The organism is Anaerovorax sp. IOR16 (assembly GCF_017168145.1).
Taxonomy (GTDB): domain Bacteria; phylum Bacillota; class Clostridia; order Peptostreptococcales; family Anaerovoracaceae; genus IOR16.
Genome location: NZ_JADQTL010000008.1, coordinates 1 through 57,671 on the forward strand (window position 1 = coordinate 1; position 57,671 = coordinate 57,671).

The following is a 57,671-nucleotide window of genomic DNA, read 5'->3' on the forward strand; positions in this document are numbered from 1 at the left end:
CTTTCTTGTGTCATAGTTCCATCAGCAACTCTTTTTTCTAAAATATCTTTTTTCATTTGAAGCTGCTCTTGTTTAAACTCTTCCAATTTTCCAGCATCCTTTGCAATGCTTCCATAAGTAACATTGTTTGCTGTTTTTTCTGAAACAACACTCTCAACTGTTTTTCCTGTAAGAGCTGCTACTGCTTCTGCAGGAGTTTTATAGTTTGAAGCTGCAAATGCAGTCAATGAGGTTGCACCAAGTGCGAGTACCATCATACCAACCGTTAAAGCTATTTTCGTTCTTTTCATATAAAAGACCTCCTTTTTTATATCTTCTCTAACAATTTTTATGGTTTAATAGTACCGAACAAATATGGCAAAAGTATGACATAAATTTTTAATTTTTATGGTATTTTTCTGAACTTATTTTTTCGAAATATGATGTTCTTGAAAAGTAAATTAAAATTTTATAATTTTATTCTTTTTCTTTTAAAAACTGCAATGTCTCTTCCTCATTTAGTGGCTTAGCAAATAAAAATCCTTGTGCTTGATTGCAATGATTTTTAATTAAGAAGTCAACTTGCTCTTGTGTCTCCACACCCTCAGCAATAACAGATAAATTTAGATTCTCAGCCAGTTCAATAATAATTTTTGCAATAATTCCATTATCACTATTTGGAATGTCTTTAATAAAGGAACGATCTATTTTAATCTTATCTACAGCAAATTTTTTCAAATAAGATAGAGAAGAATACCCTGTTCCAAAATCATCAATTGCAATTTTAACACCCATACTTTTTAATTCATTTAAAATTCTCTCACATTCCTCCTGATTTTCCATTAAGATACCTTCCGTAATTTCCAGCTCTAATAGGTTAGCAGGTAGCCTCGTTTCTTTTAAAACTGAATGAATTAAACTTATAATGTAAGGTTCTTTAAATTGTATTCTTGATAAATTTACACCAATACTGATTTTATGACCTTGACTATAAAGTTTATGTCCGAAATAGCAAGCTTCTCGGAGAACCCATTCTCCAATCTGCAAAATCATTGCAGATTCTTCCGCTAGAGGAATAAATATATATGGCATAATGCTTTCTTCACTGTTTTGTGGTTTCCAACGAATCAACGCTTCCATTCCAATTATTTGTCCACTTTGCATATCAATTTGCGGCTGATACTTAAGCGAAAATTCATGCTGCAAAAGTGCGTTTCTCATTTTATTTTGTAATTCATATTTTTGCATTGATTGTTTATTGATATCTTTATTATAAAATTCAAAACGATTTGCTTTGCTCCTTTTTGCGCTGTTTAAAGCTGAAGTTGCAGTTTTCAATAAGACATCAAAGCTATCTGCGTCCTTTGGATAAATCCCGACACCGATTCCGGCAGCAATATATACCTCTTCCAAATCAATATAATATTTAGAATTTATCTCTTGATCCAGTCTTGTGACAAAAGTATAAAGATCATTAATTGATTTAATATTTGTTTTCAGAATCGCAAATTCATCATTCCCTAATCTTGCAAGGCAATCATTTTTCTCTTCAAATTTTTTTAATTTTTCAGAAAGAGCAACTAGTACTTTATTCCCAAATTCATATCCTTTCGCCTCATTAATCAGTCTAAAATCATTAATATTTATAATAATTAAAGCACACATTAAATTTTCTTGATGCATTAATTTTTTAAAAAATTCTTCAAAATACGTTTTGCTTCGTAGTTTTGTCAAAGAATCTAAATACTTCAATTCATAAACATCTTTTTCTCTTTGCTTATAGTTTGTTATATCTATCACACTTCCAATATAATAATCTTCTTTATTGTATTGAACGACATCAATCTTTAAAAATAAATAATAAGTTTGCCCCTGTGCATTCTGATACTCAATTTCTTCTTTTACCTGTTTGTTTTTATAAATATTATTTAATAACTCTTTATGTAAATGAATCATATCATCAATAATCTGATGATTCCTTAAATCATCTTGCGAATATCCGGATATCTTTTCAAATGCAGAATTACAATACAAACAAACATAATTTTGATCTACAATAAAAATTCCTTCATCTGTTTTGGATAGAAGCTTCAATATCATTTCCAGCCTCGTTTGAATTTTTATTTTTTTATTGATTTCTTCCGATAATTTTATATTTTTATGTTCAATTTCGATCATATATTGGGCCATTTTCTTCGTCATAAAAGAAAGGCCCTTTGTTAAAATACCAATTTCATCTTCTCTTTTAAAATAATCTTGCGGCAAACAAATCGTTCGATTGTTATTGCTATATCCTTCGATTTCTCTTGAAATAACAACAATTGGTTTTGATATACTAAATTGCAATAAACAAACTAATAATGCCGTGATAACAATGATAGCAATTAATGCTAAATAAAATATCTGCATTAAGCGATGCAATGGCGCAAAGACTTCTTTTATTGGAATTACAGTAACGACTGACCAATTTGCATTTTCTATAGGACTATAAGCTACAAAATACGCTTTATTATTAATTGTAACCTGCGTTACGCCTTTTTGATTTGAAATCAGCTTATCTAAAGTAATACCATATGCTTGATTAAAAGAAGGCTTTTCAGACATTTCTTCTTGATATTCAGGATGATAAAGAATATCTTCATTTTTATCCAGAATCATAGCATAACCATCTTGCCCTATATGATGAGTTTTCATCATTTTATAGAGGTCATCAATCATTAAATCCAAACCAAATGCACCTAAATTCTTTCCATTTTCAATAATAGGTACCGCAATGGTTATCACTTTCTTATTTGTTATAATATCGATATATGGATTGGTTACCGTAACTTTCCCTGCCTGAATCGTCTCAATATACCATGGTCTTTTACTTAAATCAAAATCCCATCTTATTTCATATCCATACTGGTTGGTAACAATATCACTCGCTTCATCCAAAGCAATATAAGATAAAGCGATGTTTTCATCCATCATAGCGATGTCATCCAATTGTTTTGTTACTCGTACATAAAGAGGGTGTTTCTGTTTATCTGATCTGTCTCTGACATCTTTCGTAATGTTTATAAAATCTGTATTTGTCATCATTTCGGATGTTATTATAATATATTTTTGCATAAACATCTCAATTTCTATAGCAATTCGGCCAGCCTCTTTTGACAGCTCCTCTTTTCGTACTGTTTCAAAATAATCACGTACTTGCGTATTTAAATAAAAACCAAATATACAAAAAATTAACAAGAGAAAGATACTATGTGCAAGTAAAATTTTTCTTATAATACTCTTTTTAAACCAATGCATCCTGTTACCCCTCTAAACTTTTTATAATTGATTACTAAAGCAAGAACCGGTTGATAAATACATAATTTGTTCCCCCATAGTTTCTTTCAGCTGATGGAAAGCGTCAACACCTGTACAATGACAGGTTAGATAAGTAGAGTTTGTTTCTTTTAGAAACTGTCCAATTTCTTTCACAATTTTCGGATTTTCCGTTTGATCACATGAGTGATTATACAAGTGAAATCCACCTATTACCAGTCTTGGAAAACAACCTTTTCTTTGATAAAAATTCTCTAATATATTTACAATGCCATTGTGTGCACATCCTGCGACAAGTATCATTCCTTTCTCTTCTTTGATGATTAAATTTTGTTCATGCATGAAATCATCAAGAACCAAGGAACCTTTCATTTCTTTCAATAACTCCTTATTGCCAGACGGTTTATATTTTTGACCTTTAACATTGGATAAAAGTTCCATATCATCATCAATAATAAAATTATCTTTTACAAATACAAATCGATCATTTGGAAGTAAACTTTGATCTAATCCGATATACTTTTTTTCACCATCTTTACGATTTGCAAAATATTTTCCAAATGCATTTTGATTTAATAAAATTTTTGCTTTATCATTTATTTTTAAGAATGTAGCTAGACCACCGCCATGATCATAATGCCCGTGAGAAAGTATTGCAATGTCAACTTCTCTTAAATCAACGCCCATTTTTTTTGCATTTTCCGAAAAAAGCGCACTTGCCCCCGTATCAAATAAAATTTTATGATTTTGTGTTTCAATATATAGGCTCAATCCATGTTCACAATAAATATCATCGAAAACGGAAGTGTTCTCTACCAGCATTTTTAAAATCATAAGATGTCCCCCTCCTCCTTTATCCTTTTTTTATCTGCATACATATTAGAATCTGCTTCTTTTTCTAACTCAAAGATAGATTTTTTATTGTCTTGTCGATAAGAATATCCAAAAGCTACTGAAGGTATTAATTTATCTTCTTCACTGATTACAATAGGATTTTCATTTAAATATTCTCTTATTTTAACAATTAGAGTTTCTGCAGATTGAGTATTTTCTTCAAATAGAATAATATAGAATTCATCTCCACCATACCGATAAAGATAAGCGCTCTTAGGCAATATTTGATGTAAACTTCTAGAAAACAACTTTAAGAGTTCATCGCCAAGTTGATGCCCATACTTATCATTTACAATCTTTAAATTATTCAAATCTGCAATGATGAGAGTTTGTGGATATACTTTCTCATCAATGGTATCCCGGACTTTTGTGAGGTAATGATTTCTATTTTTTAAATTTGTCAATGTATCAGTGTACAAAAGCTCTTCTCTGGCATTTAAAAGTTCTATTTTTTTCTTTTCCATAATTAAGTCTTTTTTAATTTTATAAGTTAGAATAGCCAATAAAATTAACAAAATCGCCATTCCTGATATTATAAAGACCAATCGTTCTTCTTTTATAATGTTTTGTCTATGAGGTATTTCTGCATATCCTGTCTTTGACAATTCTTCAATATCCAATAATGGGATAACTTTGTCAATAATCGAAGCCAAATAAACCTTATCTTTATTTACACCATAATACAAATAAGAATCTGAATTAGTAACTCCCTTTTCACATAGATTATATAATTCCAATTCACCAATATAATATCTCACTACGGTTGGATTTTCGATTAAATAATCCGCTTTGCCTATACTGACTAGGTTTAAAGATTCCATAATGTTATTTGTTTCAATAATATTAACATTAACTAGATTTTTTTCCAGAACTTCTTTATGCCAAAATCCATTGATAACAGCAACTTTTTTATCTTCCAATCCAAAAATATCTCTGACATCTAAGCTGTCTTTTCTTCCAACAATAATATCTCGTTCCTTACTGAATGCTCTAGGAAATATGATATGTTTTGAACGTTCTTCTGTCTTTGCAATATTTAAAATATCAATTTCACCTTGCTTTAATTTTTCATATAGTGTATCAAAATCATCATATACATAAGTAAACGTTATTCCAGTTTTGCTTCCGATTTCTTTAATAATTTCAGCACTGATTCCAAGATATTCTCCATCGCTATAATAATCAAAAGGGAGATAATCTTTTGTAATACCAAAAACAGCTTTTCCATCCTGCTTTAAATAATTTAACTCATCTTCATTTAGGTTCATGATTTTTCGATAATACTTTATTTCATTCTCCCTAATAAACTCCTTAAGCTTATTGTCCTCAATCGATTCAATTTCATCATTCAAGATTTCTGCTAGAATTGCATCTTCTTTTCTTGTTGAAAAAGTCAACTCTGAATTGATTTTATTAATTTTGAAAACATACTTTAAATCTGGATAGGTGTATGTATAATCATAAATAACAGCGCCTCCTGCAGTGATAAAAGCATCAATTAAACCTCTATGTACTGCTTCCACTCCATCATTTTTGTCATCAAATACAAATTTCTGATAGTTGATTTTATTGTATAATTTAGGCAACAATTCTATAATAATATCATCTTTGACAAACCCCACTTTTCTTTGATCGATATCACCAATTGTTTGAATGGTACTTCCATCTTTTGTAATAATCGCATATGGATTTTTATAAACCGGCTTTGTAAACGACATCCATTTTTTTCTTTCCTCTGATTCATTTGCTGCAAAGAGAATGTCAACATGTCCATTTAACAAATCTTGATAGATCTCAGACCAACTTCGAGTATCAATTTTAATTTTTATTCCTAAATCTTCACTGATATAATCCATCAGAGGAATAATATACCCCTCTTCTTTTCCGTTATAATCAAAATACTCCATGCCAGAATAGGGATCTACACCCAAAATAAAAGTACGTCCTTTATTTTCTTCTAGATATTTTTCTTTCTCTGCCATGGTAGTACTAAAACTCTTTTCCGACGATCCAAAAACTAGGACGAAAGTAAAAAGAAGCAAAATATATTTCCGGATATGTTTTTTCAAATGATTCACCCCATTATCCATTTACTTTTTTAAGGCCTTTATCATCATAATGGTTTTCTTAATCGTTTTCTCAATCCTTTACCCTTTTATAATCAATTTTAGTATTTAAAACATTATATCTTATTTTCTTTCTATACCGCAATTCATTTTACCTTTTTTTACTAATTAAAAGACAAAACAATTAGAATTAACTAATTGTTTTGTCTTTTGTAATAATTTATTGTTTCATTAATAATATTAACGGATCTTATTCATCCAACAGTGGTTCCATTCGGTACTGCTTTTTCTGGCTGAGCTAGTACCGGTATAATTCCATCCTTATATCCGATATCAAATAACATTCCCTCTGATATCTCTCCTGCCATTTTTTTTGGTGCAAGATTGACAACAAACAGAGCTTGTTTTCCTTCTATCTCACATGGATTCTCTCGTTCCCCTTTCATACCAACCAGTATATTCCTTTTAAAGTCTCCAAAGTCTACCGATAATTTGACTAACTTATTTGAATTTTTCACATCGGAGACTTGCATAATCGTACCAACTCTTATATCTACTTGATCCAAAACATCCATTGTTATGTTTTCTTTTATCTCTTGCACTTTATTTACCCTCTTTTCCTGTCATATGGTCAATCACAATTTCAATAACATTCACCGCGTCGATGGCTTTATCAATGTACTTTTCACCACTCTCGATATATGCAGAAGAATATTTTTCAATCAACGCCATTAATCCAGCCCGTTTTTCATTTTTATCTTTTAGAATTCTGGCTTTTCCAAATATAACTGCACTTCGGTACACGGTATCAAATTTTTCCGGCAGGACCGTGTCTTGTTCAATAACACTGAACGATACCTTTGGCTCTTTTATAATCGAGTCAATTTTATGTCCTTGCATTGCACCATGAAAATATATTTTATTATCTTTGTAGGCATAACTGATTGGCAGTGAATAAGGATAACCGTCATCCCCTGCAAGAGCAAGCGTACCATGAGACATTTTTTCCAACATTTTAATTGTCTCTTCCATTGGCAATTGCTTTTCTTTTCTTCTCATTTCTCGAAACATAACTTCCTCCTTTTCTCTAACCTTTTACTAATTAATTCAATTTTACCTATTTATCTTACTTTTTTCAAATAATCATCTATCATTTGGTCTTCTAAATTTTCAACTTGAATACTTTTATACTTTTGATTGCTAAAAATACTTACGTTGCAATTTGCCAGCTTTCTCTTTTTTTGAAAGTATGTATAAGATTTTCCTATAGACTGCACTGCACTTTTTTTAACAACTGTTCCAACCTTGTAAAATCCATTGTAAGACATAACAAGTAAATCCTTTTCCATCCCAACCGCAGTATTTTTAAATTGCATATATCCTAAAATTAAGGCAAAGGGAAACAACAGGACACTTAAAAATCCAAATGAAAAGTAATATGTAAAAATGCCTGCCAGAATGGCAATAAAAACGAGTTTTTTCCATATAAATCGAATCAGAGCACGTTTCGGAGGTACTTGCATACAACCACCAAAATTGAATTCCGGTAAAATATCATTTATAATTTTACGTTCTAAATCAACATTGCAAATTGGAAATAAAATTGCAGATTCCCCTTTTTCATCCCCATAGCCAATACTTTCAATTTCTAAGGTTTTAATATGAAATAACTGCATAATTAGATTTTGTTTGCTATGAATCCCTTTTATTTTATTTCGAGCAAACGAATAATGTTTTTCATTTAATAAACCATACCGAATATTTAATTTATCCTTATCCACATAAACTTTGAAATTATAATATCGAATAAAACTCTGTAATACTGATAAGGTTATACTTATAACTAAAATTGCTCCTATAATCCATATCGCTTTTGTCAATAAATATTGAATTGTAAAATGCCCTTTATCAAATAGTTTAATATCAAAAATATCCAAAAAGTAATCATCTAAGAATGTATAGGCGACAAAAATAATACCGATTCCCTTAGCAATTGCATTTGAAGTTAATGCATAAAGCATGAGCTGACTAGAATTTAAAGTATAGCAGTCATAAGATACCTCTTCCAGTACTGTTTCATCATCCTTCCGATTTAGGATAAGATTACGAATCTCTATTGCTTTCTCTTTATTCAATAATAGCGACAGTTCACTTTCATCCTTTGAAAGACTGGCTGTATCAATTTTAATCTTAGCAAGACCAAAAGCTTTTTCAAGTATACCCTGTGATAAATCAACTGTATTTACTTTCTTGAATTGGATTTCTCTGATTTTTATATTCATAAGTCCGCTTTTATAATAAATTGCTTCATCTTTAAAATAAAAAATTTGATTATACCAATCAATCATGCTGAAAAACATCACGAAAGACAGAATTATAAATAAAGCAAAAAAAATCGCAGAAAAACCAAAATCACTATGCATATTCTTTATTACAATAATTATTAAGAAGATCCAGCTCATAAGCTTTCTTAAGAACAAATAAAGAATTTTACATGCATGGTTGCGCTCTACCTCATCAAATTCATCCACTTCCTCAATTATATCTTGTGAATTTCTACTAATGTTTTGGTGATTTTTTAATTCTTCTTTGTTATTCAATGTCTTCACTCATTTCTATCATTGCTTTTAATCTTTGTGAAATCTCATTCGCCTCTTCTAATGTTAATGCCGGTATTTCATGTACATCACTTGCTGTATTAATATTTAAGGAAGCAAGATGAAAACTCTGATAAATTGGTCCTTGTTCAATCTCAATGTATTGTATCCTAGAGATTGGAATGATTACCTTATTTCGTACCAATACACCATGAATCAATTCAATACGATCTTCTTGGATACTGTATTTCCACTCTTTATATTGGATCACTGGCATAATAAAAGTATTCATTAAAAAACAAAAAGCTAAAAGAATCGTTAAACCATTCAAACCATATTTTACCTCAAAAATACTTCCAAAGTTCGGCATTATTAACTTATAAACAACCGGATAATAAATTGCAAAAAATATCACTAAAGAAATCGTTCTTCCAATCATCCAAGCCTTCACTGCATTTTTCTGTATACGACTATATTCCATTTCTTGTGATAACTCCTCCCTGACCGTTTACTTCTACAAATGTTTTTCCATCTTCGAACGGATCTGCATCATCAAACACAGGAGAAATTACTACGTCTCCGTTTCTATCAATATAACCGTATTTTCCATTCTTCCCTCGAAACAAAAGCAATCCTTCCTGAAAGCCTTTTGTTAATCCAGTAATATTGCCGCCTTCCTCATAAGGCTCCTTAAATACTGTTTCTCCCTTCTTATTGATTCCACATAAATAATTCCCGCGTCCAACGATCGCCAAACCTTCTGAATAAGAATAAAAATCACTGCAGCTGATTTTTTGAACTACCTCTCCTTTTTCATTCATCAGGCCCCATGTATCATCGATTCGTTTCACAGGTGCCAATCCATCAGTAAATGGTTTTGCTTCATCAAAGCTTTCCTGAAATACCAGGTTAAAATCATAATCAAAATATTGACTCTCCTGAATGATACTTTTAGTCTCATAAGTAACTAAAATTTTATCCTCATCGGCCTTATGTATCATATCATAATGGGCATCTAATAATACTCTCCCATTTATGTCCACAATGCCCCATTTTCCACCAATGATGCCATTATCATATTTATCTTCAAACTCATAAAGACCTCTATTACTGTCAAATGCACTTAAATAATCACAATCAAATCTTAGTTTTACGTTTCCAGATGGTTCAATAATATGATATCCTGCTTCATCTTCTACAGTGGCGTAACCATTTTCAAACGGAGATGCATCTTTAAATGTCTTCGCTATAAAATCTTTTCCATCCAAACTATAATAATGTGCTTGATACGTATCCCAATTTTCTCCTAGTATATATCCCATATCCCAATTAAGAGTAAGATGCCAATAAATAGCCGGAACGATAATCTCCCCTTGTTCATTCATTACGCCATACAGCTTATCAAAAATATTATCTTCATCTTTATCCTCTGCATATACTGAAAAAACTCTTAGCCCGTATTTCTGAAATTCTTCATTTTGTTTTAATTGACGCCAATCTGTGAATTCAAAATCTTTTTCAAGAGGAATCTCCCAATCAAGGTTTGCAATGGTTTCCTCAAGCAGTAATTTTTGCTGGTATAGATGGTATGCTTTTATGCCAAGCAAAAGCACGGCAATGACAATAATTACAAGAAGGGTTATCTTCTTCTGTTTTGTAAATGTCGATGTATTTTCTGGAAGCTCTACTATTTCCATTTAATTAAATTCCTTTCTTTCCCAATAATTACAATTCATTATAGCATAATACTTCCTTTCAAATATATTACAAACATCTTAATTTTTTAGTCTATCACAATATTATCAGCTGCAGTATAAATCCAACCCTTCTCTTCTTCTGATAGTGATTCTATATAATGAAACAAACTGCTTTGAAAATTTTGTTCCGATTCTCGTAAATCATCCAATGCTTCCATTCTTTTATACAAATTATGATTTTTCGCGAGCGCTGCGAGTTCAGAAATTTCAAGTTTCTTAAAAATAGCATCCATTTCATCTGGATTGAATCCTGCATCAAAAAAGATATCCTCTAAATCAGCAAGTGATTTTATTTTACTTTCTATAATTGAAAGCTTATCTGATAAAAAGCGGCATTGTAATAATTCCTCAACAATATATCGGTATTGTTCATTATCCATCTTCTCCCCATAAGAAAAAAAGAATTTGGGTTTTCGTTCAGGGAAATCAGGTACAATAAATACTTTACTGAGTGTTTTTAAATTCAAGGCAATACAGATATTTAGAGAAATTCTTGCTAAACTTTCTTCTAAATATAACTCTTGAAGATCATTATTTATTAATAGTTCTTTTTTAAGCTCACAATATGCCCGATTAACTGTGCTTTGTATCTCTTCGCTTGATTTATTATTTAATTTTCCATATAAATATTTAATTGTTTCATCAGAAAGATTCAATCCTCTGCTTTCCATACCAGCAAGCTTGCATCCGATTGCAGAGGTAAAAATTTGCTCATAAATATTCAGTATTAAATAATCATAGTTCTCATCAATACCACAAAGCAAGTGATGAATCTCCTCTGGCATATAATTTTGACAAAACATGTTTTCAAAATAAATATATTCTAAATATTTTTGGATAAATTCAATTCCAACAACATTTTTAATTGGGTTACAAGTTGGATAATCTGCTGTAATATGGTTTTCACAAGCATCAAATTCAGGATTATATAATTTAAAGAAGCCTTCGATACCGTCTACAATAGTTGCGTTATACGTATAATAACCAATATTAATTTTGTTTTCTAAAACCTTTCGATGAAGATACTTTGCATCTCTTATCTTTTTCTCAATTTCAACAGTACCTTTAAAATACAATTCATTGATTGAGATTTCCCTTAATGCTTCTATCGCAGCTTCTGCTTTATGAAAGGATTTTAAATAAATTCCAATTGTATATAGATTCGATTGCATTATATTTTCGGCAATTTCCATTCGAATCGAACTACTATCACCACCGTTATACCGCTCAACTTTATGTGCTAATAACTCAATGCACTCAAATTGTATTCTTTCAATGTCGGAAACGGATAAAAAATTGCAACGATAAGCTTCCTCAATGAAAGATTCAAAATAGCAGTCTTCCTTTAATTTATTTTGATCGATCAAACTGATACTCTCAATATTCATCAAAATCATCCTCCATCTTCTCATTCACTTCGTCATTATCCTCAGAATCATCCGGATGAATCCCAAATCTTATATTACGAGCCATTTTTGCAAGTTCTCTTTCAGAAAGTAAATATATGGAGCCATGACATACTCCATCAAACGCTTTTTTCATATATTTTATTAATTCTTCATCACTGGCTAAATCAAGTGTTTCATTTTTATACTCATAAAACATTTCTACCAAATCATGTAGTACTTCTGTATAGTTATACATTGATATAAACGGTGAATCACAAAATTCTTTTATAATTTTATCAACAACGCCTCCCCCAAATTCAATCCGGCCATTTGCATTTAAAACATAATTACGCGTTTCAATCAATTCAGCCGCCTGTCGATTAGTTAAAGTTAACCCAAATTTTTTTGTAATTTTATTGCATTTTATAATCTCATTTACAGCTTGCTGTTTTATAATTGAAGCATTATAAAATATGAGTTTGTTTTTACTCTTTCCTTCCATAAAATCACCCCTCTAATACTTAATACACTAATTACTGCATAAGTAAAAGACTTGAAATTTTGGTCATTTTGTGGTATTATAATAGTAGAAAAAACCTCCAAAAATATATTTTTGGAGGTTTTTTATTCAATAGCATTTTTATAATCTTAATTTTGCTGTAACGCTGTGCGAATCATTTCAATTTCCACTTTATGGCCCGATAAATCATTTGGTGTTTCCAAATAGAATGGAAGATGGCATAAATTAGGATGTGTAAGTATACTGAGAATTGCATCCATTCCAATCGTTCCTTTTCCAATTGTCTCATGACGATCTTTATGACTTCCGATAGGATTCTTACTATCATTGAGATGTACCGCATAAAGCCTATCCAGACCAATAATCTCATCAAACTCATGAAGTACTCCGCTAAGATCGTTTACAATGTCATAACCAGCATCAAAAACATGACAGGTATCCAAACAGATTCCTAACTTATCACTTAGCTTAACGCCTTCCATAATTTGATGCAACTCTTCAAACTTGCTGCCAATTTCCGTTCCTTTTCCGGACATAGTTTCTAAGAGAACCGTCGTTGTCTGCTCTGGTTTTAAAATCGAATTCAACATCGAAATAATTTGTTCAATCCCAGCTTCGATCCCTTGCCCAACATGATTTCCCGGGTGAAAATTATAAAAGTTTCCCGGTAAATATTCCATACGCGTTAAATCATCTAACATTGTTACCTTGGCAAAATCCCGATTTTTTTCATCCGCAGAGCAAGGATTCAGCGTATAAGGTGAATGGGCTAATACCTTTTCAATTTTATGCTCTTGCATGAACTTTAAAAAACGCTCAACGTCTTCTAAATTCATTTCTTTCGCTCTACTTCCTCTGGGATTACGTGTAAAAAATTGAAACGTATTTGCGTTAATTTTTAAAGCATTCTGCCCCATTGCATAGAAACCCTTTGATGATGATAAATGACATCCGATTTTAAGTGTATTTTTATTGCTCATTTTCATTCCATCCCTTACAAACATCAACCCACTCGATGTAATTCGAATACTTTTCCAGCTCGGGAATCGTTAATTCAATAGCACTGTTACTGCTTCCGCATGCAGGAAATACGGTATGGAAACGCTGCAATGAATCATCGAGATAAACCGGCGCACCCTGCTTTATAGCAAATGGGCAGACGCCTCCAACAGCATGTCCCACAAATTCAATTACTTCATCTGGTGCCAGCATTTTAGCTTTAATCCCAAACTTTTCTTTATACTTTCGATTATCAATTTTAGCATCACCCGCAGTAACGATTAAAATACAGTTATCGTCACGTTTAAACGATAATGTTTTAGCGATACGCTTCGGTTCACATCCAAGAGCATCAGCCGCAAGCTCAACAGTTGCACTCGATACTTCAAATTCTAGTATTTTATCTTCTAAATTCCATTGCCTGAAATATGTTTTTACTTTTTCAATCGCCATTTTCATTCCTCCGTTCTATTTACGTTAAAAACCATTCTAATTGTTTTAGAGTATTTCGTCAAATTTTTTTATAATAATTGATATATATAATTTTTTAGATTTTATATTAAGTATTATTAACCTTCCTTTTCTTGTATAAATAATGACACATACACAAATAATATAATTGATTTTTAATTATTTAATTTTATATCACTAAGAAAAAGGAGATTTTAAATGGGTATTGTAACAACTATGACCGACAAATTTCAAACTTGTATTGATGCATGCCATAAATGTGAACAAGCTTGCTATGAATGTTTTACAGCATGTCTAAATGAACCGGATTTAAATGCAAGAAAGAATTGCGTTAGCATGCTAGTTGAATGTGCAATGATGTGCCAAATGTCAGCTGGAATGATGGCAATGAATGGCCAATTCAGTAAAGAGCATTGTCAGCTGTGTGCAACAATTTGTGATAAGTGTGCTGAAGAATGTGCAATGTTCCAAGATGATCACTGTCAAAAGTGTGCTGATATCTGCCGTATGTGTGCACAAGAATGTAGAAGTATGGGTAGTATGTAGTAAGATTTTAAATCTTAAAAATTTAAAAAAACCTCTTTTGCGGATGTTTTAATAATTACATCAACGAAAGAGGTTTTTTGATTAAATAATTTCTTCTTTAATGAATAATTAAACTGTTTATTGATAGCATCATATAGACGATTTTCATTATATTTTCAGCTTTTTTAATTTATGTTGCAAAGTCTGTCTTGTAACACCTAAAAGCTCTGCTGTTTTTGAAATATTACAGTTATTCATTTCAAATGCTCTCCAAATAACTTCTTGCTCTACACATGCAATATATTTTTGTAAAGTGACTCCACTTGCTAATGCATTTTCAATTTCATTTTCTGACATTATTTTTTCTTGCTCTCGACTGTAATATTTTATGAAATAAAAAGGTAAATCTTTCATTTCAATCACACTATTATTTTTAGCCATACTAACTCCGCACTCGATTACATTTGACAATTCTCTTACGTTTCCTCTCCAGGAATAGGAGTCGAAAGCTTTTAAAACTTCTTCACTAAACCCATTAAGATTTTTTTGGTTATTTTCCGAATGCTTCTCTAAAAAATATTTCATCAATAATTGTACATCTGTATCTCTCTCTTTCAGTAAAGGTACATAAATGTCTATTACACTCAATCTGTAAAATAAATCCTCCCTCAATTTTTTCTCATAAATAAGCTGCTCTGGATTTTCATTCATAATCCCAATTACACGTACGTCTACATCCACAACATCAGTTCCGCCTATCGGTCGAAAGGATCCCTCTTGCAGAACACGAAGGAGTTTTGCCTGCAATCCAATCGGGAGTGAATTTATTTCATCTAAAATTAAAGTCCCTCCGTTTGCCATTTCAAATAAGCCGATTCGATCGATTGCACCGGTAAATCCACCTTTTACAGTTCCAAATAGAACACTTTCCAATAAATTTTCCGGTATTGCCGCACAGTTTTCCATAATTAACGGTTTTCTATATCTTTTACTTTCATTATGTATGCTTTGTGCAAATAATTCTTTCCCTGTACCTGATGCTCCATAAATTAGAACATTTGCATTTGATTCACTTGCCAGCTTTGCCTTTTTCTTTACATTTTTTATAATGTCACTTTCTCCAATAATGTCAGAAAGCAGATACCCACGTTTCTCTCCGCTGATATTGCTTTTTTTTGTTAATATACCGATATCTTTACTAATCCCTAAAATCTTTTCATGTAATTCTCGAATCTCTGTAACATCCACTGCTACTTTAATAACACCTATCACTTCACTGTTTTGTGAAATAGGCCAGATAGAGTTATTTGCGATTACCTTATTGCCAAATTTATTTATTCCCGAATAAATTTTATTTACTAACGGCGTTGCACTATTAAGTACTGAAACAATATCCTCATCTTTCGGATCGTTCCGTTCAAATAAATTCGTGCTTTGAATATCCTGTAAGGATCTATTTTCAATTACACTCATTTTACGATTATAGACTACGGTATTTCCACGTTCATCAACAATATAAATTCCATCCTTTAGTATCGAAGTTAATTTGTTTATTGTGCTATCAGTAATCATTATCATACCTAATCCTTTAATATATTGCTGTATCTGGATTCATAATTCCTTTCGGATCAAATAATTGTTTTAATCCTCTCATTAGTTCAATCTCTTCTTTACTTAACTGCATTTTTAAATTTTTATTGCGAATTTTTCCTATCCCGTGTTCACCGGTAATACTTCCTCCTATCGAAATTGCTATTTGATACAATTCCACCTTCATATCCTCATAGTACTCTGGTACTTCTCCATTTTTTAAATAAATGTTATTGTGAACGTTTCCATCCCCAACATGTCCAACAGTATCGATTATAGCATTGTATTTGCGTGCAATATGATTAAAATGCTTCATTAAATTAGGAATTTCTGCGGGTGGAACCGAGATATCCAAAGAATCTACTAATAAATTCTTTGTTGCATGGTAGGTATTGCTTCTAATTTCTAAAATACGATTCCTTTCTTTAATTGAATTTAATACGATGTAATCGACTACACCCATTCTGCTGCATACTTCTTCAATCCCTACACTTGCATTAAATAATTCTGCTTCATTTTTCTCTGATAGTTCAAAGAGTAAAAATACTTCTCCTTTTTCTAATGGCCATTCTTCTCCTAAATATTCTGCGGTTCGCATTGCAATGGACCGATCTAAATACTCAATCGTCAATGGAGTAATTCCTTTTCTTAATATACGATTAACGACTTCCGTTGCTTCCGTATAACTGTCAAAAGAAACCAAAATACCACTATTAAAATTCGTTTTAGAAAATAATTGCAATGTTACCTCTGTGATAATTCCTAAGGTTCCTTCTGATCCAATCATTAATTGCATCAGATCGTATCCAGCGTTATTCTTTTTCAAACTTCCACCGAACGATACAATATCACCGGATGAAAGAACTACCCTCATCCCTTTTACATTATTTCGCATTACCCCATGCTTTCCTACCTTGGCCCCACCGGCATTCTGCGCAACCAGCCCTCCTACTTGAGCGGTATCTTCTCCTAATTTTGCCGGAAAATATAAATTAACACGTTGATTCAGCAATGCATTCATTCCTTTTAAGGTAATTCCACTTTGGACTTTTATCATAAAATTTTTTTCATCGATTGCAACGATTCGATTCATTCTCTCCATAGAAATAATAATGCTGGGGTAGGTTGGTATTGCTGCACCACAAAGACCCGTTCCACCACCTCGAACCACTACAGGAATTGACTCGCTATTCGCTATTTTTACAATTTCCGCAATTTCTTGTTCATTTTCCGGTTTCACTACTACACATTCTTGAGAGGCCTGAGGTCTTAAAAAGCGTTCTGTTTCATCATATAAAAACAAAGCCACTTCATCGACGTCTACAATGCAATACTCTTTCCCTACGATTTTTCTTAATAAATACCGTATTTCACTGTTTATCATAATTCACTTCTACTCTCTTATTTTCCTCTAATATTTCCTATATAAATGTTTAACCTATTATAATTTTACATACTTGTATATTTTAAATCAATAAATTATCATAAAATTCTTAAAATACAAGGGACTCTTAGGTAATTTTACTTATCTACCAATGAGGAGAGCTCCCAATAGGGAGCTCAAGCATAAAATGATTCAATTTCTTATTTAGTATATTGCAGTCCTTGGATTCAATATATTATTAGGGTCAAATAATTCTTTGACTCCTCTCATTAGATTTATCTGAATCTCATCAAATTGAAGTGGTAAATTCTTTCTTCTAATCTTTCCAATACCATGTTCACCAGTGATGCTTCCACCTAATTGAATTGCCAATTTATACAATTCTTCTTTCATTTCTTCATAATAAGGTGGTATTTCACCATCTACTAAATAGATATTATTATGTACGTTTCCATCTCCAATGTGCCCAACCGTATCAATGGATGCATGATACTTTTCTGCGATGGAACTAAAACCATGCATTAATGCTGGCATTTGAGCTGGCGGTACTGTAATATCCATAGAGTCCAGAATACTGCTCTTAGAAGCGGTATAGGTGTTGCTTCTAATATTTAATATTCGAGCTTGATCCTTAGAACTGTCTGCAATTAAACTTTCCACTGCCCCTACTACTTCACAAATTTCTTCGATCATACCACCTACATCAAATAATGCATCTTCACTGTCTTCGGATAAAATAAACATCAAATCAACATTACCCTTTTGCAACGGCCATTTTTCTCCTAAATGTTCTGCAGATCTTAACGCAATTTGGCGATCTAAATATTCAATGGATAAAGGTATAATACCACTTTGTAATGTCTTTGTCGCAGCTTCGGTTGCTTGATCGTATGAATCGAAAGAAACCAATAATGTTCCAGTAAATTTTGACTCTGGGTATAACTTAAGCATTACCTTCGTAACTATACCAAGTGTACCCTCAGAACCAATGATTAATTGTAATAAATCATATCCAGCATTATTTTTTTGAAGTTTCCCACCTAGATTCATCACCTTTCCATTCGGGAGTACCAATTCTACACCCTTAATATGGTTTCGCATTACACCATGCTTTACGGCTCTCGCACCACCGGCATTTTCCACGACAAGTCCACCCATCTGCGCACTTTCATCACCAGGATGACAAGGAAAATATAATACATCCTTAGTCTTTAAAAATTCATTCATTTCACCTAATGTAACTCCAGCTTCCAGTGTAATAATGAAATTCTTATCATCTAAATCAATGATTTCCTTAAATCGTTCCATCGATAAAATCAAACTGGGTTCTGTAGGTATCGCAGCACCGCATAATCCTGTACCTCCACCTCGAACTACAACCGTTTGCTTATTTTTATCGGCTAGAGCCATAATCTTAGATACTTCCTCTGTCGTTCTTGGTTTTACAACCACACAGTCTTCATTAGCGGCCGGTCTTAATCTGGGTTCCGTTTCATCATAAAGGTAGCTGACCACATTATCATGTTCAGTAATAACATAATCCTCCCCAACTATGGCTTTTAATTCTTTAATCAACATTCCATCCATATTACGGTATTCATACAACGTTATGTTGTATATCTCCTTTCATCTACTTATCCTTGCATCAAGCTATATTTCTTTACTTCTCAGTCTTTCTATCAACATTGGTACCACTTTATAAACATCCCCTACAATACCATAATCCGATACTTCAAAGATTGGAGCCGATGCATCTGAATTAATTGCCACTATCACATCAGATTCTTTCATCCCCGCTAAATGCTGCGGCGCTCCTGAAACTCCACAAGCAATGTATAACGATGGTTTCACCCGGTTACCGGAATATCCAACCTGATGAGATTTATCAATATAACCCTCATCCACAATTGCCCTGCTTGCTCCTACATCTGCTTTCAGGCATTCTGCTAATTCATAAATCATTTTCATATCTTCTTTAGATTTAATGCCCTTTCCTGCAGAAATGACAATGTGAGCATCTGAGATATCAAATTCACTTTCTTCCAATTCCTCTAAAATTTCGATTAATTCATTGCCCTTTACATAAGCATCTACTTTGATAATTTCACCGTTAACCTCATCTGTCCATTCAGCAGGGGCAAATTCCTTATACCTAATCGTAGCCATTTGCGGTAAGGTTTCAGTTTTAATATGCGCCAATATATTATCGCTGAAAGCTGGTCTGATTTGAATCAGCTTGCCATCTGTATCAATCATTAATTCCGTGCAATCTGCAGTTAATCCTGTCTCTAATGCAGCTGCAATTCTTGGTGCTAAAGACCGTCCAAAAGTTGTGGCGCCGACCAGTAACATCTCCGGCTGAATCTGTTTCAGGAGTTCACAAATATTCTCTTTATATAACCATTCGTCTGGCATATCAAATGAATTCGCAGCAATATGATATATCTTATCTGCACCATGGTGTAATATTTCATCCAGATTTAATTGATCCGAACCTAAAACAATGACATCTTTTTCAAACTGACCTTCCGGAAAACTCGCAATGAGTTCTGCTGCTTTTCCTAATAACTCATATGTAACTTTGTGAATTTTACCTTTTTTCTGTTCAGCAAGAATCACAATTTTCTTCACATCATTTATCATTTTAACCCTCCAACACATTTTTTTCTATCAAATCGCCAATCATTTCATCCAAGAAATTTTCAATGTTGTCTTTTTCCTTCTTACATACGCGTGATTCTGCTTTTGGTACGACAATTTTTCTTACCTTTGTTGGAGAACCCTTAATACCAACTTCTTCTTTTTCAATAAAATCGGAAAGCTCCTCAAGAGACCAAGTTGGAATCTCTGCCTTTCTTGCAATAGACTTGCTCTTAAAAGAAGGTAGTCTTGGAACATTTAAGTCCTTGGTCACCGTTAACAAAACAGGAAATTTAGCTTTTTTAACAAATTTTCCATCAAAAATATTGGATACAACTGTAATATCATTCTCTGAAATATTTAAAATTTCTTCAATATAAGAAATATGTGGTATGCCTAAGAATTCTGCAATTTCAGCGCCCACTTGACCCGTATCGCCATCCACTGTTTTTTCTCCTACTAAGATAATCTCCGGAACTCCCATCTTCTTTAAAGCTGCTGCTAATGTTTTAGAAGTAGCTTTTGTATCTGCGCCGCCAAATGCTCGATCGGATAACAATATTCCTCTGCTGGCTCCTCTGGCAATTCCCTCTCGAAGAGAATCCGCACCTCTTGGTGGTCCCATTGTTAAAACAACCGACTCGCAACCCTTACTTTCAGCAATGTTCACACCTGCTTCCAAGGCGTTTAAATCAAATGGATTAATTTCCACTCCAGCTGTTGAACGATCTACTAACCCACGTTCACAATCAAATTTTACTCGTTCCATATCTGGTACTTGCTTTATCAAAATGGCAATATTCATACGATTCCTCCACTAATTTGAAAACATATTTGGTAACAACATTGATACTGGCTCCCAAAATGTTGTGATTAACAATATTAAAATTAAACTTGCTACAAATGGAATGATATTCTTGGCTACCCGCTCAAACTGAACACCTCCAACGCCGCTGGCAACAAATAAATTTGCACCGTAAGGTGGCGTAATAAAGCCAATTGCTAAATTCATTGTAAGGACAATTCCAAATTGAATTGGACTCATTCCTAATCCAACTACAACTGGCAAGAAAATTGGTGCCAATATCAAACAAGATGATATATTATCAATAAAGCATCCAATTACTAACAAAAATAGATTGATGATTAAAATAATAACAATTCGGTTATCTGTAATTGTCGTTAATAACATGGCAACCGTATTGGGCACTTGTTCCATCGTTAAGTAGTTTGCAAAAGAAGTCGATAACCCAATCATATAGGAAGTCGCTCCATTAATAAGTGCCGTAGATACCAATGCTTTATAGATAAATCGATTTTCCAATTGTTTATAAACGAATTTACCAATAATTAACGCATACACAATTCCAATAACTGCTGCTTCTGTTGGAGTGCAAACACTACTGTAAATCGATCCCAGAATAATGATCGGCATAAGCAATGCCCAAAATGCATTAACAAATTCTTTTCCAACAAGCTTAATACTCAGCTTCTTTCCGCTTCCCTTCCAACCATTTTTCTTACAAATGACATAACTGGTTGTCATTAATGCCAACCCCATTAAAACACCTGGTATAATTCCAGCTAAGAACAAATCTGAAATGGATGTTCCTGTAGCAACCGCATAAATAACAAAAGGAATACTAGGAGGTATTACAACTCCAATGGTACCAGCAGCAGCTGTCAATGCAGCTCCAAATCCACCATCATACCCTCTTCGTTCCATTGCTGGCATCATAAAAGTTCCAATTGCAGAAACAGTAGCAGGACCAGATCCCGAAATTGCTGCAAAGAACATACAAGATACCGTTGTAACCATTGCTAATCCACCCGTAATAAATCCAATTAGACTATCCGCAAAATCTAGAATTCGCTGAGAAATTCCACCGTGCTCCATTAGATTACCTGCCAATATGAAAAAAGGAATCGCCATTAAAGGAAAGGAATCCAATCCGGCAAACGCATTCTGCGCAATAATAATAGTTGGAATATTACTGGTTAACATCAAAGTCAAAGCAGTTGCTAATCCGAGTGCAATACCAATTGGTATTGTTAAAAATATGAACAAAAACAGAAATCCGAATAATATTACAACACTCATTGTTCCACTCCTTCTGGCAATACTTTCTTATCTATAATCATTGTTTTGATTAACGTCGCTAAATTTTGAATCAAACGATACACCATCAACACAGATCCAACCGGCACTGATAGATAAGGGATTACCATCGGCATTCTCATTGCCGGAGATAATTGTTTCATACGCCCAATCATCTGTACCACTTGAGCTCCTTTTATCGTTAAGAATATTGCAAATCCAAGCCAAATGATTAATGCAATCAACTCAATGTAATTATGATATTTCTTATTTGTAATTGACTTTAATACTTCCGCACGTAGATGCCTTGAATGTTTTGCGGCATAAGCCGCTCCAACCCATATCTGCCATAAAAATAAACACCTTGCAAATTCTTCACTCCATGGTAAAGAGGCTTTAAATACATAGCGCATAATTACTTGTAAAAAAATAACGATGACGGATATTGAAATGGTTGCTACTAAAAAATATTCTTCTAAATTATCATCTATCTTTTTTAATCGATTCAACAGAATCCCTCCTCGATTTCTCAAGTATTACAGAATACCGAGAAACCCGTCCCGGTATTCTGTTTCATCACAAAATGATACGGTTTGTATATTCCTTAATTTATTTCTGCTTTGATTTCATCTAATAGTTCAGATCCATATTTTTCAATATACTCATCATAAACACTCTGTGCTGCATCCACAAATTCTTGCTTCTGTTCTGCAGTCAATTCATTTACTTGCATGCCGGCTTCTTTTAAATCATCGATATATTCACGTTCTTGCTCTGCGCACATTTCTCTCTGAGCAGCGACACAATCTTTTGCTGCATCTCTCACAACTTGCTGTAAATCTTCTGGCAATTTATCAAAGAATGTTTTGCTAATCAAATATGGGCACTGCGTATAAACATGTCCTGTCAAGCTCAAGTATTTTTGAACTTCAAAAAGCTTTGATGTATAGATAATAGGAATTGGATTTTCCTGTGCATCAACTGTACCTTGTTGCAGTGCTGTAAACAATTCATTAAATGAAATTGGTGTAGCGTTTGCTCCAAATGCTTTAAAGGAAGCCATGTGAATTGGATTTTCCATTGTTCGAATCTTAAGTCCTGCTAAATCTTTTGGAGATGTAACCGGTCCTTTATTGTTTGTAACATGACGGTATCCATTTTCACCATACCCAAGATTGACAATTCCGATATCTTCCAATTTGGCATTTAATGCATTTCCAACTTCTCCATCGAGAACTTTAAATGCATCCTCTTTTGACTTAAATAAGAAAGGTAAATCAAGTACCATAAAATCTTCAACAAATCCAGATAATACCGTTCCTCCTGGAATACACATTTCAACAGTACCTAAATTTAAAGCTTCAATGGTTTGTCTGTCACCGCCCAGCTGTCCATTCGGATACACTTCTACTTTTATTCTTCCATTGGATTTTTCCTCAACTTCTTTTTTAAAGACTTCCTCTGCAGTAATATGTGTTGCATGATCCGTTGGTAAAACATGTGCTACACGAATTAAATAGCTTTCGTCACTCGAATCAGCCGATCCAGCGTTTTCCTTGTCGCCACAACCGATCAGCGAACAACCTAGTACTAAAATCATCACCAATACTATACTTAACTTTCTTTTCATGTCCCTCTCCTTTTATAGTTCTTCAACAAACCTTTTAAGTAATGCCATTGCATCCTTGATTTCTTCGTTCGAACAAGCATAAGCCAATCGAATAAATCCTTCACCATTCTCGCCAAATGCATTTCCAGGAACTAAAGCAACGCCCGTTTCCTCTAATGCTCGTTGACAAAATTCCGTAGATGATAACCCAATGTCTGAAATTTTAGGGAATATATAAAATGCTCCATGAGGAACTTGATATTCCATTCCCTTTATTTGAGACAATCCTTCTATTACTAAATCCCTCCTTTCTCTAAATGTATCAACCATTTTTTCTGTAAAAGATTTTCCATTTTGAAATGCACTTACTGCACCAACTTGAACAAATGATGTCGCACAGGTTGACATGTTTTGATGCACTTTATTCATATATCGAATGATTTCTTTTGGACCAATTGCATAACCTACACGCCATCCTGTCATAGAAAAAGTTTTCGAAGTAGAATTAATTACAACGGTTCGTTCTTTCATCCCAGGTAAGGTGTATAAGCTTACATGTTCTCCTTCAAATAAAAATTGATCATAGGTCTCATCAGAAATCACAACTAAATCGTATTTCTTTGCAAACTCCGCTATTTTTAGCAACTCTTCTTTCCCTATCACTGCCCCTGTAGGATTATGCGGTGTATTTACAAGTAACGCTTTGGTCTTTGAAGTTACATATTTCTCCAAATCAGCTGCTTGTAATTCAAAAGCATTTTCAAATTTTAACGGTACTTCCTTAATTACTACTCCTTGAATTTTTGCAATATCGTCGTATGCAGAAAAATATGGGCTTGGTATAAGTATTTCATCGCCAGGATCTAAAACAGCCAACATAAATGCCATTAATGCTTCACAAGCTCCTGCGGTTACAATAATTTCTGAATTTGGGTCAGCAACAATACAATTTGCCTTCTGTTCTTTTTCTAATATTGCTTCACGTAATTCCTGAATGCCTGCCATCGCCGTGTAATGTACAAATCCATCATTTAATGAATTAATAACGGCTTCTTTGGCAATTTGAGGCGAATCATAATCCGGTTTTCCGATTTCCATATGTACTACTTTTCGACCATCGCGTTCCATAATTAAAGCTTGTTGAAATATCTCATACAAGCCCCCTGACATGCTTAAGTCACTCATTCTTTCATTTTGTATTTTCATTGTCCTACACCTCTCCAGAATATAAACTTCAAACTATTTCACTTATATTTTTAGATATTTATGATAAGTGCATAATTCATGCCAAAAAATTTTTTTGAAAATTCAACCGTTTCTGAAGTTTTTTAATTTTATTTTGACCATTTTATTTGCATTGTTTGCGCCATATAATTTAACACTTCAATCTCTTTTATCTATAAAATTAAATTTCTAATGAAAAATTATTAGATAAAATTAAAACCATCTCGCATTCTGTATAAAACAAAACACGAGATGGTTTTAATTATATATTTATATTCTAAGTTCTAAATCCCCAAAATTGTAAGGATATTAATTGTTTTCATCCATATTTTTGTATATAAACCAATCGGATAGGCTATAGATTCCACGTTCTTTGTCCAAAGACGGGTTATCCTTTTCATCTCTATGAAATAAAACCTTATCCCCTATGATTTCATTATGCGGCCAATTTGCCGGAGCAAATACTTTTTTGATAGAGGCCATTTTTAATGCTTTGACCGTTCTTAATATTTCATCTATATTTCTCCCGATTTCCTTTGGATATTCCAGCATTGTTCTCACTTTTCCGTTATGGTCTACGATAATGACAGCTCTAACAGCCGCAGTATCATCTTCATTTGGATGAATTAACCCAAGAGTTTGTGCAACACTTCTATCTTCATCATCAATAACCGGAAATTCAATCTGTACGTGAATGTTATCTTTAATCCATTGAATCCACTGATAATGGGACTCTAGGCTGTCCACACTTAACCCGATTAATTCCACTCCCAAATCATTAAATTGTTTCATTTTCTTTTGAAACGATACAAATTCAGTCGTGCATACCGGTGTAAAATCAGCTGGATGGCTAAATAAAACAAACCATTTTCCTTTATAGTCACTTGGTAAATTTATGGTTCCTTTTGTTGTTTTTACTGTTAATTCAGGAAACTTATCTCTTAATGCTATTTTCATAAAATCCCTTGCATGAAGTATCTTTAAAACACTTCATACACTCCTTTCTTTATCTATATAATAATTAATCATTTGATTATATAGTAACTATACCCACTTTCTTTTGAATTAAAATATTTCTTTAAACTATTTTTACTTCAGTTCCCAAAATATATCTCATACATATATTTCTATCATCTCCTGCATAGCAAAAACGCTCCAAACGTTCTATCGGAGTAAGCTCCATTTCGTGATACATATTACTGTCATCAATCACCAGTGCATTAAAATGATACCCTTCTTCAAATGCTCCAACTTGATTAAAAAATCTTCCGCCAGAACGTGTCGCCATATAAAATGCCTCTGCAAGATTCACTGCCTCCCATTCCGAGTCAAACATATTACGGATTTTTGAATGCTGAATGGTACTAGCGATGCCTCTTGCAATTGAAAAATTAGCACCAGAACCGATATCACTGCCAATTGCTAAATGTATTCCCATATCCAAAAGCTTTTTTACCGGCATAATGCCACCCGCATTAATATTTGCAGTTGCATCCGGACAATGTACTGCCATGCAATTAGAGTTATCCATTCGTTCTAATACATCATCATCCATAAAAATACAATGTGCCATTATTGTTGGTGTTTCTCCAAGTAAATTGTTTTTATAAAAGATATCTGCACCATTTTTATAATTTGGAAACAGTTCTTTACAAACTTTCATTTCATTAACCGCTTCACACATATGAGAATGTACCGGCACTTCATATTTTTTCACCAGTTCTCCCAACCCAGCTAATAATTTTTCACTGCAAGTAATTGAAAATCTTGGAACAATGCTTGTTTTTACATTCTTAGTATTTTGGTGCTGTAAGATGAACGTTTCAGTGTCTCGTATGGATTGCTCCGTATCTTCAATATAATAAGAAGGACTGTTCTGATCCATATTTAATTTGCCGGTAAATGCAAATAATCCCCTTTGCTCAAGAATCTGAAATAAGATTTCAGAGGCTCCATAATGAATGGATGGAAAACAATTAACATGGAGCGTACCATTACGTAATAATTCATCTACAAAAGCGGAATAAATCTTTTTCGCATGATCCTTGTCTGCAAATTTAGCTTCGTTTGGATATGTATAGGTATTAAGCCAGTCCAAAAGTTCCCGATCCATGCCGATGCCTCTTTGTAAAAACTGAGGGGCATGCACATGCATATCACAAAATCCCGGAATAATAAGACGCTTTCCCCAATCCACTATATTTTCTTCCGGAAAGTCCTCAGGCAATTGTTTACAGATTCCCTTTACCATTCCGTTGAAAACCATAATGTATGAGTTTTCTTTACTAATCAGAGTATCTTTATCTTGACTGTAAATGATATTTCCTTTATATGCTTTGTATCTTTTATCCATTTCTAAAATTTAGCTCCTTCATTCTTTAAATTCTTAGTTTAATCATTACTTGAAATAAGTGATTTTATTATCTATTTTATCATACAGAGATTATAAATAATATAATTGTTGCTGCTATCAAATAAGGAAGCGAAATGATTCAATTATGTAATAAAAAAACCTGCAAGATTTTAATTCTTACAGGCTAATTTTATCCTAGTTGTTAATTTAAATATTACTCATTTACCCAACTACTTTATTTGTTTTATTAGAAAATAAAAGGAACCAAAGAAAGGCTATAATTCCGGAAGCAATCCCAACAGGATATCCAATAGTAGTCGGCAATGATAAACCTTCTGGTGCTATGAGAATATAAGAAGTAACCACGGTAGTCATGAAGGTCGCTGGCAAGGATGTAATGTAATGAAACTTCTTAGATTTAGCCAAAAATGCAGAAGCAGTCCAAAGCATAATGGTTGCCAACGTTTGATTTGACCATGCGAAATATCTCCAAATGATCCCAAAGTCTATAAAGCATAATACCACCCCAATAGAAAATAACGGTATTGCAATTAAAAATCGATTTTTAATCGGACTTTGATTAAAATGAATCGCATCAGCAATTGCTAAACGTGCACTACGAAATGCAGTATCCCCAGAAGTAATCGGACAGGCAACCACACCAAATAAGGCAAGTACACCACCGAAAGTTCCAAGCAATGATACAGAAATTGTCTTTACTACAATGGCTGCTGGTCCTGCATTTGCAAGTGCTTCTGTACTTCCGAAAAATGCCATAGAGGCAGCTGCCCAAATTAAAGCCAATATACCTTCTGCAATCATAGCTCCATAAAATATCATGCGACCTTCCTTTTCATTGGATATGCATCTCGCAATGATTGGCGACTGTGTCGAATGGAATCCGCTGATTGCACCACATGCAATGGTAATAAACAAATACGGAAAAATTGCTTTTCCGGTTGGATGTAGATTCACCAATTGAATTTCTGGAATCGCATATCCCTGATTAAAAATTCCATACAAAATGCCTAAACCCATGATGATAAGAGCCGCACCAAAGATTGGATAAATTTTTCCAATAATTTTATCAATTGGTATTACCGTTGCACATAGATAATAAAGAATAATTAAGCCAATCCATACAAACTTTGAAACACCAGTCATGCTTAAAAGAATATCCGCAGGACCGGTTATAAAAATTACACCAACTAAAATAAGCAAGACTACAGAAAATATCCTCATCACATTTTTAGCAGCAATTCCGAGATATCTTCCAACGATTTCTGCAACGGTTTCTCCATTATGTTTCATGGAAAGCATACCAGAAAAATAATCGTGTGTTGCACCTGCAAAAATGCTCCCCAGTACAATCCATAAAAAAGCGACCGGCCCCCAATATGCTCCAGCAACTGCACCAAAAATCGGTCCTAAACCGGCAATGTTTAAAAATTGAATTAAGAATGCTTTTTTCTTATCAAGTGCTACAAAATCCACCCCATCATTCAAGGCAATTGCTGGAGTTGTTTTTGAAGGATCTGCTCCATAGATTGCTTCAACTAATTTTCCATATAATACATATCCTAATATTAAAGCAACAATGGAAAGTAAAAATGAAACCATAGCTTTTTCTCCTTAAATTCTTTAATTAGGATTCATGTTTTTTTACCTTACAAGTAGAAATCCCTAAAAGATCACTGATTGGACAATAACGAGTAAACCCTGTGATGATTGGTACTAATCCAATAATCCCCCACCAGTTTTGGTAGTACACTCCTACAACCACAATGGTTAAACCAATTGTAATTCGTACGATTTGCTCTGTTTTTCCTACATTGCATTTTGTTTTACGATTCATCTTTTTTCTCCTCCTTCATTTTTTCAATCAATTCATTTGAAAATTCCTGTGATAATATAGAGGAATATTCTTTGCCTCTAAACCCTTCCTCTATATTTCTTTCTTCAGAACGATTTAATACGTTCATTGCCATATAAACCAAAGAATAGGCTGCAATGATTGTAAATCCTGCAATTAATCCTGAAGTCTGCCCTGGTATAAATGGCATACTAAAAATTATGATAATCATACAAATCAAAGAAAACCATGATGTATACGGATAACCTGGCATTTGGCATTTCCCTTCCGGTGGGCAGCCATTTTTTTTTCGCAGCCGCATGTGAGTTGCGATAATAACGGCGTAAGTAAACAGTAATGCAAACCCCCCGGAACTGATTAAGAAAAGATATATTTTAGGTAAGAAAATACCAATCCCCAATCCACATAACATAGCAAGGCCAGAAAATAATATTCCACGATACGGAACATCGGTCTTATCTTTTAACCAATTTGGTGCATGTCCTTCATCGACAAGTGAGCGCATCATTCTTCCGATTCCAAACATAGCTGCAAGCATAGTTGAGATGATAGCTGTGATCATAACAATATTTAAGGCAGTACTGCCCCATCCAATGCCTTGATTATTTAATGCAGCCACCATCGGACTTACATCTTCATTGATACTTGCAGTAGGAATAAGTGGGAAAAGGAATGCAATTGAAGTAATATAAAAACCTACAAGACATAAAACGGTATAAAGAATTGCTTTTGGAACAGTTTTTCTAGGATTATCGCTTTCCGAAGCTGCAAGTCCGATGATTTCAAATCCGGCATACGTAAACATTACAATTAGCATACTTCCGGCAATACCTTTGATACCTCCTGCCATAAAAGGCTCTCGAACTAATTCACCGGCTCCGATTGGCGAAGTCCTTAAGAAGACTCCTGCAACTAATAATAATGCAATTATAATAAAAGAAGCGATTGCAAATAGCTTTACTGCTGCAAGACCGCTCTCCAGCTTACTTAATTTATCTGCTCCAAGCAAATTAAGAAGTGTTACACCAATTATAATAGAACTTCCAAGTAAAGGTATCGATATATTAGGGATCCATTCACTTACTAAGATTGATACTGCCGTCGCTTCACTAGACATTGCCAAAACCATTCCGGTCCAATACACCCATCCAACAACAAATCCAACTCCAGGACCAAAAGCCTGAGCTGAAAATGTTCGAAAAGATCCGGAATCGGGATTTGCTACCGTCATCTCAGATAAAGCAACTAGTATAAAATAGACTAATATTCCACCTAATACATATGCAACTAAAATAGATGGACCCGCTGCATGAATGGCAACTGAGGAACCAACAAAAAATGAGCCTCCAATTACTGTTCCTAAAGCCATCATTGTAAGCTGCCATGCAGATAATCCTTTATTGTTTTTCTCCATAACTTACCTCTTATTCTTATATCAAAGTTAAAATAAATTTAATACTCTAAATTTGTTTCCAAATTATTATTCCTCAAATTTTGAAATATATAAGAAAAGGTGAAAAAGTTTTTTTACTCGATTTTTTTTAAAATAAAAAACTGACCCCCATAAGTTAGATTTTAGGTCTAACTTATGGACGTCAGTTTAATAGAATCTGTTTTTCACTCATTATATTTATAGTCAAATTTTATTAAAATAAATTATATTTTTTATTTTTGGGGGGACCATGTAGATTTTTGAGCTGCATTTTCCCAAATTTCTCTGTTTTCATTTGCAGGAGCAGGTTCTGACTCTCCGAAAATAGCGCGCACCCAATGTCCATCCGTAGGATTTGGGAATAAGATAAATTTAGAACCAAACAACTCTTTATCTGCCTCCATTAATTTTGTTCTTTCATCGATATCTTTCACATAATAGATTCTTCTAAAATCATTTAAGTTATCACCAAGATATACACTTACATTATATTTTTCAGCAATTGCCATCTGTGGTTTTTCTTTATTTGAAGTGTCTTGCAGAACATTTAAATGTTCTTTGTCCGCGTATGGAAATCCAAGTGCTTGAAGATTACCTAAAGCATATTCATATGTTTTTTCTCCCTGATCTCTACTCGTCACATAAAAAACTTCAACGTTGTTTTCTTTACAGAAGTTTAGAAATTCCAAAGACCCCGGTGTAGGTACCATTTTGTTTTCTGGTATCCATTTATCCCATATCTCATCATTAAAAAAGTCTTTCTTATTCTGAATCAGATAGCCCCAATAATTGACCGGGCTTACAATTGTATCATCTACGTCCGTAATGACTGCCAAAGGCTTATCACCTGGTTTCTGATTTGCAATTGCAAACTGCAATTGCGACTTTGCCTGATTAAATCCTTGATAATACAACGCCTTATACTCTGCTGCTGTCTGCTTCCATGCAACTGCAACTGTCAAAATGTTCCCATCCATATTCTTAACAATCGCTTCTGCATCTGCAACTTCTCTGTCAAGAATATTTTGTTCTACAAGGTATTCAGCCAAAGCAGTTTTTGTTTCATTTACTTTTACATTAAGAGTTTCTGTGACAATATTTGAAAATTGACTCATGCTAACAATATTACTATCCTTTGCACTTTTAATCCCCAACTGATTGGCATACTTAACTGCTGATTCTGTATATTTTGTCTCTTTCAAAATTGATAACATTATCTTTGTTAATTCTTCTCCTGAAATTTTTGCAAAGCTATCAAAATTATTTTGATTCCCTACCCAACCCAACTCAGGGTGGTCATAAATATATGCCAAATATTGCCTTGCCCAAGGTGTTTTGTTTGCATCCGCATAATTTTTATTTCCTGTATATACAGATGCGGTTTCTTCAAGACCTAACAATTTTAATTGTACAATTGCCGCTGTCAATCTAGTTACAGGTTTTTGAATATCAATGGAATTTAACGTTCCATCACTTCCCTCAAGAATACCTAAAGTATGTAATAGCTTGATATTCTCCGGAACAGACGGCCCTGCTGCAAATCCGACTGTACAAGTCGTATTCATTATCAGCGTTACAAGAATAAGTACTAATATCTTTTTCATCGTTCTCCCCTCCATATTTCTACTAAGATGTTTAAGATAGACAACTTTCCTATCCTATTTTCTATAGTATCGGAAGAGACTGACAAATTACTGACATATCAGAAAATTTTATTATATTAAATATCAGAACAAACAATTACATCCATTTAAAGCATCTTTATTATGCAGTTATATCTATCCTGCATTTTTTTTGAAGGTTTGCAATCCAGTTCCTTCCTCAAACGTTGTTGATAAGACTGCTAGAAATGAACTAATCCCAGTTTATCTTTTTCTTCTTCGTATCGATTCATGAGCATCATGCAAGCATCCTCTTCATAAGGGAAATGCGTAAGGAGTTTATTTAAACATGCAATTTCATATTCAATATTTCCACTTAAGTTTAACAATACAGCAAGGCGATAAGAAAGACGAATGTATTGACGATTCATGGATTCTCTATAATCCATAGCCCATTCAAAATATTTATTTGAGAAAAGTTCCCCTTGAAATAACTTTACTGCTTTTTTCAGAATCTCTACCTCGTCCGCTTGTTCTCCAATGCCGTAAATCGATTTTGCTTCTTTATAATATTGTTGAAATCTTTGAACATCGGTAAAACAGGATTCGAACTCTATCATATACCCTCCATTTTGATTCAAAATTTTTATCGGAATGTTTTCACTCTTAATTGTTTTTCTTAATCGGTAAATGGTGGTATGAAGATTAGTCGCTGCATTATCCGCACTTGTATTGGGCCATAATAATTCACAAAGCTTCCATTTTTCAATAAGCTTCCCATGATGTAGTATTAAGTATGCAAAAAGTTCTTCTACCTTTGAAGTAATCCATTGAACAGGTTTTTCATTTTGATTTCCATATACTTCGAAAAAGCCAAAACACCGAGCCAGCTGCACAGGATATTTTCTAGTCTTTATAACCTCAGGTTTTGCTTTTTGAGTACTCATTACCTTATTCAATACTCTTTGTACCTCATTTGGATCAACTGGTTTAAGAAGATAATCAAGAGCATTTACTTTAAAAGCATCAACCGCATATTGACTAAAAGCTGTAACAAAAATAACAGAAATATCATTATTTACTTCATGTATCCTCTCTGCCAGTTCTAGTCCATTCATCGCTGCCATTTCAATATCCAAAAAAGCAATATCTGGTTGTACTTCTTTTAACTCATCGAGTACTGCATTCGGTTGCATATAACTGCGAATAACTTCAACTCCGTCCACTAATTTAATTGCTCTTTTCAAAAGAATATGCCCGGAAAATTCATCATCGACAATGACGGCTCGTAACATTCGTTTTCCTCCTTAACTATGATTATTTATAATTGGTAAAAAAACTATAATCTCCGTACCAGCGCCAACTTGACTATTTATTGTCATTTCACCCATTGTATAACTCAAAATTCTTTGTCTTATATTGGATAAACCGATTCCGGACTCCATTGATTTTTCATTTATAATATAACGTAATTGCTCTTCTTTGATCCCTACACCATTATCCTTTACAATGATTTGCATTCTATTTTTTACTGCATGTACCGATAACCAAACCGCACCCCCTTCTTCCTTTTTGGTTATACCATGCAAAATTGCATTCTCTACAAGAGGCTGTATGATTAAAGGAGGTATCTGATAAGAAAGACATTCCTCTTCCACCTCAAAATGCAAGACAACTCGTTCACCATACCTTGCCTTTTCAAGTTCCACATAAGCATTCACCAGATCAATTTCACGCTGTAAAGAAACCAACTCCATTTGGCTGTCTGTCGTGAAAACCATTCGAAGATATTTACTCATACTGTTTAATAAATCTCCTGCTTTTTCCGGTTCTGTATAGCAAAGTGCCATGATTGTTCCCAATGCATTAAATAAAAAATGCGGCTTTATTTGAGATTGAAGATAAGCCATTTTATTGATTGATGCTTCTTTCTTCATTAACTCGGACATTTTTTTTGCACTTTTATATTGATAGGCTAATCCGATTATTACTATCAAAAGTATAAATAACGAGATTACAATTTGATTTTGCGTGTTTTTTTGTTTTAAATATTTATTCAATAATTCTGTTTCTCCAACTTCATATTTTGAAATGACATCCTCCATATTAAAACAACTCATCGCACGATTCCATATTTTTACGAACTCACGCATATCCTCTGTTTTCTTGAAAAGATAACTATACTCTCTAAGAGATTCCTCAATTTTATAAATTTTTATAACATCGAATAGCTCATAGCGGTAAAAGTCTTCATTAAAAACATTCTCATTTTGAAAAGTATAAGTCACTTTTCCGGTTTGTAATGCTGCATACATTGCTTTATCGCTATCATAATAGGTTATATTTTTTTTAGGAATATAGTTTTCTATCAATGCGATAATCGAAGTTCCACGTACAGCACCAACCTTTTTATTCTGCAAATCATTTAGACTCGAAATTTTTTCACTGTCTGACTTCGCAATTACACTATAATACATTGTGTGATATGGTTTCGTATAATGGCCATAGCTTTTTCTTCTGTCTGTAATACTCATTGGAAACAGCAAATCAATTTCTTTCCTTTTAATGGACTCTATTTTTTCTGACCAACTAAGATCTTTCTCATAATTGTATCTATATTTTAAGCCTATAAGCTCTGCTGTTTTTTCAAACAATTCTACGCTGGCACCAAGGTATTTTCCATCACTTTCAGAGTATAAAGATAAAGGGGTAAAATGATCATCTACCATTACTTGAATTTCTCCCAATGAATTTATTAAATTCTTTTCCTCTTCTGTCATTATAAATTGACTCCCTTCTTCTAAAGTGGAAGCAAAGGCAGTGTTATTTATAAAAAGTATTATAATTAGAACCATACCAAGTAATTTATTTACTTTCATTTTTACCTGTACCTTTTCATTTGAGATTTTATTTCATCATAATATGGATTTCGTTGAAAAACAAATAAAAAAATATACCGTCTGTTTGAAACGGTATATTTTTTATGTTTTAATAATTAATTTTAAATTAATGAATCATATTTTTAAACTTATTGAATGGATATTAAAATATCTAAAGTGGCAAAATTATTTCTTTGATTTAACGAATCATCCATATTTGCCTCCTGCACAACAAGAGTCAGCTTTGCCTCTTCGTTTTCAATAGAAAAAGTAGCTTCTTCATTGGATAATTCAGATTTTTCTACTATATAACTTCGATATCTTGAAAAAATTTCTTGCGTACTAAAACGTATGATCTCCTGATTCTGGTTTTCCTGAACGAGTACAAAATCATATCCGTCTCCTTCTTTCACTTTATTTAAAATATAGTTTTTTCCTGCTTTTTCTATCTGACAGATCTTTGTTTCCCTATTATCATCAAAGTTTATAAAGGCATGCACCAATACATCATAACCTTTTATATTAATTGCTGATTCCGAATTTCGAAATACATGAATGAAACGATTTTGATTCTTTGCCTGTTCATATTCGTAAAAACCAAACGTATTATAAAAATCTTCATAAGCAGTAAAATCCTTCGGCAGCCATGTAATCTTATCCGTATACCCCATTCGATCTAAATACTCAACCGACAAAACAATCTTCTTTTTATCTCGCTCTGAAAGAAGTGCATTTGGTATTATAATATTGTCTTTGAGCATTGCATTTTTTACCAAAATACCTTTTAATCTATTTTCCTGACTAATGCGACTAACAGTAAATGCGTCTACTGGAGGTATAATTGAAACCAAGGAAAATGCAATAAGCATAATTGCAAGAATGCCGTTTTTTCTTATAGGCACAAGACTCATCACAACTCCGGCTAAAACAGCATAAATCCCAAATAAAATTGCAAAATAACGTGTATGTGTAATCCCCATTTCTCTTAATGTAAGAAGTGAGGATACAACTTGGAACAACATAATGGGGACAAGAACCTTCGGGAAAATTCTACGAAACCAAACTGCAAATTTATTCTCCAGTCTGCTTGCTAAAAGATATACTAAAATTACTGTAATTGCATAGGACACTAACATAGGTTCCAAAAGATTATTTGTCCAAAAATCTTCTCTCACATTCAACACAATGTACAACAACAAAATAACCGTGAATACGGAAACCAAAGGAATAACGATATAGGATATCAAAACTTCCAAAATTTTCGGACAGAACGCTGCATTTTCAACCATCTCATTTTTTTCAGCTATAACGTCAAACTCTTCTTTATGATCCTTCTCTCCTGGATATACAGGAATGAGTGAAAGAAAAAAAATCGGAGCAAAAAATACAAAAATAATGTTTGCCACATGTGGATATACCGTTTCGTTTAAGGATACAATCAGTAAATCAATCGCTGCAATAATGAGAATACAACCACCAAAAAGAACGGCTGAAAATAGAAGAGAATGAAAAAAAGACTTAAATGCAGTCATAAAGCTTTCATTAAAACTAATCTTACTGCGAATCACAGGAACCCACAAATAAGCAGCAATCATCGCTAAGGCAGCAACAAATGTTCGTATCCCAATTTCCATACTAAGTTCCGGAGCAGATTTAATAATAAGATAATATCCTGTGGTAAAAGCAACACTGCATCCCATTAAAAAAAAGCGTATGGTATTCTTATAAAAAAAACGTTCATTTAATGCTTGTAATGAAGCACTCAAAACCGCTCCGATGATACAACTCATAATTTCTTTTAAAAAATCTTTTTCTGTTTCTATGGAAATAGAAATCATTATCATGGCCGCAAAAAGAAAGACAGTTGTTAAAGGATAACGAACGATTGCAGTGGAAAGCTCTCTTAATCTTTCAACCAATAATTTTAATCTTTTCATTTGTAGTGCTCCTTATCAGCCCATTTTTTATTATGTAGGAAATATCGTTTGCGATATTTTGTTATTTTATCTTTTTATAAAACAATTATGTAGAAAAGTAAAAAGCTAATAAATCATAGGCTCAAGGAAAAAAAAAATTTTTATTGAATAAGTTGATCCTCTTCGTTAAAAAAGCTACGATATCCAAACTGTAATAAGAGAATAACAGTTAGTGAAACAGCACCAAGAATTCCCAGCATTATTGCAATCTGGTAATTTACAGCTGTGGCAGGAGAGGTACCGGATAATATTTGTCCGGTCATCATTCCCGGTAAAAATATAATTCCCATACCTAGCATAGAATTAATGGTTGGCATGATTGCAGCATCAAAGGTTTTATTAATAATACCTTTAGTAGCCATTTTCGGCGATGCACCAAGAATCATTGCTTCTTCAACAACATTTTTCTGTAATGTCATCCCTTCCAATAAAGATTTTACTGCAAGGGATATCCCTGTCATCGAATTTCCTATCATCATCCCAGCAATTGGTATAAAATATTGCGGATCATACCAAGGATAAATTCGAATCACAATCATTAAAAAATAAGTCAAACAAGATATTGTACCTATAACCATTGCTATTGCAATTACTTGTTTTAGTTTGTTTGTTAGCTTTCCTTTAAATTTTTGAAACACAGTATATATAGCAAAGCACTCCATAATAATAATTAAAGCAACCGTAATAAACGGATTCGGATTTTTAAAGATATATACCAGCACATAACCTGTTAAAATCAATTGAAAGGTCATACGAAAAGAAGAAATAAGCATCTCTTTTTCTCTCTTTATACCTCTCTTTTTTAAAATAAAAAGAACAATAACTACAAAAATATAAGATAGTATAACTTGTGTTACACTCAAATCAATGATTCCTCTCATCTTCTTATCTCCTATTCAATACTCTTCCATGTCCGATTTGTAAAATTTCATCTGCATACTTTTCAGCAATATTTTTAGAATGTGTAACCATAATGACAGATTTGTCTCTTTTTTTAACATGTTCCGTTATCATCTGTATTATGATTTCTTCGGTATTATCATCCAAGGCGGAAGAAGGTTCATCAAGCAGATAAACCTGAGGATCAAGCAGCAACAGTCGCCCCAAAGCTAACCTTTGCTTTTCTCCGCCGGATAAATTTAAAACAGATTCACTCAGTTCTTTCTTTAACTGTACTTGCTTAAGTATCTCAGCTAATTCTGACTCATCTGGTATTTCTTTGCCTTGAAATTCTAGACCTATTGTTAGATTATCCCTTATATTTCCTTCGAACATAGTCGGATTTTGAGACAGCATAGTAACATTCCTTCGATGTTCTACAGAAGACAGATCTTTCAAATTCTTACCCTGATATAAAATTGTACCTTGTGTCGGAGAAATCATCTTATTTAACATTTTTAAGATTGTTGACTTTCCACTTCCACTGGCACCTAACAATACGGTAATGCCAAAGTTTATATATAAATCCGGCAAATCAAGAATCTCTTTATATTTTACTTCTTTAAATTGAAACATACGAATCTCCTTATCCTGCATTATGCACTGCATTTTTCTTTTTTTCATATATTTGATAACTCCAAATCCATATTTTTAAACAAAAAACAGTATACCTTTCATTTTATCATACTATTGTTTTTTTAAATATCTATTATGCTATTTTATTTCATAACAATTAACATATTTTTCCTGATTATTATCTTAATATTTGAGTAAACTATTAAGGAGTTACGGTTTGATTTTTAAAACATGTAACAACATGCGTAATTTACTTGCCAAGACGGGATATCAGCCCGTTTTTCTTTTACTATTTTAAAAATAATTTCGAGGTGATTTTTATGGCTAAAGACAGTCAACCAGACAACAAGCATGCAAGAATGAAAAAATGCAATTATCAGACTCCGATTACAAAAGAAAATCAGAATCATAACCGAAATGCAAAAAAACAATCCATTGAACACAATGATGTATAAACTCCTTCCCTTGCTATTTAAAGACTGCCTGATTATGTATCAGGCAGTTCTTTTTTATGTTTAAATCATCAAATATAGTAGTACTGTGTACGATAACGGTAAATAAAATAGATAGATAAGACTAATGTCAATAATTCCGCTAATGGGATAGCCAGCCAAATGCCTGTCACTTGTAATACACGTGGAAGCACTAATAATGAGATTGTAACAAACCCAAAGGTTCGTAAAAAGGAGACCAATGCGGATATTTTACCGTTTGATAAAGCGGTAAACAATGCTGAAGTAAAAATATTATATCCGCAAAATAGAAAACTAAATGAAAATATTAAAAAACCTTCTTTTGCAATACGATAGACAAACGTTCCTTTTGGTGTAAAAAAATTGACAATGAATGGAGCACCTATAATGGAAAGCACGAAAATTAACACAGAAGTAAATGAAATTAAAGAAATACAAATACGAAATATTCGTTTAAGCTGTGTATGACTTTTGCTTCCAAAGTTATAGCTGATAATAGGTGCTACCCCCATTGAGAAACCAATATAAAATGTACTTAAAAGAAATTGGGAATAGATAATAATAGTAATCCCTGCAACTCCTTCCTCTCCTAATAAATTCATCATTAATGCATTAAAAAAAAATGTGGTAACAGCAGTTGATAGTTGCCCAACCATTTCTGATGAACCATTACTGCAACTTTCTATAAGCAATTTCAAATCAAACTTGGGCTTACAAAAGTAAAGCACTTCTTTATTATGTAAAAAAAATAGAAGTCCTGTAATCGTACTAATACAATAACCAATCCCATCTGAAAGCGCTGCTCCCGTAATACCCATTTGCCAATCAACAATAAAAACATAATCCAATGCTGTATTGGCTATACCTGCTACTAAAATCAACCAAAATCCAAGTCTTGGTTTTCCGGCAGTCACAAATAACGTTTGAAAAATAATCTGCGATAAATTGGCCGGAACAAACAAAAGTAACACAACAAGATAATCATAACAATATGGAAATAATAGTTTGCTTCCACCAAGACCATAAATAATAGGTTTAATAAAAATGACTCCAATAGTCGTTAAGATTAACCCGATAATAATTACGAAAAGTACGATAAATGTCAAACTTTCACGCGCACCTCGCTCATCCCCTTCTCCCATTTTTTTAGCAATAATGGCGCTGCTTCCTGCTGCGACCATCGCACCCAGACCTGTAATTACATTGATGACGGGGCAAACAATATTTATAGATGACAAGGCATTTGTATTTATAAAACGTGAAACAAAAATAGTATCAATAAGTGTATATAATCCAACAAAAACCATCATAAAAATAGTTGGAGATGCAAACCGTAAAAGTGATAATGCATCAAATTTATGGGCTAAAATATTCATTGAAAATTGTTCATCTGCTGTTATTGCTTCATTCATGATTCCTTACTCCTTTTATGGAAAGAGGTAAAACAAACTTTTGTGTGGGATACCCAAATTCTATTAACAATTCAGATTCTGCGAAACCAAGGTTTTTATAAATTTCACGATAGCCGGTATCCGCCTTATCCCCTTCTCGAAATGTTGTTATACTTATTTCTTTTCCCTTCAAATATTCCTTAATTACTTTTTTTAAAAATGCCTTAGCAACACCTTGCTTGCGATATTGTGGATGAATTCCTAAAAAATCTATGCTTCCTGTATCATAAGAGAAAATCATAATCCCAATTGCAATTTTCTTGTCCTTTATTATCAAAGCTCGTTGATCAATAATGCACTGTTTCAATACTTTTAAATAATCATCCTCGATTAAATAAGGAAAACCATCTACTACAAGCCGAACTAAATCCATCCAAATTTCAATATCATCTAATGTTGCAAATAGAATGTCTCTTTCTACATCAATTTTCTTAGAATCAATTTCAATTGGATTCATTTTCAATACAAATTTTAACTGCAGTGGATAAAATATTTCATGTTGTCGAAATTGATTTGGAGACTTTTTATACATCTCCTTAAAGATAGAAGTAAATGATTGCTGACTTTCATACCCTGCTATCAATGCGATTTCAAGTATAGGTTTATCTGAAAAAACCAATAGTTTGGCGGCTTCTGTTAACTTGCGACGTTGGATGTAATCGTGCATTGTCATACCAACGATATTTGTAAATAAACGATGTAAATAATACTTGGAATAATGAACTGCATTTGATACGATGCTTAAGTTTAATTTTTCTGTTAAATGATCTTCTATGTAATCAATTGCAAGTTTAATGTTTTCATAGTTTCTAGACAAAATAACAACCTCCTTACGTATCTATCTTATCAAATTTTAAATTCTTTCTTTTCATAATTCTTGCTATTTCGAATTAATGTCATAAAAAAAGCAAAACAGTACTTCTTTCATAATAAAAAGGCATCAAGCAAATTTCTTAATGCCTTTTTGTAACCCAAATTATATATACAATTTATATAATGTATTTAATCTCCTTGTCAATAAATATTTTTTCTATTTCATTTGAAAAAAAAGCCTTTATTTCATTCAAATCATCCTTTGGATATACATATTTTCCATATCCAAATTGTCCATATTTATAGTTTCGCTCTTCATTATTCATTGGAAGTTTAGTATTAGGGAACACTTCTAAAATTCTATTTTTAGCTATGCTTGTGTATCGATGAGAAATAATTTCAAAGGTAAGCGGATATTTCATTTTTTTCGGAAGTTTACTTTTTACCATATTTAATAACTCCTGATATTCTTCCTTCCAATTAGGATAAATAAAAATTGGAGCAATCAGAAATCCAGTAGGATACCCTGCCTCTGCCATCTTTATAGCCGCTTCAATTCTTTTTTCACAGGAAGCAGTGCCATTTTCATATTGATGAATGATATTGGCAGTATTAATGCTAAATCTTACTTCGGTACGCCCATTATGTGCAATATTCACCAGGCCATCTATATCGTTATATTTCGTAACAAAACGAAATTTTCCATACTTTTGTTCGGAAAAAAATTTAATTGTAGATTCTAAAGCATGTGTATAGGGTTCTACTGGTACCGGGTCAGATGTTGCAGCTCCTTCAAAGATAGTTGTTTCAGGAATTCTTCCTTGAATGTATAATTTTGTTTGATTTAGAATTTCATCAAGATTTGCATGTACACGAATAAACGGTTTATCTCCTAAGTTTGTATTTAAATAGCAATATTCACATTGCCCCATACAACCGGTTACCAATGGTAATTGATAATGTGCCGAAGGTTTGCATGATTGGAACTTTAAACTTTTCTTTGTATCAATAACAAGTGTCTTTTTACCTTCTCTGAATTGAGTGTATAAATCATTTCCCGGAATATATTCTTTAAATCGATTGGATGTCATATGAATTATTTCAATTCCTTTATTGTCTTTAAAAGAATTCAAAATTTCACTCGCCATGGGATACTTTAATATATCTTTTTCGAAAATAATTCTTTTTGGTATAAACATAACTGCTCCTTTACTTTGTTTTCTACTCTTTTATTTATTCCCTAAGAGTTTAAAACTATTATTTTTTCGTGCCATGCTTACAATTAAAAATAGTCACACCCTGCAAAGCGATTAAACTTTGCAAAATGTGACCATTAAAAAATATTAAAAAGGATTTATTTAACAAATACCAAGGATAACCATGGAACATAAGTTACTATTAATAATGCTGCCATACCTACAATAAAGAAAGGCATAATGTATTTAAACATACTCTCCATTTTTATTTTAGCTACAGCTGCACCCACAAACAAATTACATCCATAAGGAGGTGAGCACAAACCTAGTGCAAGGTTTACAGCCATAACGACCCCAAAATGTACCGGACTAATTCCAAGTGCATTTACCGTAGGTAATAGCATTGGTGCCATTACAATAATAGCTGGAACGGTATCCAAAAAACAGCCGACTGCAAGTAAGATTAAGTTTACGAATAATAATACCACATAAGGATTATCCGACACTCCTGTCAAGAAATTCGTAATCATCTGAGGTACTTTTTCAAATGTCATAAACGTTGAGAATACCGTAGAATAACCAAGCAGGAATGAAGTAATACCGTTAAGAACTGCTGAATCCAACAAGGTATTATACAAATCTTTCATAGTCATATCTCGGTATACAAACAAGCTGACAATAATGGAATACACTACGGAAATACATGCTGCCTCTGTTGGAGTAAACACTCCTGAATAAATACCACCAAGAATAATAACCGGCGATAACAATGCCCAGAAGCCTTCTGCAGTTGCAACCCAAATGTTTTTAACTCGATTCCATAGCAACTCACCCATTGGAACTTCTTTTACCTGTACATCCGTATGCTTACTATGTCTTAAATCTGTTCCTGTGGCTTTACACATAATAATATTTGTTGTAAGGAATACAAGCCCAATAAATACACCCGGCAGAATACCTGCTAAGAATAATGTAGGGATTGGTGTACCAGTTGTTGCACCATAAAGTACAAAGGATAAACTCGGTGGAATTATCGGACCAACGATTCCTCCAAAGCAAACCAATGTAGCTGCATATGCAGGGTCATAACCCTTTTTTTTCATCTCCGGAATCATCATTCCGCCGATTGCAGATGTTGTTGCCATTCCGGAACCGGATAGAGCACCAAAGAACATACATGCTAAAATAGTAACACAACCAAGCGCACCCGTAACAAAGTCAATGAGTGCAGATGCAAAGTTTACAATACGTTTTGCAATACCACCTGTTGACATGATAAGCCCTGCCAGCATAAAGAAAGGAATTGCCATAACGGTAAACGAACTAATACCCGAATAACAATACTGTGCATTTACAACCATATTCAAGTCAGAGCAAAAGAACATGGAAGCCATAGTTGCTCCACCAATTGCAAAGCCAACCGGTACTCCAATAAATAGCATTACAAAAAGAACGATAAATAATACTGCAACTGCCATTAATTGTTCCCTCCTTCACCAAGCTCTACTTCTGGCTCTCCTCTTTTCACTGCAATAATTGCTTCGGTTAAAGTAACCAAAGATCGAATAACCATTAGTATGCAACCTACAACTACGGATAAGTAACCCCACGACATGCTTATTTTAATCCCGGCAAAGTGTGTACCAGCTTGGCTAAACACTAAAGTAACACCATAATACGCAGTAATTGCACATATTGCAATTAAGGTTAATTCCACAAGAACATCCATGGCTCTAGCAGCACGATACGGTAACTTATCTACCAGCATCGTAATTTTAATGTGCTCCCTTCTCCTTGCACCGATACTAATACCAATCCATGAAAGCCATACGAACAGAAATTTTCCAAGCTCTTCTGACCAGGAAAGGGAGTTATTGAATGCATACCGCATAATTACCTGCACAAATATAATTGCAACCATTGCTACAAACATGGCAACAAGCAGTATATCTTCAAAACGGTTAAGTACTGAAATTGTCTTATTTTTCATCTAAGTACTTATATGTTTCTTGCCATCTAATTTGCATTATTTGGCAATTCCATACATTCTCCTTTCAAACAAAATAGTTCTATTATTTCAAAGGCTCTGTATCTGAGCTAGTCTAATATATAACTGTCCCAAATACAGAGCGCTTTTCTTTTTATAAATGATTCAGACAAAAGTCTTTCGTTTCATATTATTCTTATTTTGGAACTGTAGCAAGCCAAGCATCCATCACGTCATCGCCAACCTTTTCACGCCACATATCGTATACAGGCTGTACGGATTCAACAAATGCATTTACTTCTTCTGGTGTTAATTCTTCTACAGTAGCTCCTTCATTTTTAAAGCGTTCGAGGTATCCCATTTCATTTGCGCGTTCTTCTCCTCTCTGCTGTTCACTTACATAGTGTACGCCTTCTTCAAAGACAGCACGCAAATCTTCCGGCATGGATTCAATCCATTCAAGAGAACAAATGATTGGGAATGGTGAACTTGCATGATTTGTTAGAGTAACATAAGGTGCAATTTCGTGTAAAGAGAAATCATTGAATACACCTAATGAATGGTCTAAGCCATTGATCGTACCCTGAGATAAAGAAGTAATAACTTCGCCCCAAGCCATAGGTGTAGGGTTAGCACCCATATCCTTCCATAAAGCTACATTTAATTCATTCTGCGCAATTCGAATTTTTTGGCCTTTCAAATCAGCTGCATTATGATAAGTACGTTCGGAACTGATAACCTGTCTCATGCCATTGTAGTACATATCTACACAATAGTAACCAGAATCCTTAAGTGCTTCGTTAAATAATTCCAATCCGCCGTTTTCAAAAGTACCGGTAATCCAGTCTTCATATGTAGGATATAGATAAGGCAAATCAATGCAACTTGCGGCAGGACCTGCGGCTGCTGCAATAACAGAGGAAAGGTCAAAACACATAGTAACAGTACCTAATTTAACGCCTGCAACTAAATCCGGAGTATCTCCTAACTGACCATCAGGATAAACTTCAACAACAAACTTTCCTGGAGCCTTTTCTTCTAAGTATTCCCCTAATTTTTCACTCCATAAATGTGTAGAACGTGAGGAAGAGTCCGTATGGGCAATTTTGATTACAATTGGTTCATCACCTGATGCTGCATCTTCTTTCGCGCCTCCACATCCAGTAAATACAAATGCTAGCATTACCATAGCAAGTGTTAGGGCAAGAATTCTCTTTAAATTCTTTTTCATAATTACTTCTCCTTTTCGCTTTCTTCTTACATAAACAAACACACTATGCTTTAAAATACCTGTTCTTATATCGTTTTTTACAAAACTTTAAGAACAAAATAAATTATTTAGCACCCACATTATAGCAGGTGAAGTTCACGTATGCAATACATTTTCATCACATTCTCATCACATTTTCATCACATTTTTGACATGACTTTCACATAATTGACAAAATTATGTTGTTACAGCTTTGAAAATACAAGCTCAAAGGCTTTTTTAGCGATTCTTTTGACGGGTGCTTTTGTAATATTTGAATTAACTAAAATGCTAATATCGAGTTGCGGGCAAATCCAAAAACTAGCTCGAAATCCATCATCCGTCCCCTCATGCCCATAAAGCGTATAACCGTTTTGTTCTCTTATAAACCAGCTCATCCCTATATGTTCTCCATTATTAGGAACAATTGCATACTTTCTCCAAATCATTTCATAAGTATCTGGTTTTAAAAGAGATGGTACATTCCTTCTTCCGGTAATATGATTCAAATGGGATTCCACAAATTTTTCCATATCAAAAAAATTTGAAGTTAAGGTAGAGCTTGGCCCATGCGGTCTATTATACGGATAATTTGATTCCAGTATTATTGTATCTTTTTCATTTCTTTTATGTGGCATTGCTAATCCAACATTGCTAAGATTTTTTAAAGACAAGATATTATTTTTTATAAAGTCAGAACTTTTTAAAATACTTTTATTTTTATGAATTGATTCCATTATCTCCGGCAGTACAAATGTTCTCTCAAAAGTTAATAAAGTTGAATCATTCATTCCAAGCGGCTCAAAAATATTTTTCTTGATATACGCTTCAATATTCATTCCTGTTTTTATTTCTATAATTGCACCCAGCAATTCATAACCCACGTCAGAATAATTAAATTCAAGATCATCCGGTGAGCATAAAAATTCTATATTCTTTACTTCCGTAGAAACTGCATACTCTCGTAATGCCTTTTCGCCGATTTCAGGCTTATCCCAACCAAAATCCTTCACATTGCTTAATCCCGATGTATGTGTTAATAAATGTTTTATTGTGATTTTTTTAAACATTTCTTGTGAATTTTCTAATTCTGGAAATATTTCAACCAGCTTCTCATCAAGAGAAAGCAACTTTTTCTCCCAAAGCTGCATAATGGAAGTTCCTACAAAAAGCTTTGTAATAGAAGCCATATGAAATATTTGGTCCACTTCCATCTTCTCCTTCGTTTCAAAGTTTCGATATCCTGCAGCCCCTGTATATACAAATTCACTCGGAACAATCTTACTGCTCTCACCTATTTTGATACCTAAAACAAGTCCAGGCAAAGAATATTCTTGCATCGCATCTTTCATTAATTGGTTTAAAATTTTTTTCATCTCTTCCATTTTACTTCCTCCTTCATAACTTCAATTCTTTAGATTGTATCTTATTTTTAAGTATTTTGAAAGCATCGAATAAATAATCCAATTTAATATTGCATGCAAATTTATTTACCAATTGTATAAAATTTTGGTAAATTGATAAAATTAGCTTTGAAGGGGAGTGAACAATATATGGTAATTGGATTGCCTAAAGCTATGCTTTATTATAGATATAAAGTTTTATGGGAGACTTTTTTTAAAGAATTAGGGTGCGAAATAATAACAAGTGCTGATACGAATCGAAAGATTTTAGAAGACGGAATCAAATATTCGATTGACGAAAGTTGTTTGCCGTCTAAAATTTTTATGGGACATGTATATTCCTTAATAGGAAAATGTGATTATATATTAATTCCTCAAGTTGTCAGCTATGGCTACGACAATGACGTTTGTGTTAAATTCAATGCCTTCTATGATATTGCCAATAATACGTTTGAAAATATAAACATACTTGATTATAGCATCAATGTTATGGAAGGTGAAAAGGAACAAAAAGGCTTTATAAAAATGGGAAAAAGGTTAGGTAAAAGCTATTTTCATTCTTTAATCGCCTATAAAAAAGCAAAAAAGGCACAGGCACTCAGTGATCAATTAAAATCACAATTACAAGCTGACGTTCTTGAAAGCAATCAAATGAAACTATTAATTGTATCGCATCCATATATTACTTATGACCGTTTAATCGGATACCCAATTACAGAGTATATAAAAAAACTAGGTGGGTTACCGATTTATGCGGATCTCATCAATAAAAAAGAAAGCCTGCAAAGATCAAAGGAAATTTCGGATTCTTTGTATTGGATTTATAATAAAGAATTAATCGGAGCCATTAAGCTGCTGGAAGATAAAATCGACGGTATTATCTTACTCACAGCATTTCCTTGCGGGCCTGATTCTCTAGTCAATGAATTAATCATTCGAAAATCAAAGAAACTTCCAACAATTAATATCATTGTAGATGAACTGCAAGGTGAAGCAGGCTTACAGACTCGAATTGAAAGCTTTATGGATATCATTCAAGAAAGGCTTAACCAACAAGAAAGGCTTAACCAGAAAGAAATAAACAAGAAAAGGATTGTTTAAAAATGCAAAAAATTATTAGCTTTCCTCATATAGGGAATTATTACGTGCCTATAGAAACATTGTTAAAATTGCTATTTAAAGATCATACAGTCATTTCGGCTCCTAAAATAACAAAACGTACATTGGAATTAGGCACTAAGTACAGTCCTGACTTTGTATGTGTACCCTTTAAGTACAATCTCGGTAATTATATAGAAGCACTGGAAAATGGAGCAAATATTTTAATACAAGCATGTGGCGGATGTAGATATGGTTACTATGCAGAAATTCAGGAACAAATATTAAAGGACCTTGGGTACCAATTTGAATTTATTAAAATAACATGGGGTAAATTTAATCCCTTTGAAGTATATAACCTTTGTAAAAAAATAGGAACTTCTTTATCTTTTCCTAAATTTATACATTATGTATTATTAACTTTAAAAATGATTAAAGTAATGGATTCCTTTGAATCTTATATAAGGGAAAACATTGGCTTTGAGATGAAAAAGAACAGCTTTGAAACCATTCATAAGCAATTTTTAAATGAATTGAAACACATTCACAGCTTCCGGCAGTTAAATAAACTATATATAAAATATAATCAAAAGCTCAAGAAAGTGAAAATAAATAAGCCAAACAATTGCTTGAAAATTGGGATCGTGGGAGAACTCTATTCTCTCATGGAACCTTTTTGTAACTTTTTTATTGAAAAAGAACTTGCTGAAAATAATATTCAAGTAAGTCGCTTTATTACCGTGACCTTTTTATTAAAAAAGTCAAGAATAGAAAAAAAGATATTAAAATCCGCTAAAAAATATTTAAAATATGCAATTGGTGCTGATGGAACAGACAGCGTAGAAAAAGGACAAATGTTAGCAGAAGATGGTTATGATGGAATTATTCATATTAAGCCATTTGGATGTACCCCTGAAGTAAACGCCATGCCAATGTTGCAAAAAATAAGTAATGATTATAAAATACCAATTCTTTTTTTTAGCTTTGACTCTCAGACCTCTGAAACTGGTATAAAGACAAGATTAGAGGCTTTCTATGATATGATTCTAATGCGAAAGGAACAAGAAAGATGCAAACAGCTTATTTAGGCGTAGATATTGGCTCAATCTCAACCAAAGGTATTATTATTGACGAAAACAATAAAATCATTGCCGATAAATATATTTGGACAGAAGGTAATCCTATCAATGCCGTAAAACAAATTATTCACGACCTAAGACAACAAATCAATGAGAAGGAATTTAAAATAGCATCGGTAGGTACCACCGGATCCGCAAGGAAACTAGTTGGAGCAATGCTAGGTGCAGATGTTGTAAAAAATGAAATTACTGCTCACGCTATTGGTACACTCTCTGTTTTTCCAGAAGTGCGAACGATATTTGAAATCGGAGGACAAGATTCAAAAATAATTATTATAGACAATGGAATTGTAGTAGATTATGCTATGAATACAATTTGTGCAGCGGGTACCGGTTCTTTTTTATCATCACAAGCAAAAAGACTGGGTTTGGATGTAACTGAGTTTGGTGAAATTGCCTTAACATCACAAAATCCTTCGAAGCTTGCTGCTAGATGTACTGTTTTTGCGGAATCCGACATGGTGCATAAAGCACAAATCGGACATAAAAAAGAAGATATTATTGCAGGGCTTTGCATGGCAGTAGTCTCAAATTACTTAAACAACGTAGGAAAGGGAAAAATGATAAAACCTCCCATCGTTTTTCAAGGCGGTGTCAGCAAAAATGTTGGTGTTATTAAAGCATTTGAGCAAGTAACTAATGAAAAAATTTATGTAGATGCAAATTCTCATTTAATGGGTGCATTAGGAGTTGCAATCTTATCAAAAAGAGCAAAAAAGGATAAGCCCTTTAATCTTAATATATCTGATATTAACTATCAAACCATTGGGTATGAATGCAATAAATGCCCTAATAATTGTGAAATTATTTGCTTTTATAAGGATGATGAACTGATAGATTCTTGGGGAAATCGATGTGCAAATGGTGAACCTACCGAGCGAACATTAAAAAATGCCTGAAATGATAAGAAAAAGACTATGTTTTAGAACTGACCCCCATAAGTTAGACCTAAAAATCTAACTTATGGGAGGTCATTTTTTTATAATTATACCTTAGTATATTTTATTCATATTTCCCATCAAAATCTTTAACAGAATCTTGTAATATTAGATTGACATTATCCAAATCATTTCCTACTTCCTCATTAGAACTTACTTTTTCATAATACAATTCATCGATTTCGTTTAATTTAAACTGCGATACAAGATTTTTCAAAAGATTTGATTGGCTTGTTAATTCTTCACTTGCCGCTGCACTTTCCTCTGCAGTTGCCGAATTTGTCTGAACAACAGCAGAAATTTGATCAATGGCTTGAGTTACTTGTGTAATAGAATGCGCCTGTTCCTCAGCGGAAAGGGCAATTTCATTAATAACAGAATTTACATCTCCTGCTTTATGAACGACTTGTTCTAATGACTCTGCTGTTTTTTGTGCCATCTGCACACCATTGTCAACCGCACGAATACTGCTTTCAATAAGTGCTGCAGTGTTTTTCGCACTTTCTGCTGATTTTCCTGCAAGATTTCTGACCTCGTCAGCAACAACGGCAAACCCTTTACCTGCCGCACCTGCACGAGCCGCCTCAACTGCTGCATTTAATGCAAGTATATTCGTTTGAAATGCGATGTCATCAATACTTTTAATAATTTTATTAATTTCATCTGAAGTATTGCTGATTTCATCCATTGCATGAATCATCTGCTGCATTAACTCATTACTATGAATCACAAGAGTTCCAACATCATCTGCATTCATTTTTCCATTCTGAGCATCTTCAGCATTCTTTTTTATATGTTCTGAAATCGTATTCATCGTAGAAAGCACTTCTTCAATCGATGCTGCCTGCTCACTCGCCCCTTGAGAAAGTTCCTGAGCTCCACTGGATACTTGCTCCGACCCAATCGCAACCTGTACTGATGATTGATTAATATTTGCAAGTGCATTAGAAAGCTGTTGAATGATTTTTTCCATTGATTTTTGTAAATTGGCAAAGTCACCGATATACAATTCTTTTGCTTTACTTTCTACTGTAAAGTTCCCTCTTCCCATTTCGCTAAGACCATAATCTAAATCTTTGATAATTCCAACTATAGTATATACCAGACTTCTCATACCCTCTGCTAATTCTCCAAGCTCATCCTTACTTTCATAAGTAATCGAAGCACTTAAATCGCCTCTTACAAGTGATTGAGCAGCTAAATTCATCTCTTGAATTGGCATTAAAGTCGCTTTTTTTATAATCGTTAAAACAACTAAGGTAATGATTAAGGATAAAATACCTATAAGGATTAAGATTATCATACCACTAGTTAATGCTCTATGCGCTTTTGCACTCTGCTCATTAGCAAGCTGCATTTCATTTTCTGATATCTCTACTAAAATTTCAGCACTTTGCTGAAATAGGGGTTGATATTTACTCACATATAAATTATATGCTTTATCATCTTCTCCTCTTTTCAAATCATCTGATATCTGCTTTCGTATAATACTGATTTCATCTAAACAGGAAGAAAACTCCTCTAAAGCACTTTCATCTATTTTTTTATTTTGTTTCATACTGTCGATTGTCGATAAAATCATTTCTGCGTCTTTTTCTGCTAACTCAAGGTATTTATTGATGTTGCTTTCTTTCTCTTCAATCAGTGCAGCTAATAAATTTCTTTCTACAGATACCATGTCCCTTCTCATTTGCCATACTTTTTCTGTATTAGGAACTGTGCGAGTTGAATATTCATTGATCTGCTTTCCCATTATAGTCATGTCAATGATGGCGATTCCAGAACTAAGAATTAACATAATTAAAATAATTCCAAAACCAATTGATAATTTAGCATTCATTTTTAAATTCTTAAACATTTTTAAAAAAATCCTCCCTAGAATAGTCCTGTCTGTGATTTATACGTGACTTTTATTTGATTTAATATGTTATGGTTATTAGTTGATTTGACAATAATAAAAGGAAATCAGATTAAAAAAATGTAATCTTTTTAATCTGATTACAAATTATTCAAACAATTAAAGTTTAATCTTTATTATTATAACTTCAACTTTTAAAAAGTACAAGTTAAACTAATACGATTATAAATATAAATTATATTTGGAGGGATAGTTATGCAAAATTTAAAAAAAATTAGACTAGAAAAAAAGATGAATCAACTCAATTTAGGAATGAAAGTCGGAGTCGATCAAGTATCAATCAGCGCATATGAAATTGGAAAGTCTTATCCAAGCATCCATACTTTATTAAAGTTATGTAATCTCTTTCATGTTTCAAGTGATTTTCTTTTAGATTTAACGGATACACGAACGCCTGTTAATGAATTAGTAATCAATAATTTCAAATCAGAAGAATTAGAGTTTTTAGAACTATTCAGAAGAATTCCACAATCTAAAAAGGAGCGTGCGATAGGAATCCTGATTGGTTTATCAGATAACTATTAAACTACAACTTTTAAGTTTTTTATATAACAAAAAAAAACCGTAGGCAAGAAAGCACTCTTGCCTACAGTCGACGACATATATGTCATCTTTTTATAAGTGTGTGTTTATTATAAGAATCTTTACAAATTAAGCGTAAAGTTCTTGGAATAACTTTCTAATTGGTTCACTTTCTCTTAATACTTGAAGAGTGATGTCAGCATGACCTTCGCAATAACCGTTACCAACGATCAATTCAATATCCTTACTTACACCCTCTGCGCCTAAAGCTGCCTTTGTAAAGCTTGTTGCCATAGAGAATAGATATACTACACCATGCTGCTTGCAAGAAAGAATGCACGACATTTCAGTATTTTCAATGTTTACACAGTTGATTACAAGATCTGCAAGTTTTCCATCAGTAAGTTTAGAAACAATATTGTAAATTTCCATAGAATCGGTTGCATCTGCAAGAACATATTCATCTGCATATCCCAATTTTTTAGCTCTGTTAATTGCACTTTCTAAACCATCAATAACAATAACTTTTCCGGTAACGCCAACTCTTTTCTTTGCTTCGTAAGTAACAAGCATACCAGCTTTTCCGCCACCGCCAACAACCAATACTGTATCACCAACTTTAGCAAATTTCGCAGTCTGAGCAGGTGCACCTGCAACGTCTAAAGCGGCTAATGCTAAACTCTGTGGAATGTCATCAGGAAGCTTTGCATATAAACCACTCTGGAATAAAATTGCCTGACCCTTAATATCAACCTGGTCGATATCTGGTCTGATGTCTAGGATTTCATCAATTTTAAGTGGTGTAAGAGAAAGAGAAACTAAAGTAGCCACCTTATCTCCAGCTTTTAAATCTCCAACATAATTCGGTCCTACTTCGTTAACGGTACCAATCAACATTCCACCTGAACCAGTCCAAGGATTTTTCATCTTACCTGCTTTTTCAACAATCTGTAAAATGGTCTTTTTGATTTCTTCAATATCTTCACCAGCTCTTTTTTCAATTTCTGTGAATGATGCTGAGTCAATGTTTAATGTCATAACATCAATTAATACTTCGTTATCATAAATCTCCATTGTATTATCAATCACATCAGCAGGCTGTGGTAATGCTCCCTTCGGTGAAATAACTCTGTGTGTTCCGTATGGACAACCTTTCTTCATAATAAATCCTCCTTAAATAATAAATAATATTTTTTCATTTGTACCTATTGAATTTATTTTAGAATTTTTATTGATTCCTTTTTGCATTTCTCTAGTTACAAAAGCTTTTTTTGTTTGCCGTCTTATATTAAGCAAGTTACATGCCAATTATTCAAAATAGATAATTTTATTCAAATTCAAGCTGTAAACAAAAATAAATCTTGATAAAATATTAGTATCCCAAAAATAATTCATTTTAATAAATAGAATATTGTGACGAATGTGTAATAGTTTTTGTACTCGATGCAAAAACGGTTCAATTCCAAAAAGTCAGCAGAACCCAAAACAGTTCATCAATATACTGTTTTTTTAGAAAATTTAACCAAATATAAAATATATAAATTTATTAAAATAAATCGGAATCTATATGAGTAATCAAAAGGTTTCATTTATCTCGAAAAGGTATTATTCTACAAAAAAAGGTTGTGTTTTTGCAATAAAACACAACCTTTTCCCTAATTTAATTAATCAAATTTATACATAATCAAAATCATCTGGTGCATCAAACCATTTATTACGGCCTGAATGAAGAATAAAACAAAGAACTGCCATAATGATATAACCAATCATAAATGGAGACTTTGGAAATAATCCCAGCGCCGCACTATGAATGAATCCAAAGAAGGAGAGTACAGCCCCTGCCAATGCAGTAATTCCAGCCTTATCCAAACGTTTGTCGATAATAAAAACCGCTAGAGTCCCTAGAATAATACCGATAATAATCGCACCGGACTTTACAGCCGGCACGCCATTCCACATTACACCGGATTCTGCTAAGCTTTTTGTCACTTCTGATCCATAACCAACCAAACCGGAAGGCAATGTCTCTGTCCATATATTTGCTAATCCAACGGCACCCGTTACTTGAGTAAATAAGAAGTCTGCAATTGGAGGTACCATAGCAATTCCAATTCCAGCATAATGCTTGGTATCACAGGCTTTAAAAGCTTGAGATAACATAATAATTGAACACCATAAATAAGTAATAGCTGCAATCGCCGGTGGAACCAATGCGCTGAAGGTTGTAAAGAGTCCAAAGATACCTGCAAGAGCTAATAGAATTCCACCCATCCATGAAAATCCTATGCTCGCACCTGACTTTTTAAGCCCCGCATGTCCAAGCCAAACGGTATTTGGTACAACACCTCCAAATAACGCAGAAATCATAGTACATACCCCATCAGTAAATTGAGCTTCTCTTATGCTATAGTTATCTCCTGCAGCATTTGCCGCTTCTACATTATCCATAGTTTCAATAAAATTATAAATCTCAATTGGAATAATAATCGTTAAATATGGTATTACAATTGCAAAACCATTAATCAGTGCTTCAATCGAATTTGCTGGATTAGGGATAAAAAAGCCTATTCCTGTAAAATCAACGTGTGTACGTCCAATGAGTAATGCATAAATAATTCCTCCTACAATCGCTACAACAAACGGTGGAATTTTTTTAGGGAATAAATACCCTCCAAAAACACCAATCATTCCTACAAGTAGAATAGGAAGTCCTACGATTGGGTCACCAAATAAGTCAAAAACACCTTGGGTGGCCATCCAGATAAAACCGATACCAGCTACCGTTCCTAAAAGCGCTGCTCTCGGAATACGCTTTTTTAACCATGGTCCTATAAATCCGCCAAAAAACTCAACCATCCCTCCTATAAAGCATGCTGCAACTGCTGCAGACCATGCAAGTTCCGGATCATTAAGTGAATAGTGCAAGGGCATAATAACCCCATACAAAATAACAAACATTGCTGGTGTTGAAACCCCGGATGGCAACGCCGTTACATCGTTTCTTCCTTCTTTTTTTGCTAATTTATAAGCCATATAGGCATAATATAAACCTCCTGCCAAAAGTCCCATAGACATTCCGGGTATTACTCGTCCATAAACAAGCTCATCCGGCCAGCCTAATACGCCTGATAAAGTCGCTATTACTATAATATAATTTACTATATTGTTTGTAAGTACATAAGTTAACCCACCGATATCCCCTCGATTAAAAATTGACAAACGTGCTTCCGTTTTTAACATAAGTCACTCTCCTCTGATGTATTTTTTAGTTTTAAAACGTTTAAAATCTATGCTTCGATATTTATAAAATCAAATTTTGTTACGTCAAATAAGCCCATATCTGTTAGTTTGATTTCTGGAATAACTGCTAATGACATAAAGCAAAGCGTCATTACAGGTTCAACCTCTTCATTGATTTTAAGTATCTCATGTGCAATTTTATGAATATGAGTCAATTTTGCATCAACCCATTCACCACTCTTATTACTCATAAGTCCTGCAATCGGCATTGGCATACTTTCTAATACTTCTTGTTTCTTTACAAGGACAATTCCTCCACCTTGATTTATCAGTTGCTCTACTGCATAAGCCATATCTTCATCGTTAACACCAACAACGATAATATTGTGAGAATCATGTGCTACAGAAAGTGCAACAGCCCCTTCTTTTATGCCATATCCCTTTAACAAGGCTACTGCTACATTTCCTGTATTTTGATGACGTTCTACCACAGCAACTTTAACGATATCTACAGAGGAATCATATAGAAATTCATCCTTTTTACTCCGTTTGATTTCTGCTATTTCTTTCTTAGTAACCACTCCTCCCGGTAAAATGTCAATTACATTTGCCTTGTTAGAGTGTATCTTTAATCTTAACTTCTCCTTGGAAAACTCTTTTACATGAAAACTCCCTTTTGTTGATGAGATGTCATAATGAGTAATCGCCAGCTGATAATTTCCGTTAGAAGCAGCCTCCTGCCCCGCAATAAATACTTTTTGCGCCTTAAAATCTTCAAGATTATCTAAAAGTACAATGTCTGCTCTTAATCCAGGTACAATTGCACCTCGATCCTCTAAACCAAAACATTCAGCAGCATTTAAACTTGCCATCTGAATTGCAACAATTGGATCAATACCTTCTTGTACACACATACGTAAATGGTTATCAAGATGCCCCATACTTAAAATTGTCTTTGGTTGACAATCATCAGCACAAAGAAGACAGCGTCTGCTGTTATGCTGCGTCACTCCTTTTAACAATTCTTTTAGATTATGACAAGCAGAACCTTCACGAAGCAAAACATACATTCCTCTGGAAATACGCTCCTGCATTTCTTCTACCGTAGAACATTCATGATCGGTATGTATTCGAGCAGCCGCATACGCATTCAGCGCATGACCTGTTACACCAGGACTATGCCCATCAATCAACTTTCCTTGTTTTTTTGCTACAAGAAGTTTATCTAAAATCGTATCATTTGCATTGATTACACCCGGAAAGTCCATAAACTCACCCAAACCAAGAATTCTATTATTTTTAATAGGTTCTTCCATAACCTCTGCATTGATTACAGCACCTGCATGCTCCCACGGTGTAGCAGGTACACAGGAAGGCAGCATCCATTTTATATCTAAAGCAACACCTTTGGATGCTTCCATCATATAATTTAAGCCTTTTAATCCGCACACATTGGCTATTTCATGTGGGTCTGCAATGATTGTAGTGGTACCATGAGGAACAACAAGCCGACCAAGTTCCTCCGGACTAACATACGAAGATTCCACATGAATATGACT

General features: G+C 33.4%; 50 protein-coding genes (1 of these 50 running past the window's edge). 6 read left to right on the top strand and 44 right to left on the bottom strand.

The window, feature by feature from the left end; translation table 11 throughout:
* The 13 genes from I2490_RS02170 to I2490_RS02230 form a co-directional block, all read right to left on the bottom strand.
* The coding region (locus I2490_RS02170; protein ID WP_330634521.1) for a hypothetical protein at positions 1 to 290 on the bottom strand (290 nt) is incomplete at its 3' end.
* Positions 291 to 456: 166 nt separating this feature from the next.
* Positions 457 to 3,276, bottom strand: coding sequence for a bifunctional diguanylate cyclase/phosphodiesterase (locus tag I2490_RS02175; protein WP_206458152.1), 2,820 nt, complete (start codon positions 3,274 to 3,276; stop codon positions 457 to 459).
* Positions 3,277 to 3,297: 21 nt separating this feature from the next.
* Positions 3,298 to 4,128 (bottom strand): MBL fold metallo-hydrolase, encoded by an 831-nt coding sequence (locus tag I2490_RS02180; protein ID WP_206458153.1) that lies wholly within the window; start codon positions 4,126 to 4,128, stop codon positions 3,298 to 3,300.
* On the bottom strand, positions 4,125 to 6,170 hold the full coding sequence (locus I2490_RS02185) for a transporter substrate-binding domain-containing diguanylate cyclase (protein WP_206458154.1): 2,046 nt from the start codon (positions 6,168 to 6,170) through the stop codon (positions 4,125 to 4,127). Before I2490_RS02185 ends, I2490_RS02180 begins: the two co-directional genes overlap by 4 nt.
* Positions 6,171 to 6,508: 338 nt before the next feature.
* Entirely contained in the window at positions 6,509 to 6,856 is a 348-nt protein-coding gene (locus I2490_RS02190) for a hypothetical protein (RefSeq protein ID WP_330634522.1), read from the bottom strand.
* A gap of 1 nt (position 6,857) precedes the next feature.
* On the bottom strand, positions 6,858 to 7,325 hold the full coding sequence (locus I2490_RS02195; protein WP_206458155.1) for a pyridoxamine 5'-phosphate oxidase family protein: 468 nt from the start codon (positions 7,323 to 7,325) through the stop codon (positions 6,858 to 6,860).
* 50 nt (positions 7,326 to 7,375) lie between these two features.
* Entirely contained in the window at positions 7,376 to 8,854 is a 1,479-nt protein-coding gene (locus I2490_RS02200) for a PH domain-containing protein (protein WP_206458156.1), read from the bottom strand.
* Positions 8,847 to 9,332, bottom strand: coding sequence for a PH domain-containing protein (locus tag I2490_RS02205; protein ID WP_206458157.1), 486 nt, complete (start codon positions 9,330 to 9,332; stop codon positions 8,847 to 8,849). The genes I2490_RS02200 and I2490_RS02205 overlap by 8 nt, the downstream gene beginning before the upstream one ends.
* Entirely contained in the window at positions 9,322 to 10,548 is a 1,227-nt protein-coding gene (locus I2490_RS02210; RefSeq protein WP_206458158.1) for a WG repeat-containing protein, read from the bottom strand. Before I2490_RS02210 ends, I2490_RS02205 begins: the two co-directional genes overlap by 11 nt.
* A gap of 86 nt (positions 10,549 to 10,634) precedes the next feature.
* A complete protein-coding gene (locus I2490_RS02215) occupies positions 10,635 to 11,996 on the bottom strand; it encodes a DUF6179 domain-containing protein (protein WP_206458159.1) in 1,362 nt (453 codons plus the stop codon).
* The gene (locus I2490_RS02220; protein WP_206458160.1) at positions 11,986 to 12,498 is read right to left on the bottom strand and encodes a DUF6323 family protein; all 513 of its coding nucleotides are present in this window, start codon (positions 12,496 to 12,498) and stop codon (positions 11,986 to 11,988) included. Before I2490_RS02220 ends, I2490_RS02215 begins: the two co-directional genes overlap by 11 nt.
* Before the next feature lie 146 nt (positions 12,499 to 12,644).
* Entirely contained in the window at positions 12,645 to 13,496 is an 852-nt protein-coding gene (locus tag I2490_RS02225; RefSeq protein WP_206458161.1) for a deoxyribonuclease IV, read from the bottom strand.
* Positions 13,486 to 13,968, bottom strand: coding sequence for a YbaK/EbsC family protein (locus I2490_RS02230; protein ID WP_206458399.1), 483 nt, complete (start codon positions 13,966 to 13,968; stop codon positions 13,486 to 13,488). The genes I2490_RS02225 and I2490_RS02230 overlap by 11 nt, the downstream gene beginning before the upstream one ends.
* 216 nt (positions 13,969 to 14,184) lie before the next feature.
* Here I2490_RS02230 and I2490_RS02235 point away from each other — a divergent pair, with 216 nt between their 5' ends.
* The gene (locus I2490_RS02235; protein WP_206458162.1) at positions 14,185 to 14,532 is read left to right on the top strand and encodes a four-helix bundle copper-binding protein; all 348 of its coding nucleotides are present in this window, start codon (positions 14,185 to 14,187) and stop codon (positions 14,530 to 14,532) included.
* Positions 14,533 to 14,679: 147 nt separating this feature from the next.
* On the opposite strand, the gene I2490_RS02240 is transcribed toward I2490_RS02235, so the two are convergent.
* The 20 genes from I2490_RS02240 to I2490_RS02335 all read right to left on the bottom strand — a co-directional run bounded on the left by I2490_RS02240 (position 14,680) and on the right by I2490_RS02335 (position 38,733).
* The gene (locus I2490_RS02240) at positions 14,680 to 16,089 is read right to left on the bottom strand and encodes a sigma-54 interaction domain-containing protein (protein ID WP_206458163.1); all 1,410 of its coding nucleotides are present in this window, start codon (positions 16,087 to 16,089) and stop codon (positions 14,680 to 14,682) included.
* Between the two features lie 10 nt (positions 16,090 to 16,099).
* Positions 16,100 to 17,485: an FAD-binding oxidoreductase gene (locus tag I2490_RS02245; protein ID WP_206458164.1), complete on the bottom strand. Its 1,386-nt coding sequence runs from the start codon at positions 17,483 to 17,485 to the stop codon at positions 16,100 to 16,102.
* Positions 17,486 to 17,689: 204 nt separating this feature from the next.
* Positions 17,690 to 19,090, bottom strand: coding sequence for an FAD-binding oxidoreductase (locus tag I2490_RS02250; protein ID WP_330634524.1), 1,401 nt, complete (start codon positions 19,088 to 19,090; stop codon positions 17,690 to 17,692).
* Between the two features lie 45 nt (positions 19,091 to 19,135).
* A complete protein-coding gene (locus I2490_RS02255) occupies positions 19,136 to 20,128 on the bottom strand; it encodes an electron transfer flavoprotein subunit alpha/FixB family protein (RefSeq protein WP_206458165.1) in 993 nt (330 codons plus the stop codon).
* A 1-nt stretch (position 20,129) separates the two neighbouring features.
* Positions 20,130 to 20,930, bottom strand: coding sequence for an electron transfer flavoprotein subunit beta/FixA family protein (locus tag I2490_RS02260; RefSeq protein WP_206458166.1), 801 nt, complete (start codon positions 20,928 to 20,930; stop codon positions 20,130 to 20,132).
* Between the two features lie 12 nt (positions 20,931 to 20,942).
* Positions 20,943 to 22,226: a TRAP transporter large permease gene (locus I2490_RS02265; protein ID WP_206458167.1), complete on the bottom strand. Its 1,284-nt coding sequence runs from the start codon at positions 22,224 to 22,226 to the stop codon at positions 20,943 to 20,945.
* Positions 22,223 to 22,732 carry a TRAP transporter small permease gene (locus I2490_RS02270; RefSeq protein WP_206458168.1) on the bottom strand — a complete coding sequence of 170 codons (510 nt, stop codon included), beginning with the start codon at positions 22,730 to 22,732 and terminating at the stop codon, positions 22,223 to 22,225. Before I2490_RS02270 ends, I2490_RS02265 begins: the two co-directional genes overlap by 4 nt.
* A gap of 95 nt (positions 22,733 to 22,827) precedes the next feature.
* A complete protein-coding gene (locus I2490_RS02275) occupies positions 22,828 to 23,853 on the bottom strand; it encodes a TRAP transporter substrate-binding protein (RefSeq protein WP_206458169.1) in 1,026 nt (341 codons plus the stop codon).
* Positions 23,854 to 23,865: 12 nt separating this feature from the next.
* Entirely contained in the window at positions 23,866 to 25,038 is a 1,173-nt protein-coding gene (locus tag I2490_RS02280) for a pyridoxal phosphate-dependent aminotransferase (protein WP_206458170.1), read from the bottom strand.
* Between the two features lie 327 nt (positions 25,039 to 25,365).
* Positions 25,366 to 26,013 (bottom strand): peroxiredoxin, encoded by a 648-nt coding sequence (locus I2490_RS02285; RefSeq protein WP_206458171.1) that lies wholly within the window; start codon positions 26,011 to 26,013, stop codon positions 25,366 to 25,368.
* 121 nt (positions 26,014 to 26,134) lie between these two features.
* On the bottom strand, positions 26,135 to 27,409 hold the full coding sequence (locus I2490_RS02290; RefSeq protein WP_206458172.1) for an amidohydrolase family protein: 1,275 nt from the start codon (positions 27,407 to 27,409) through the stop codon (positions 26,135 to 26,137).
* A gap of 222 nt (positions 27,410 to 27,631) precedes the next feature.
* Entirely contained in the window at positions 27,632 to 29,029 is a 1,398-nt protein-coding gene (locus I2490_RS02295) for a carbon starvation CstA family protein (RefSeq protein ID WP_206458173.1), read from the bottom strand.
* Between the two features lie 25 nt (positions 29,030 to 29,054).
* The gene (locus tag I2490_RS02300) at positions 29,055 to 29,264 is read right to left on the bottom strand and encodes a YgaP family membrane protein (protein WP_206458174.1); all 210 of its coding nucleotides are present in this window, start codon (positions 29,262 to 29,264) and stop codon (positions 29,055 to 29,057) included.
* Positions 29,254 to 30,696 (bottom strand): amino acid permease, encoded by a 1,443-nt coding sequence (locus I2490_RS02305; protein WP_206458175.1) that lies wholly within the window; start codon positions 30,694 to 30,696, stop codon positions 29,254 to 29,256. Before I2490_RS02305 ends, I2490_RS02300 begins: the two co-directional genes overlap by 11 nt.
* Positions 30,697 to 30,947: 251 nt before the next feature.
* Positions 30,948 to 32,318: a 5'-nucleotidase, lipoprotein e(P4) family gene (locus I2490_RS02310; RefSeq protein ID WP_206458176.1), complete on the bottom strand. Its 1,371-nt coding sequence runs from the start codon at positions 32,316 to 32,318 to the stop codon at positions 30,948 to 30,950.
* Between the two features lie 239 nt (positions 32,319 to 32,557).
* On the bottom strand, positions 32,558 to 33,610 hold the full coding sequence (locus tag I2490_RS02315) for a response regulator (protein ID WP_206458177.1): 1,053 nt from the start codon (positions 33,608 to 33,610) through the stop codon (positions 32,558 to 32,560).
* A gap of 12 nt (positions 33,611 to 33,622) precedes the next feature.
* Positions 33,623 to 35,194, bottom strand: coding sequence for a histidine kinase (locus I2490_RS02320; RefSeq protein ID WP_206458178.1), 1,572 nt, complete (start codon positions 35,192 to 35,194; stop codon positions 33,623 to 33,625).
* A 149-nt stretch (positions 35,195 to 35,343) separates the two neighbouring features.
* Positions 35,344 to 37,131: a DUF4153 domain-containing protein gene (locus I2490_RS02325; RefSeq protein ID WP_206458179.1), complete on the bottom strand. Its 1,788-nt coding sequence runs from the start codon at positions 37,129 to 37,131 to the stop codon at positions 35,344 to 35,346.
* Between the two features lie 140 nt (positions 37,132 to 37,271).
* A complete protein-coding gene (locus tag I2490_RS02330; protein ID WP_206458180.1) occupies positions 37,272 to 38,051 on the bottom strand; it encodes an ABC transporter permease in 780 nt (259 codons plus the stop codon).
* A 4-nt stretch (positions 38,052 to 38,055) separates the two neighbouring features.
* A complete protein-coding gene (locus I2490_RS02335) occupies positions 38,056 to 38,733 on the bottom strand; it encodes an ABC transporter ATP-binding protein (RefSeq protein WP_245157058.1) in 678 nt (225 codons plus the stop codon).
* Positions 38,734 to 39,005: 272 nt separating this feature from the next.
* Between I2490_RS02335 and I2490_RS16820 the strand changes: the two genes are divergently transcribed.
* Entirely contained in the window at positions 39,006 to 39,140 is a 135-nt protein-coding gene (locus tag I2490_RS16820; RefSeq protein WP_280634184.1) for a hypothetical protein, read from the top strand.
* A 68-nt stretch (positions 39,141 to 39,208) separates the two neighbouring features.
* On the opposite strand, the gene I2490_RS02340 is transcribed toward I2490_RS16820, so the two are convergent.
* From I2490_RS02340 to I2490_RS02370, 7 genes are all read right to left on the bottom strand, one after another.
* Positions 39,209 to 40,570: an MATE family efflux transporter gene (locus tag I2490_RS02340; protein ID WP_206458181.1), complete on the bottom strand. Its 1,362-nt coding sequence runs from the start codon at positions 40,568 to 40,570 to the stop codon at positions 39,209 to 39,211.
* Positions 40,563 to 41,426: a GNAT family N-acetyltransferase gene (locus I2490_RS02345; RefSeq protein WP_206458182.1), complete on the bottom strand. Its 864-nt coding sequence runs from the start codon at positions 41,424 to 41,426 to the stop codon at positions 40,563 to 40,565. Before I2490_RS02345 ends, I2490_RS02340 begins: the two co-directional genes overlap by 8 nt.
* Positions 41,427 to 41,598: 172 nt before the next feature.
* Positions 41,599 to 42,621, bottom strand: a complete 1,023-nt coding sequence (gene splB, locus I2490_RS02350; RefSeq protein ID WP_206458183.1) for a spore photoproduct lyase — start codon at positions 42,619 to 42,621, stop codon at positions 41,599 to 41,601.
* Positions 42,622 to 42,776: 155 nt separating this feature from the next.
* Positions 42,777 to 44,096, bottom strand: coding sequence for a TRAP transporter large permease (locus tag I2490_RS02355; protein ID WP_206458184.1), 1,320 nt, complete (start codon positions 44,094 to 44,096; stop codon positions 42,777 to 42,779).
* Positions 44,096 to 44,608, bottom strand: coding sequence for a TRAP transporter small permease (locus tag I2490_RS02360; protein WP_206458185.1), 513 nt, complete (start codon positions 44,606 to 44,608; stop codon positions 44,096 to 44,098). Before I2490_RS02360 ends, I2490_RS02355 begins: the two co-directional genes overlap by 1 nt.
* A gap of 193 nt (positions 44,609 to 44,801) precedes the next feature.
* Positions 44,802 to 45,836: a TRAP transporter substrate-binding protein gene (locus tag I2490_RS02365; protein ID WP_206458186.1), complete on the bottom strand. Its 1,035-nt coding sequence runs from the start codon at positions 45,834 to 45,836 to the stop codon at positions 44,802 to 44,804.
* A 224-nt stretch (positions 45,837 to 46,060) separates the two neighbouring features.
* A complete protein-coding gene (locus I2490_RS02370; RefSeq protein ID WP_206458187.1) occupies positions 46,061 to 47,239 on the bottom strand; it encodes a serine hydrolase domain-containing protein in 1,179 nt (392 codons plus the stop codon).
* A 168-nt stretch (positions 47,240 to 47,407) separates the two neighbouring features.
* On the opposite strand from I2490_RS02370, the gene I2490_RS02375 reads away from it, so the two are divergent.
* Genes I2490_RS02375 through I2490_RS02385 form a run of 3 tightly spaced genes read left to right on the top strand, consistent with a single transcriptional unit; the run spans position 47,408 to position 50,393 of the window.
* On the top strand, positions 47,408 to 48,358 hold the full coding sequence (locus I2490_RS02375) for an acyl-CoA dehydratase activase-related protein (RefSeq protein ID WP_206458188.1): 951 nt from the start codon (positions 47,408 to 47,410) through the stop codon (positions 48,356 to 48,358).
* Between the two features lie 2 nt (positions 48,359 to 48,360).
* A complete protein-coding gene (locus I2490_RS02380) occupies positions 48,361 to 49,443 on the top strand; it encodes a 2-hydroxyacyl-CoA dehydratase (protein ID WP_206458189.1) in 1,083 nt (360 codons plus the stop codon).
* The gene (locus I2490_RS02385; protein ID WP_206458190.1) at positions 49,425 to 50,393 is read left to right on the top strand and encodes an acyl-CoA dehydratase activase; all 969 of its coding nucleotides are present in this window, start codon (positions 49,425 to 49,427) and stop codon (positions 50,391 to 50,393) included. Before I2490_RS02380 ends, I2490_RS02385 begins: the two co-directional genes overlap by 19 nt.
* A gap of 103 nt (positions 50,394 to 50,496) precedes the next feature.
* On the opposite strand, the gene I2490_RS02390 is transcribed toward I2490_RS02385, so the two are convergent.
* Positions 50,497 to 52,290, bottom strand: coding sequence for a methyl-accepting chemotaxis protein (locus tag I2490_RS02390; RefSeq protein WP_206458191.1), 1,794 nt, complete (start codon positions 52,288 to 52,290; stop codon positions 50,497 to 50,499).
* A gap of 255 nt (positions 52,291 to 52,545) precedes the next feature.
* On the opposite strand from I2490_RS02390, the gene I2490_RS02395 reads away from it, so the two are divergent.
* Positions 52,546 to 52,875: a helix-turn-helix domain-containing protein gene (locus I2490_RS02395; protein ID WP_206458192.1), complete on the top strand. Its 330-nt coding sequence runs from the start codon at positions 52,546 to 52,548 to the stop codon at positions 52,873 to 52,875.
* A 126-nt stretch (positions 52,876 to 53,001) separates the two neighbouring features.
* Here I2490_RS02395 and I2490_RS02400 read toward each other — a convergent pair whose 3' ends face one another.
* The 3 genes from I2490_RS02400 to ade form a co-directional block, all read right to left on the bottom strand.
* A complete protein-coding gene (locus I2490_RS02400; RefSeq protein WP_206458193.1) occupies positions 53,002 to 54,033 on the bottom strand; it encodes a zinc-binding dehydrogenase in 1,032 nt (343 codons plus the stop codon).
* Positions 54,034 to 54,546: 513 nt separating this feature from the next.
* Positions 54,547 to 56,112, bottom strand: a complete 1,566-nt coding sequence (locus I2490_RS02405) for a xanthine/uracil/vitamin C permease (protein WP_206458194.1) — start codon at positions 56,110 to 56,112, stop codon at positions 54,547 to 54,549.
* A 47-nt stretch (positions 56,113 to 56,159) separates the two neighbouring features.
* Positions 56,160 to 57,671, bottom strand: the 3' portion of a protein-coding gene (gene ade / locus I2490_RS02410) for an adenine deaminase (RefSeq protein WP_206458195.1). It continues 219 nt past the right edge of the window; the window shows 1,512 of its 1,731 coding nt (coding positions 220–1,731); its start codon lies off the right edge, out of view; it ends in the stop codon at positions 56,160 to 56,162.

Bases quoted from the DNA above. Each gene is read 5' to 3' on its own strand.
- I2490_RS02390 (WP_206458191.1), bottom strand. From the start codon at position 52,290: ATGTTTAAGAATTTAAAAATGAATGCTAAATTATCAATTGGTTTTGGA.
- I2490_RS02245 (WP_206458164.1), bottom strand. From the start codon at position 17,485: ATGATAAACAGTGAAATACGGTATTTATTAAGAAAAATCGTAGGGAAA.
- I2490_RS02405 (WP_206458194.1), bottom strand. From the start codon at position 56,112: ATGTTAAAAACGGAAGCACGTTTGTCAATTTTTAATCGAGGGGATATC.
- I2490_RS02265 (WP_206458167.1), bottom strand. From the start codon at position 22,226: ATGAGTGTTGTAATATTATTCGGATTTCTGTTTTTGTTCATATTTTTA.
- I2490_RS02325 (WP_206458179.1), bottom strand. From the start codon at position 37,131: ATGAAAAGATTAAAATTATTGGTTGAAAGATTAAGAGAGCTTTCCACT.
- I2490_RS16820 (WP_280634184.1), top strand. From the start codon at position 39,006: ATGGCTAAAGACAGTCAACCAGACAACAAGCATGCAAGAATGAAAAAA.
- I2490_RS02300 (WP_206458174.1), bottom strand. From the start codon at position 29,264: ATGAATCGTAAAACAAAATGCAATGTAGGAAAAACAGAGCAAATCGTA.
- I2490_RS02275 (WP_206458169.1), bottom strand. From the start codon at position 23,853: ATGAAAAGAAAGTTAAGTATAGTATTGGTGATGATTTTAGTACTAGGT.
- I2490_RS02235 (WP_206458162.1), top strand. From the start codon at position 14,185: ATGGGTATTGTAACAACTATGACCGACAAATTTCAAACTTGTATTGAT.
- I2490_RS02175 (WP_206458152.1), bottom strand. From the start codon at position 3,276: ATGCATTGGTTTAAAAAGAGTATTATAAGAAAAATTTTACTTGCACAT.
- I2490_RS02285 (WP_206458171.1), bottom strand. From the start codon at position 26,013: ATGAAAATAGCATTAAGAGATAAGTTTCCTGAATTAACAGTAAAAACA.
- I2490_RS02225 (WP_206458161.1), bottom strand. From the start codon at position 13,496: ATGAGCAATAAAAATACACTTAAAATCGGATGTCATTTATCATCATCA.
- I2490_RS02310 (WP_206458176.1), bottom strand. From the start codon at position 32,318: ATGAAAAAGATATTAGTACTTATTCTTGTAACGCTGATAATGAATACG.
- I2490_RS02205 (WP_206458157.1), bottom strand. From the start codon at position 9,332: ATGGAATATAGTCGTATACAGAAAAATGCAGTGAAGGCTTGGATGATT.
- I2490_RS02320 (WP_206458178.1), bottom strand. From the start codon at position 35,194: ATGAAAGTAAATAAATTACTTGGTATGGTTCTAATTATAATACTTTTT.
- I2490_RS02305 (WP_206458175.1), bottom strand. From the start codon at position 30,696: ATGGAGAAAAACAATAAAGGATTATCTGCATGGCAGCTTACAATGATG.
- I2490_RS02370 (WP_206458187.1), bottom strand. From the start codon at position 47,239: ATGGAAGAGATGAAAAAAATTTTAAACCAATTAATGAAAGATGCGATG.
- I2490_RS02260 (WP_206458166.1), bottom strand. From the start codon at position 20,930: ATGAATATTGCCATTTTGATAAAGCAAGTACCAGATATGGAACGAGTA.
- I2490_RS02335 (WP_245157058.1), bottom strand. From the start codon at position 38,733: ATGAAAAAAAGAAAAATGCAGTGCATAATGCAGGATAAGGAGATTCGT.
- I2490_RS02290 (WP_206458172.1), bottom strand. From the start codon at position 27,409: ATGGATAAAAGATACAAAGCATATAAAGGAAATATCATTTACAGTCAA.
- I2490_RS02395 (WP_206458192.1), top strand. From the start codon at position 52,546: ATGCAAAATTTAAAAAAAATTAGACTAGAAAAAAAGATGAATCAACTC.
- I2490_RS02240 (WP_206458163.1), bottom strand. From the start codon at position 16,089: ATGATAATGATTACTGATAGCACAATAAACAAATTAACTTCGATACTA.
- I2490_RS02400 (WP_206458193.1), bottom strand. From the start codon at position 54,033: ATGAAGAAAGGTTGTCCATACGGAACACACAGAGTTATTTCACCGAAG.
- I2490_RS02355 (WP_206458184.1), bottom strand. From the start codon at position 44,096: ATGGCAGTTGCAGTATTATTTATCGTTCTTTTTGTAATGCTATTTATT.
- splB (WP_206458183.1), bottom strand. From the start codon at position 42,621: ATGTTTATACCAAAAAGAATTATTTTCGAAAAAGATATATTAAAGTAT.
- I2490_RS02195 (WP_206458155.1), bottom strand. From the start codon at position 7,325: ATGTTTCGAGAAATGAGAAGAAAAGAAAAGCAATTGCCAATGGAAGAG.
- I2490_RS02255 (WP_206458165.1), bottom strand. From the start codon at position 20,128: ATGATAAATGATGTGAAGAAAATTGTGATTCTTGCTGAACAGAAAAAA.
- I2490_RS02365 (WP_206458186.1), bottom strand. From the start codon at position 45,836: ATGAAAAAGAATTTAAAGAGAATTCTTGCCCTAACACTTGCTATGGTA.
- I2490_RS02210 (WP_206458158.1), bottom strand. From the start codon at position 10,548: ATGGAAATAGTAGAGCTTCCAGAAAATACATCGACATTTACAAAACAG.
- I2490_RS02360 (WP_206458185.1), bottom strand. From the start codon at position 44,608: ATGAAAAATAAGACAATTTCAGTACTTAACCGTTTTGAAGATATACTG.
- I2490_RS02295 (WP_206458173.1), bottom strand. From the start codon at position 29,029: ATGGTTTCATTTTTACTTTCCATTGTTGCTTTAATATTAGGATATGTA.
- I2490_RS02180 (WP_206458153.1), bottom strand. From the start codon at position 4,128: ATGATTTTAAAAATGCTGGTAGAGAACACTTCCGTTTTCGATGATATT.
- I2490_RS02185 (WP_206458154.1), bottom strand. From the start codon at position 6,170: ATGGCAGAGAAAGAAAAATATCTAGAAGAAAATAAAGGACGTACTTTT.
- I2490_RS02375 (WP_206458188.1), top strand. From the start codon at position 47,408: ATGGTAATTGGATTGCCTAAAGCTATGCTTTATTATAGATATAAAGTT.
- I2490_RS02340 (WP_206458181.1), bottom strand. From the start codon at position 40,570: ATGAATGAAGCAATAACAGCAGATGAACAATTTTCAATGAATATTTTA.
- I2490_RS02230 (WP_206458399.1), bottom strand. From the start codon at position 13,968: ATGGCGATTGAAAAAGTAAAAACATATTTCAGGCAATGGAATTTAGAA.
- I2490_RS02380 (WP_206458189.1), top strand. From the start codon at position 48,361: ATGCAAAAAATTATTAGCTTTCCTCATATAGGGAATTATTACGTGCCT.
- I2490_RS02330 (WP_206458180.1), bottom strand. From the start codon at position 38,051: ATGAGAGGAATCATTGATTTGAGTGTAACACAAGTTATACTATCTTAT.
- I2490_RS02280 (WP_206458170.1), bottom strand. From the start codon at position 25,038: ATGAAAATACAAAATGAAAGAATGAGTGACTTAAGCATGTCAGGGGGC.
- I2490_RS02220 (WP_206458160.1), bottom strand. From the start codon at position 12,498: ATGGAAGGAAAGAGTAAAAACAAACTCATATTTTATAATGCTTCAATT.
- I2490_RS02385 (WP_206458190.1), top strand. From the start codon at position 49,425: ATGCAAACAGCTTATTTAGGCGTAGATATTGGCTCAATCTCAACCAAA.
- I2490_RS02215 (WP_206458159.1), bottom strand. From the start codon at position 11,996: ATGAATATTGAGAGTATCAGTTTGATCGATCAAAATAAATTAAAGGAA.
- I2490_RS02315 (WP_206458177.1), bottom strand. From the start codon at position 33,610: ATGTTACGAGCCGTCATTGTCGATGATGAATTTTCCGGGCATATTCTT.